This window comes from Dermabacter sp. HFH0086 (assembly GCF_000413375.1).
GTDB classification, from domain to species: domain Bacteria; phylum Actinomycetota; class Actinomycetes; order Actinomycetales; family Dermabacteraceae; genus Dermabacter; species Dermabacter hominis.
In genome coordinates this window covers 114,237-170,537 of sequence record NZ_KE340308.1, presented here as the reverse complement: position 1 = coordinate 170,537, position 56,301 = coordinate 114,237, and the positions used below count along the sequence as shown (strand labels likewise).

54 protein-coding genes and 2 tRNA genes (2 of these 56 running past the window's edge) are annotated in these 56,301 nt (G+C 64.3%); 38 read left to right on the top strand and 18 right to left on the bottom strand.

The features are described from left to right. Nucleotides 1–80 carry the 5' portion of a phosphate signaling complex protein PhoU gene (gene phoU / locus HMPREF1484_RS00780; RefSeq protein WP_016663103.1) on the bottom strand. The gene continues 598 nt to the left of window position 1, outside the view, so the window shows 80 of its 678 coding nt (coding positions 1–80); it begins with the start codon at nucleotides 78–80; its stop codon lies beyond the left edge, outside the window. A gap of 59 nt (nucleotides 81–139) precedes the next feature. On the opposite strand from phoU, the gene HMPREF1484_RS00775 reads away from it, so the two are divergent. Continuing rightward, nucleotides 140–1,411, top strand: coding sequence for a cell wall metabolism sensor histidine kinase WalK (locus HMPREF1484_RS00775; protein WP_016663102.1), 1,272 nt, complete (start codon nucleotides 140–142; stop codon nucleotides 1,409–1,411). 5 nt (nucleotides 1,412–1,416) lie between these two features. Then, nucleotides 1,417–2,127 carry a response regulator transcription factor gene (locus HMPREF1484_RS00770; protein WP_016663101.1) on the top strand — a complete coding sequence of 237 codons (711 nt, stop codon included), beginning with the start codon at nucleotides 1,417–1,419 and terminating at the stop codon, nucleotides 2,125–2,127. 13 nt (nucleotides 2,128–2,140) lie between these two features. Here HMPREF1484_RS00770 and trmB read toward each other — a convergent pair whose 3' ends face one another. From trmB to HMPREF1484_RS00740, 6 genes are all read right to left on the bottom strand, one after another. After that, on the bottom strand, nucleotides 2,141–2,944 hold the full coding sequence (trmB, locus tag HMPREF1484_RS00765; RefSeq protein ID WP_016663100.1) for a tRNA (guanosine(46)-N7)-methyltransferase TrmB: 804 nt from the start codon (nucleotides 2,942–2,944) through the stop codon (nucleotides 2,141–2,143). Then, complete coding sequence (locus tag HMPREF1484_RS00760) at nucleotides 2,937–3,407, bottom strand: ubiquinol-cytochrome c reductase iron-sulfur subunit (protein WP_016663099.1); 471 nt, start codon at nucleotides 3,405–3,407, stop codon at nucleotides 2,937–2,939. Before HMPREF1484_RS00760 ends, trmB begins: the two co-directional genes overlap by 8 nt. Nucleotides 3,408–3,482: 75 nt before the next feature. Further along, nucleotides 3,483–6,005 carry a glycoside hydrolase family 65 protein gene (locus tag HMPREF1484_RS00755; RefSeq protein ID WP_016663098.1) on the bottom strand — a complete coding sequence of 841 codons (2,523 nt, stop codon included), beginning with the start codon at nucleotides 6,003–6,005 and terminating at the stop codon, nucleotides 3,483–3,485. Beyond that, nucleotides 6,002–6,760, bottom strand: a complete 759-nt coding sequence (locus HMPREF1484_RS00750; protein ID WP_016663097.1) for an HAD family phosphatase — start codon at nucleotides 6,758–6,760, stop codon at nucleotides 6,002–6,004. Before HMPREF1484_RS00750 ends, HMPREF1484_RS00755 begins: the two co-directional genes overlap by 4 nt. A gap of 80 nt (nucleotides 6,761–6,840) precedes the next feature. After that, nucleotides 6,841–7,524, bottom strand: coding sequence for an NAD(P)H-binding protein (locus HMPREF1484_RS00745; protein ID WP_016663096.1), 684 nt, complete (start codon nucleotides 7,522–7,524; stop codon nucleotides 6,841–6,843). 361 nt (nucleotides 7,525–7,885) lie between these two features. Then, a tRNA-Gly gene (locus HMPREF1484_RS00740) sits at nucleotides 7,886–7,959 on the bottom strand. Between the two features lie 200 nt (nucleotides 7,960–8,159). On the opposite strand from HMPREF1484_RS00740, the gene HMPREF1484_RS00735 reads away from it, so the two are divergent. From HMPREF1484_RS00735 to HMPREF1484_RS00705, 7 genes are all read left to right on the top strand, one after another. Beyond that, nucleotides 8,160–8,233: transfer RNA gene (locus HMPREF1484_RS00735), tRNA-Pro, on the top strand. A gap of 77 nt (nucleotides 8,234–8,310) precedes the next feature. Beyond that, nucleotides 8,311–9,816 (top strand): trigger factor, encoded by a 1,506-nt coding sequence (tig, locus tag HMPREF1484_RS00730; RefSeq protein WP_016663095.1) that lies wholly within the window; start codon nucleotides 8,311–8,313, stop codon nucleotides 9,814–9,816. Nucleotides 9,817–9,917: 101 nt separating this feature from the next. Beyond that, on the top strand, nucleotides 9,918–11,165 hold the full coding sequence (locus HMPREF1484_RS00725) for an alpha-amylase family glycosyl hydrolase (RefSeq protein WP_016663094.1): 1,248 nt from the start codon (nucleotides 9,918–9,920) through the stop codon (nucleotides 11,163–11,165). Between the two features lie 137 nt (nucleotides 11,166–11,302). Continuing rightward, entirely contained in the window at nucleotides 11,303–11,887 is a 585-nt protein-coding gene (locus HMPREF1484_RS00720) for an ATP-dependent Clp protease proteolytic subunit (protein WP_051120673.1), read from the top strand. A gap of 26 nt (nucleotides 11,888–11,913) precedes the next feature. Then, complete coding sequence (locus tag HMPREF1484_RS00715; protein WP_016663092.1) at nucleotides 11,914–12,570, top strand: ATP-dependent Clp protease proteolytic subunit; 657 nt, start codon at nucleotides 11,914–11,916, stop codon at nucleotides 12,568–12,570. A 135-nt stretch (nucleotides 12,571–12,705) separates the two neighbouring features. Beyond that, nucleotides 12,706–14,016, top strand: a complete 1,311-nt coding sequence (gene clpX, locus HMPREF1484_RS00710) for an ATP-dependent Clp protease ATP-binding subunit ClpX (protein ID WP_016663091.1) — start codon at nucleotides 12,706–12,708, stop codon at nucleotides 14,014–14,016. 54 nt (nucleotides 14,017–14,070) lie between these two features. After that, a complete protein-coding gene (locus HMPREF1484_RS00705) occupies nucleotides 14,071–14,415 on the top strand; it encodes a chorismate mutase (protein WP_016663090.1) in 345 nt (114 codons plus the stop codon). A 63-nt stretch (nucleotides 14,416–14,478) separates the two neighbouring features. Here the strand turns inward: HMPREF1484_RS00705 and HMPREF1484_RS00700 are convergent, their stop codons facing one another. The 5 genes from HMPREF1484_RS00700 to valS form a co-directional block, all read right to left on the bottom strand. Beyond that, nucleotides 14,479–15,093, bottom strand: coding sequence for a sarcosine oxidase subunit gamma (locus tag HMPREF1484_RS00700; protein WP_016663089.1), 615 nt, complete (start codon nucleotides 15,091–15,093; stop codon nucleotides 14,479–14,481). After that, nucleotides 15,086–18,055: a 2Fe-2S iron-sulfur cluster-binding protein gene (locus HMPREF1484_RS00695; RefSeq protein ID WP_051120588.1), complete on the bottom strand. Its 2,970-nt coding sequence runs from the start codon at nucleotides 18,053–18,055 to the stop codon at nucleotides 15,086–15,088. Before HMPREF1484_RS00695 ends, HMPREF1484_RS00700 begins: the two co-directional genes overlap by 8 nt. 2 nt (nucleotides 18,056–18,057) lie before the next feature. After that, nucleotides 18,058–18,375 carry a sarcosine oxidase subunit delta gene (locus HMPREF1484_RS00690; protein ID WP_016663087.1) on the bottom strand — a complete coding sequence of 106 codons (318 nt, stop codon included), beginning with the start codon at nucleotides 18,373–18,375 and terminating at the stop codon, nucleotides 18,058–18,060. Nucleotides 18,376–18,400: 25 nt separating this feature from the next. Beyond that, nucleotides 18,401–19,618: a sarcosine oxidase subunit beta family protein gene (locus HMPREF1484_RS00685; protein ID WP_016663086.1), complete on the bottom strand. Its 1,218-nt coding sequence runs from the start codon at nucleotides 19,616–19,618 to the stop codon at nucleotides 18,401–18,403. A gap of 266 nt (nucleotides 19,619–19,884) precedes the next feature. Further along, entirely contained in the window at nucleotides 19,885–22,557 is a 2,673-nt protein-coding gene (gene valS, locus HMPREF1484_RS00680) for a valine--tRNA ligase (RefSeq protein ID WP_040386337.1), read from the bottom strand. Between the two features lie 201 nt (nucleotides 22,558–22,758). Here valS and HMPREF1484_RS10700 point away from each other — a divergent pair, with 201 nt between their 5' ends. From HMPREF1484_RS10700 to HMPREF1484_RS00665, 3 genes are read left to right on the top strand one after another with little or no spacing between them, the layout of a single operon-like run. Next, a complete protein-coding gene (locus HMPREF1484_RS10700) occupies nucleotides 22,759–24,066 on the top strand; it encodes a PAS domain-containing protein (protein WP_016663084.1) in 1,308 nt (435 codons plus the stop codon). After that, nucleotides 24,066–24,848 (top strand): SDR family oxidoreductase, encoded by a 783-nt coding sequence (locus HMPREF1484_RS00670; protein ID WP_016663083.1) that lies wholly within the window; start codon nucleotides 24,066–24,068, stop codon nucleotides 24,846–24,848. Before HMPREF1484_RS10700 ends, HMPREF1484_RS00670 begins: the two co-directional genes overlap by 1 nt. After that, on the top strand, nucleotides 24,845–26,632 hold the full coding sequence (locus tag HMPREF1484_RS00665; RefSeq protein ID WP_016663082.1) for an ABC transporter ATP-binding protein: 1,788 nt from the start codon (nucleotides 24,845–24,847) through the stop codon (nucleotides 26,630–26,632). Before HMPREF1484_RS00670 ends, HMPREF1484_RS00665 begins: the two co-directional genes overlap by 4 nt. 6 nt (nucleotides 26,633–26,638) lie before the next feature. On the opposite strand, the gene HMPREF1484_RS00660 is transcribed toward HMPREF1484_RS00665, so the two are convergent. The 3 genes from HMPREF1484_RS00660 to HMPREF1484_RS00650 form a co-directional block, all read right to left on the bottom strand. Next, nucleotides 26,639–26,914 (bottom strand): 2Fe-2S iron-sulfur cluster binding domain-containing protein, encoded by a 276-nt coding sequence (locus tag HMPREF1484_RS00660; RefSeq protein WP_016663081.1) that lies wholly within the window; start codon nucleotides 26,912–26,914, stop codon nucleotides 26,639–26,641. A 61-nt stretch (nucleotides 26,915–26,975) separates the two neighbouring features. Next, the gene (locus HMPREF1484_RS00655) at nucleotides 26,976–27,641 is read right to left on the bottom strand and encodes a response regulator transcription factor (protein WP_016663080.1); all 666 of its coding nucleotides are present in this window, start codon (nucleotides 27,639–27,641) and stop codon (nucleotides 26,976–26,978) included. Continuing rightward, entirely contained in the window at nucleotides 27,634–29,043 is a 1,410-nt protein-coding gene (locus HMPREF1484_RS00650; protein ID WP_016663079.1) for an ATP-binding protein, read from the bottom strand. Before HMPREF1484_RS00650 ends, HMPREF1484_RS00655 begins: the two co-directional genes overlap by 8 nt. Before the next feature lie 14 nt (nucleotides 29,044–29,057). Here HMPREF1484_RS00650 and HMPREF1484_RS00645 point away from each other — a divergent pair, with 14 nt between their 5' ends. The 3 genes from HMPREF1484_RS00645 (at nucleotide 29,058) to ileS (ending at nucleotide 34,276) form a co-directional block, all read left to right on the top strand. Beyond that, nucleotides 29,058–30,491: a PspC domain-containing protein gene (locus HMPREF1484_RS00645; protein ID WP_016663078.1), complete on the top strand. Its 1,434-nt coding sequence runs from the start codon at nucleotides 29,058–29,060 to the stop codon at nucleotides 30,489–30,491. Beyond that, complete coding sequence (locus HMPREF1484_RS00640) at nucleotides 30,488–30,712, top strand: hypothetical protein (RefSeq protein ID WP_016663077.1); 225 nt, start codon at nucleotides 30,488–30,490, stop codon at nucleotides 30,710–30,712. The genes HMPREF1484_RS00645 and HMPREF1484_RS00640 overlap by 4 nt, the downstream gene beginning before the upstream one ends. A gap of 264 nt (nucleotides 30,713–30,976) precedes the next feature. Further along, nucleotides 30,977–34,276, top strand: coding sequence for an isoleucine--tRNA ligase (gene ileS / locus HMPREF1484_RS00635; protein ID WP_016663076.1), 3,300 nt, complete (start codon nucleotides 30,977–30,979; stop codon nucleotides 34,274–34,276). Here the strand turns inward: ileS and HMPREF1484_RS00630 are convergent. After that, entirely contained in the window at nucleotides 34,273–35,871 is a 1,599-nt protein-coding gene (locus HMPREF1484_RS00630) for a WXG100 family type VII secretion target (RefSeq protein WP_016663075.1), read from the bottom strand. The genes ileS and HMPREF1484_RS00630 overlap by 4 nt on opposite strands. 233 nt (nucleotides 35,872–36,104) lie before the next feature. On the opposite strand from HMPREF1484_RS00630, the gene HMPREF1484_RS00625 reads away from it, so the two are divergent. From HMPREF1484_RS00625 to trmD, 12 genes are all read left to right on the top strand, one after another. Further along, nucleotides 36,105–37,472: a folylpolyglutamate synthase/dihydrofolate synthase family protein gene (locus HMPREF1484_RS00625; RefSeq protein ID WP_016663074.1), complete on the top strand. Its 1,368-nt coding sequence runs from the start codon at nucleotides 36,105–36,107 to the stop codon at nucleotides 37,470–37,472. 5 nt (nucleotides 37,473–37,477) lie between these two features. Further along, on the top strand, nucleotides 37,478–37,876 hold the full coding sequence (locus HMPREF1484_RS00620) for a DUF4233 domain-containing protein (protein WP_016663073.1): 399 nt from the start codon (nucleotides 37,478–37,480) through the stop codon (nucleotides 37,874–37,876). Between the two features lie 10 nt (nucleotides 37,877–37,886). After that, nucleotides 37,887–38,315, top strand: coding sequence for a nucleoside-diphosphate kinase (gene ndk, locus HMPREF1484_RS00615; protein ID WP_016663072.1), 429 nt, complete (start codon nucleotides 37,887–37,889; stop codon nucleotides 38,313–38,315). 118 nt (nucleotides 38,316–38,433) lie between these two features. Next, complete coding sequence (locus HMPREF1484_RS00610) at nucleotides 38,434–38,721, top strand: hypothetical protein (protein WP_016663071.1); 288 nt, start codon at nucleotides 38,434–38,436, stop codon at nucleotides 38,719–38,721. Nucleotides 38,722–38,841: 120 nt separating this feature from the next. After that, nucleotides 38,842–40,311 carry a signal recognition particle-docking protein FtsY gene (ftsY, locus tag HMPREF1484_RS00605; RefSeq protein ID WP_016663070.1) on the top strand — a complete coding sequence of 490 codons (1,470 nt, stop codon included), beginning with the start codon at nucleotides 38,842–38,844 and terminating at the stop codon, nucleotides 40,309–40,311. A gap of 138 nt (nucleotides 40,312–40,449) precedes the next feature. Then, the gene (ffh, locus tag HMPREF1484_RS00600) at nucleotides 40,450–42,042 is read left to right on the top strand and encodes a signal recognition particle protein (protein ID WP_016663069.1); all 1,593 of its coding nucleotides are present in this window, start codon (nucleotides 40,450–40,452) and stop codon (nucleotides 42,040–42,042) included. A gap of 3 nt (nucleotides 42,043–42,045) precedes the next feature. Further along, a complete protein-coding gene (locus tag HMPREF1484_RS00595) occupies nucleotides 42,046–42,681 on the top strand; it encodes a hypothetical protein (RefSeq protein WP_016663068.1) in 636 nt (211 codons plus the stop codon). Between the two features lie 221 nt (nucleotides 42,682–42,902). Next, nucleotides 42,903–43,403, top strand: coding sequence for a 30S ribosomal protein S16 (gene rpsP / locus HMPREF1484_RS00590; RefSeq protein WP_016663067.1), 501 nt, complete (start codon nucleotides 42,903–42,905; stop codon nucleotides 43,401–43,403). A 2-nt stretch (nucleotides 43,404–43,405) separates the two neighbouring features. After that, nucleotides 43,406–43,648, top strand: coding sequence for an RNA-binding protein (locus HMPREF1484_RS00585; protein ID WP_016663066.1), 243 nt, complete (start codon nucleotides 43,406–43,408; stop codon nucleotides 43,646–43,648). A 72-nt stretch (nucleotides 43,649–43,720) separates the two neighbouring features. Continuing rightward, nucleotides 43,721–44,644 carry a hypothetical protein gene (locus HMPREF1484_RS00580; RefSeq protein WP_147594857.1) on the top strand — a complete coding sequence of 308 codons (924 nt, stop codon included), beginning with the start codon at nucleotides 43,721–43,723 and terminating at the stop codon, nucleotides 44,642–44,644. Next, nucleotides 44,637–45,203, top strand: a complete 567-nt coding sequence (gene rimM / locus HMPREF1484_RS00575) for a ribosome maturation factor RimM (RefSeq protein ID WP_232049674.1) — start codon at nucleotides 44,637–44,639, stop codon at nucleotides 45,201–45,203. The genes HMPREF1484_RS00580 and rimM overlap by 8 nt, the downstream gene beginning before the upstream one ends. A gap of 6 nt (nucleotides 45,204–45,209) precedes the next feature. Beyond that, a complete protein-coding gene (gene trmD, locus HMPREF1484_RS00570) occupies nucleotides 45,210–45,944 on the top strand; it encodes a tRNA (guanosine(37)-N1)-methyltransferase TrmD (protein WP_016663063.1) in 735 nt (244 codons plus the stop codon). A gap of 15 nt (nucleotides 45,945–45,959) precedes the next feature. Here the strand turns inward: trmD and HMPREF1484_RS00565 are convergent, their stop codons facing one another. Continuing rightward, entirely contained in the window at nucleotides 45,960–46,586 is a 627-nt protein-coding gene (locus HMPREF1484_RS00565) for a hypothetical protein (protein ID WP_016663062.1), read from the bottom strand. Nucleotides 46,587–46,865: 279 nt separating this feature from the next. Between HMPREF1484_RS00565 and rplS the strand changes: the two genes are divergently transcribed. The 11 genes from rplS (at nucleotide 46,866) to HMPREF1484_RS00510 (ending at nucleotide 56,169) form a co-directional block, all read left to right on the top strand. After that, a complete protein-coding gene (gene rplS, locus HMPREF1484_RS00560; protein ID WP_016663061.1) occupies nucleotides 46,866–47,216 on the top strand; it encodes a 50S ribosomal protein L19 in 351 nt (116 codons plus the stop codon). 8 nt (nucleotides 47,217–47,224) lie between these two features. Next, on the top strand, nucleotides 47,225–47,794 hold the full coding sequence (gene lepB / locus HMPREF1484_RS00555; protein ID WP_232049673.1) for a signal peptidase I: 570 nt from the start codon (nucleotides 47,225–47,227) through the stop codon (nucleotides 47,792–47,794). A gap of 10 nt (nucleotides 47,795–47,804) precedes the next feature. Beyond that, the gene (gene lepB, locus HMPREF1484_RS00550) at nucleotides 47,805–48,659 is read left to right on the top strand and encodes a signal peptidase I (protein WP_016663059.1); all 855 of its coding nucleotides are present in this window, start codon (nucleotides 47,805–47,807) and stop codon (nucleotides 48,657–48,659) included. Nucleotides 48,660–48,675: 16 nt separating this feature from the next. Next, nucleotides 48,676–49,449 carry a ribonuclease HII gene (locus HMPREF1484_RS00545; protein WP_051120586.1) on the top strand — a complete coding sequence of 258 codons (774 nt, stop codon included), beginning with the start codon at nucleotides 48,676–48,678 and terminating at the stop codon, nucleotides 49,447–49,449. A gap of 67 nt (nucleotides 49,450–49,516) precedes the next feature. Then, nucleotides 49,517–49,816 carry a DUF2469 domain-containing protein gene (locus HMPREF1484_RS00540; protein ID WP_016663057.1) on the top strand — a complete coding sequence of 100 codons (300 nt, stop codon included), beginning with the start codon at nucleotides 49,517–49,519 and terminating at the stop codon, nucleotides 49,814–49,816. A 100-nt stretch (nucleotides 49,817–49,916) separates the two neighbouring features. Then, nucleotides 49,917–50,315, top strand: a complete 399-nt coding sequence (locus HMPREF1484_RS00535; RefSeq protein WP_016663056.1) for a YraN family protein — start codon at nucleotides 49,917–49,919, stop codon at nucleotides 50,313–50,315. Further along, a complete protein-coding gene (locus tag HMPREF1484_RS00530) occupies nucleotides 50,312–51,853 on the top strand; it encodes a YifB family Mg chelatase-like AAA ATPase (protein WP_016663055.1) in 1,542 nt (513 codons plus the stop codon). Before HMPREF1484_RS00535 ends, HMPREF1484_RS00530 begins: the two co-directional genes overlap by 4 nt. Beyond that, the gene (locus tag HMPREF1484_RS00525) at nucleotides 51,850–53,178 is read left to right on the top strand and encodes a DNA-processing protein DprA (protein ID WP_016663054.1); all 1,329 of its coding nucleotides are present in this window, start codon (nucleotides 51,850–51,852) and stop codon (nucleotides 53,176–53,178) included. The genes HMPREF1484_RS00530 and HMPREF1484_RS00525 overlap by 4 nt, the downstream gene beginning before the upstream one ends. Before the next feature lie 72 nt (nucleotides 53,179–53,250). Next, the gene (locus tag HMPREF1484_RS10695; RefSeq protein WP_016663053.1) at nucleotides 53,251–53,730 is read left to right on the top strand and encodes a MarR family winged helix-turn-helix transcriptional regulator; all 480 of its coding nucleotides are present in this window, start codon (nucleotides 53,251–53,253) and stop codon (nucleotides 53,728–53,730) included. A 58-nt stretch (nucleotides 53,731–53,788) separates the two neighbouring features. Then, nucleotides 53,789–55,105, top strand: a complete 1,317-nt coding sequence (locus HMPREF1484_RS00515) for an MFS transporter (RefSeq protein ID WP_016663052.1) — start codon at nucleotides 53,789–53,791, stop codon at nucleotides 55,103–55,105. A gap of 50 nt (nucleotides 55,106–55,155) precedes the next feature. Further along, entirely contained in the window at nucleotides 55,156–56,169 is a 1,014-nt protein-coding gene (locus HMPREF1484_RS00510) for a tyrosine recombinase XerC (protein ID WP_083288076.1), read from the top strand. Nucleotides 56,170–56,199: 30 nt separating this feature from the next. Here HMPREF1484_RS00510 and HMPREF1484_RS00505 read toward each other — a convergent pair whose 3' ends face one another. Further along, on the bottom strand, nucleotides 56,200–56,301 hold the 3' end of the coding sequence (locus tag HMPREF1484_RS00505) for a M23 family metallopeptidase (RefSeq protein ID WP_083288081.1). 537 nt of this gene lie beyond the right edge of the window; only the last 102 of its 639 coding nucleotides appear in the window; the start codon falls outside the window, past its right edge — the gene reads right to left on this strand; its stop codon occupies nucleotides 56,200–56,202.

The following is a 56,301-nucleotide window of genomic DNA, read 5'->3' as shown; positions in this document are numbered from 1 at the left end:
AGTGCGGTGGCGACGAGGGAGTTCATCTCCATCAGGCCATCGCGCAGGACCTGAAGTTCATTCTGGAATGCTGCACGCATCGGATCGTCCTTTTCTCTAGGGGCAGTAATGCACCTCCCATTTTCCCGGTGGGAAGTGAATGTTGGCAAACCCCAAGGTGAATAACCAGGAAACGAAATTGGGTTCGATGGGGCGCGGGGAGCCGTCGGACCCCGAGACCGAGTACCCTGGTGGGGTGAATTCCGTTGCTCTCCTCTTTGTCGCTGCCGCGTGCGGCCTTGTGGCGGGAGTTGTGGCGACCTACGCGGCGCTGCGTGGGAGCCGGCCTGTGCCGGAACCGGCGAAGCCGGTTATCCCGGAGCCCACCTCCGAAGTGCTGTCGATCCTCTCGAGCGCGTACGTACTGCTCGATTCGAGCGGCGACGTCCTGCGCGCCTCACCCCTTGCCTATAGCTATGGCCTCGTGCGCACCACCGGCGGAGACTACCCGCGGCTCGCGCACCGTGATCTCATCGACATCGTCACCCAGGTCTCGCGCCAAGGTGGCTTCCGCGAGCAGATGCTGACGAACGAGAAAACCACCCGCTCAGATCTCAACACGCCCACTGTTGTGAGCGTGCGCGTGGGCGCGCTCAGCAGCTCACGGCGAATCCTCGTGCTTGCCGATGACCTCACGAAGCAGTCCCGCGTCGAAGAAACGCGTCGTGACTTTGTCGCGAACGTCTCGCACGAATTGAAAACCCCCGTCGGCGCCTTAACGCTCCTCGCGGAAACGATGGAGGACGCCGCAGATGACCCCGAAGCCGTGCGCCGCTTCGCGAGCCGCATGCAAACTGAATCGCGGCGCCTCTCGCTCCTCGTCCAGGAAATCATCGAGCTGTCGCGCGTGCAGGGGGCGCAATCTTTTGCCGACGCCTCCACGGTCGACGTCGACTCCGTGGTTGCCGAAGCTGTTGCCCTCAACCAGAACCTCGCCTCGGGCCACGGCATGACGATCCAGTCCGGTGGCACGCAAAACCTCGAGGTTTTCGGAAGCTCGACGATGCTGACCACGGCACTGTCGAACCTAATCATGAACGCGATTACGTATTCACCGCCGAACACCCTCATCGGCGTATCGACCCGCCGCCATAACGGCATGGTCGAAATCTCCGTGAAGGACGAGGGGATCGGCATCTCGCCCGAAAATATGGAACGCATTTTTGAGCGTTTCTACCGCGTGGATAAGGCACGCTCCCGTGCGACCGGCGGCACCGGCCTTGGCCTGTCGATCGTGAAGCACATTGCGAGCAACCACGGGGGCGAAGTCACAGTATGGTCGAAGGAGGGCTCAGGTTCGACGTTCACGCTTCGAATCCCCGAGCTCGCCGACGATTCACCACGGGATCTGCCCATTCACACAGGAGAATAGGAAACATGGCACGCATCCTCATTGTTGAAGACGAGGAGAGTTTCTCGGACGCGCTCAGCTACTCGCTGCGCAAGGAGGGATATGAGGTCGCGGTGGCAAATACCGGCGACCGAGGGCTCGCGGTGTTCCAGGTGCATGGGGCTGACCTCGTGCTTCTCGACCTCATGCTTCCCGGTATGAGCGGCACTGATGTGTGCCGCGAGATCCGCAAGACGTCGAGCGTGCCCGTTATCATGCTCACCGCGAAGGATGACGAGTTCGATAAGGTTCTCGGTCTCGAGCTCGGCGCCGACGACTACGTGACGAAGCCGTATTCGTCGCGCGAACTTCTCGCTCGCATCAAAGCCGTTCTTCGCCGCGGCGAGCAGCAGAAGGCACCCGGCCAGGACAGCGTTGAAGACGAGGCCGTGCTGACGGCCGGCGGGATCGAGATGAACGTCGATCGGCACGTGGTGCGGGTGCGTGGCGTGGATACGCCGCTTCCCCTCAAGGAGTTCGAGCTTCTCGAGATTCTGCTGCGCAACGCCGATCGTGTTCTCACGCGCGGCCAGCTCATCGATCGCGTGTGGGGCTCAAACTACGTGGGCGACACGAAAACCCTCGACGTGCACATCAAGCGCTTGCGCGCGAAGATCGAGGTCAATCCGAAGAGCCCGGAGCTCATCGTGACGGTGCGCGGCCTCGGCTACAAGTTTGAGTCGCCCGCGGAGGCCTAACCCGTCGGAGCGCTTACGGTTTTTGGTAGGCGAACTCCCACACGAGGCGCCCAGCCGCCGTTGCCTTCTTCTCGAAGGCGGTGCGCACGCGCCCGTCGAACCGCGGCGCAAACCCCTCGTTCGGCATTGCGTCGCTCACCGAGTCAGACGCGGTGCCCTCGGGCCTCGGCCCTGACGGGTGGAGGTTCACGAGCAGCCCCTCGGCCGCGACGGTCTCGAAAGCGGCGTGCTGGTGCTCGGCGTAGTCAGCCCAGTCGGTCGCGGTGCGAATAATTCCGCCCGGCTCGAGGAGCGTCGTGAGGGCCCGCAGGAACTCGGGAGAGACCAGCCGACGCTTGTGGTGTTTTGTTTTGTGCCACGGGTCTGCAAAGAAGATCCACACTTCACGGATCGATTCGGGCCCGAGAAGCGTGGGCAGGGAGTTCTCGGCGTCGACCTCGAGCATTTTCACGTTGCGGGGCAGGCACAGGCGCTCGAGGTGGAGCATCGTTTGGGCAAGGCCCGGCTTGTACACCTCGAGGGCGAGGAAGTTTTCGCTCGGGCGCGAGGCCGCCGCGGCGGCGATGCAATCGCCCTGCCCGGAGCCGATCTCCACGATGAGCGGGTTCGCATTCCCGTACAGTTCCGAAACGGACAGTCGCACGGAAGGGTCGGCGAGAGTCGAGCGGGCCCCGCGCGGAACGTCCACGACGTACTGAGCGGCATGCGCCTGCCACGCGCGCTCCTGGGCGGCGTTCAGACGGGAGCCGCGACGCACGAAGCTGACGACCTCGCGCCGAACTCGCCCGTCGCTCGTGAGATTCGAGGCCTCAGGCACGGGTAACCTTGCCGTCGGCGACCTTAAGGGCCACTTCGGTTAGGGGCTTCTCGGCGGGACCGCCCTTGACGTCTCCCGTTTGAGAATCAAACGTCGAATCGTGGCACGGGCAGTGAAGCACGGGCCCCTCGGGGTTGAGGGCGCAGCCCTGGTGCGTGCAGTATGCCTCGAAGCCGTGGAGGTCATCGCCGCTTCCACGGACGACGGCGACGAATGCCTTTTGCCCGCCGAAGTTCACGATGGTCGTCTGGTTTTCGGGAAGGTCCTCGAGGGAAACGGCGCCCGAGTCATCGACCTGGACTTCCTTTGCCTTGAGGCCACCGCGATCCGGGCCACAGCCGGCGAGGGCAAGCGCGGCAGCACCGGTCAGACCGAGCGCGCCGAGATCACGTCGCTTCACGCACGGTGGCAGCTCACTGGTGGGCTCGGCGGGAAGATCAGCACGGACGATGCGCGGTTTCATGGCTCTCTTTCGATGAAAAAACAGGGTCCGACGCCTGCCGGGCAAGCGTCGGACCCCAATTTTATCCCCCGGACCCTAGCCTTCGTGCTCCTCACACGCCGCCTCCGGGTACTCCCACGGCGAGTTCGGGTCGGGCACGGTCGAGGTGATGAGGGTGCCGTCGGCGCGTGAATCGCCAACGTAGTGCGCCTCGATGTCGCCGTCCTGGAGGATGGGGCCCTGGCCATGGAGAGGAACCCTCACGCTCTCGTTCGTGATGCGGACCGTTTCGCCGCGCACGCTGACCTCGAGCTCCTCGCCCTCGTCGAGCGTGAAGGTGATGTCGCCCTTCGTGATCCGCACGGTGAAGCGGCTGCCGCGCACGGTGAGAGGGAACTCAAGGGCGGGCCATTCATCGGGCAGGCGCGGGTCGAAGCTGATGTCGCCGTCGTTGAAGCGCATGCCGCCAAAGCCTGCGACGAGGCCGTTCCACACGCCGCCCGCGGAGGCGATATGAACGCCATCCTTCGTGTTTTTGTGCAGGTCGGCGAGGTCAACGTAGAGGCCCGTGAGGAAGTAATCGAGGGCGAGATCCTGGTGGCCCACCTCTGCAGCCATGATCGACTGGACGACTGCGGACAGGGTCGAGTCGCCGGTCGTGATCGGATCGTAGTACTCGAAGTTCGCCTTCTTGTGCTCGGTCGTGAATTCGGCACCGCGCAGGTAGGTCGCGAGGACGACGTCCGCCTGCTTGATGACTTGGAAGCGGTAGATCACGAGCGGGTGGTAGTTGAGCAAAAGCGGGAAACGGTCGGCCGGGGTGGACTTGATGTCCCACACCTCGCGATCGAGGAAGCGGTCGTCCTGGGGATGGATGCCCATCGTTTCGTCGAACTCGATGTACATGCCTTCGGCGCAGGCCTGCCACTCGTCGATCTCGCGCTCGTCGAGGTCAATTTTTTGCACGAGCGCGCGGTAGGCCTCGGGGAGGCGTTCGCGCAGATCGAGCAGTGTGCGAGCGGCCCGCTCGAGGTTGTATTTCGCCATGACGTTCGTGAACAGGTTGTTGTTCACGACCGTCGTGTATTCGTCGGGCCCGGTCACGCCGTGAATATGGAACGTCCGCTCGCCATTGGTACGCCAGAAGCCAAGATCGGCCCACATGCGCGCGGTCTCCGCGAGGACTTCGGCGCCTTGGAGGTCGAGGAAGCTCGTATCGCCCGTGATGTCGTTGTAGGTGGCGAACGCCCACGCGATGTCCGCGTCGATGTGGTACTGCGCGGTTCCGGCCGCGTAGTAGGCACTCGCCTCGTCGCCGTTAATGGTGCGCCACGGGAAGAGGGCGCCCCGCTGGTTGAGCTCACGGGCTCTCTCGCGGGCCGCATCGAGAAGGTTCACGCGGAAGCGCAGGGCATTGCGTGCCCATTCCGGCGAGGTGAAGGTGAGGAACGGGACGACATAGATGTCGGTATCCCAGAAGTAGTGGCCTTCGTAGCCGGAGCCTGTCATGCCTTTCGCGGGGACTCCCGCTTGGTCGGCACGAGCGGCGGCTTGTGCGAGCTGGTAGATGCACCAGCGGGCCGCCTGCTGCACGGCACTTTGGCCCTCGATGCGGATGTCCGAGCGTTCCCAGAAGCGTTTGAGGAATTCCCGCTGTGCGTCGTGGTAGTTCTCAAGCTTGTGCTTGTGTACGCGGTCGAGCGTGCGGCGGCATCGATCCTGGAGCTCGCGCACCGGCACACCCGGTGCAAAGTGGTAGGCAACGGCCTTCTTGACGAGGAATTTCTCGCCCTCGGGCAGTTCGCCACGCATGATGAATCGACCCATGTCGTCGTCGATTTTGACGAGGCTCTGGAAGTCGATTTCCGTCTCGACTGTGTGGTCGGCGGCAACGCCAACGCCGATTCCAGAGTGGGCGGTGCGATAGCCCATGAGCACGCGGTCGCCGGAGGCGTGATTGTCTTCCGGGATCAGCACGCGCGTGTCAAACGACGTGGTTTGCCGCGGATCGTACTTGTTCTCGCCGGCACGCGGGGCCGTCGCGGGCGCGGCATCGACGTTGAGGTCCTGGCGGTTGATGATTTGGGAAGAGATCGCGATCGGGGCGCTTCCCTTGACCATTTCGACCTCGAGGGACATGAGCGCGAGGTGGCGGTCGGTGAAGCTCACCATGCGGCTAGAGCGCACGCGCACCTGGGCACCGCTCGGGGTGCGCCACAGAAGATCGCGGCGCAGAACGCCTTCGCGGAAGTCGATCCAGCGCTTGTATTCGAGGAGGTCGCTCGTGGAGACGTTGAGCGGTTCATCGTCGACGTAAAGCTTGATGACGGTCGAATCGGGTGCGTTCACGATGGTCTGCCCGGTCTTCGCGAAGCCGAACGCGTTCTCGGCATGCTTGATGGGCCAGGTTTCGTGGAACCCGTTGAGGAACGTGCCGTGACTTGCGACGTCGCGGCCCTCCTCGGGCGTGCCGCGCATGCCGAGATAGCCGTTGGCGGTCGCGAAAATCGTTTCGAGGAAACCGAGCTGTGCGCCGGGGCGCGACTCGACGAGCTGCCATTCATCCACGGGCAGGTGGACCCTGTCCATGGGGTCGGCGGAGACTTTATGGATGCTCATGCCAGCTCCTTGAGGTCGTCAACAACGATGGTGGCGCCGGCTTCGGCGAGCGCCTCTTGGCCCACGCCGCGGTTAACGCCGATGACGGCACCGAAGTTGCCCGCGGCCCCGGCCTGCACGCCGCTCGTAGCGTCTTCAAGCACGACGGCTTTCTCGGCGGGCACGCCCACGAGCTTCGCGCCATAAAGGTAGGTGTCGGGGGCGGGTTTGCCCTGGATCGAGTGTTCGGCTGCGACGTTGCCGTCCACGATCACCTCGAAGCGTTCGAGCAGTCCAGCGGCCTTCAGCACGGTGCGGGCATTCTTCGAGCTCGAGACGATCGCGATTTTCGCAGTTTCGGGCAGCGAGTCAAGGAACGCGAGCGTGCCGGGATACGGCTCGACCCCTTCCTGCTCGAGGATGTCGAGCACGAGGGCGTTCTTGCGGTTACCGAGGCCGCAGACGGTCATGGCGGCGGGGGCGTCGTCGGGATTTCCTTCGGGCAGGTTAATCCCGCGGGAGGCGAGGAAACTCCTCACGCCGTCGTAGCGCGGCTTGCCATCCACGTACGTGAAGTAGTCCATGTCGGTGTATTTGGCCTGCCCCTCGTAGTCCACGAGCACCTGGTTGAACATACGACTCCAGGCTCGCATGTGGACGTCGGCGGTGGGGGTGACGACCCCGTCGAGGTCGAAAAGGTAGGCGTCAAAGCTAGCCGCGTTGAAGGAAGCGGCGGGCGTGGGATCTTGGGGAGCGTTCGTCGCGTTCTCAGTCACGGAATAACTGTAGGTGGCGGGGCTGAACGGTGTCGCACAGTTTCGTCGAGTGGTGTGGGGTTTTTGAGTTTTCTCTCCCGCTACCCCTCGCTGAGCACGTCTTCTCGGCCGATTCCATCCTCGTAGCGGGAGGCGAGGATGGCGCGGGCAGCGTTGGCGGCAGTGATGTCGGCGCTCGCGGTCGGCGCGTACGCGGCGGGCGTGCGCTGGACGGACGCGGGCCCGGGTGCCACGAGTATCGGCGGGTGCAGGAGAAGCGTCGTGTCCAGACCCGAGAGCCGCACGAGCTCGAGGGCACGGCGGGCAGCCAGCAGGGATGGGTCTGGTGTTCCGACGGTTGCCCACGCTCGCGTTGCTCTTTCGGCGAAGGAGCGTTCGCGGCGCGGAGCTTCGGCCTCGCGCGTGCCGTGCACGGTGCAGCGGAGGGCATCGAGTGGCGCCGTTGCGATGAGCCGGCGAATTCCAGCGCGCCGCATCGCGCGAACAGTGCTGGCGGCGAGCTTTTCGGCATCCTCGTGGGCCTCGAGAACGAGGAAGACCGCTGTTGCGCCGTGGAGTCGAGCGGCGTACTCCTCGAGGTCGTCCGGGATCGCCGCGTAGGTGATCGCGCGCGAAAAATGCGTGAGGCGTTCGGGCTGGGCGCTCAGCGCCACTACATCGCCGCCGTTTCGAAGGGCGAGGTAGGCCTCGCTCACGAGAGCGTCGCCGAGGGGGCTCGCGGCGTCAACGATCGCGAGTGCTTCGCGGGGCTGGGGTGTGCTCATGGGCGGAACCTTTCTTCGCGGTAGAGGCGCGAGGGGAGGCGCCGGAATGCGGGAGCGGGGGTTGTCCCGCGGCGAGCCCATGGATCTCTTTGGCGCCCGACCCCCTTCTTGGAGCCGCATCACTTCCCCATATCGAGATAGTTAAGCGACATCATCAGCCTACTCATGGAGAGTGAGCGATGCTGTCATAGCGCTAATGCACTAAGGAGGGGTCTGCGTGAGAGCGCAGAGAATCGTGGGGCGGCATTCGCGATGAGTCCCGCGTTGCATTCGAGGTTAGCTGTCGGGCGAGAGCCGTGCGCGCGCTGAGCGGGGTCGAAACCCCCACAAGGTCTATGCAATCCGAGGGGGAAGGGGGAGATGGAGCGGGTGACGGGAATCGAACCCGCGTAATCAGTTTGGAAGACTGAGGCTCTACCATTGAGCTACACCCGCGAGAAGCGCCCGAGCGCTTCAGGGATCTATATTGCCACATGCCGCGCCCTTGCCCAAGGCGTGGACGTGCGGCGTGAGGAATGTATCTCGTCACATCGCGCGAGTGATGTCGCAGCGCCCTCAGGTGGCGGCGGGTAAACTTGGCTGGGTTGCCATAACGGCTTTTGCGGTTCGAAGGAACGTTGGCTGGTGTGGTGGACCGGGATGTAGCTCAGCTTGGTAGAGCGTCCGCTTTGGGAGCGGAAGGTCGCAGGTTCAAATCCTGTCATCCCGACGTCGCAGGGGCCGCCACGTGGCGTGGCTCCGGTTACCGACTTTGAAATACGAGAACTACTACGAGGAGACTTGCACGTGAAGACTGCAGTCGAGAAGCTGAGCGCGACCCGCGTGAAGCTTAACGTTGAGGTTCCTTTTGAGGAACTGAAGCCCGCGATCGATCAGGCCGCGAAGAAGATTGCCAAGGATGTGCAGCTTCCCGGCTTCCGTAAGGGCAAGGTTCCCACGTCGCTCATCGAGAAGCGTTTCGGTAAGCCCGCGATCATCCAGGAAGCCGTGAATGACGCGCTTCCGGGCTACTACCAGCAGGCCGCTGCCGAGGCCGAACTCAAGCCGGCAGGCCGTCCTGAAGTTGAGGTCAAGGAAGTTCCGGGCCTCGACGGCTCGGAAGAGGGCAACCTCGTGTTCGTTATCGAGCAGGATGTGCGCCCGGAGATCGAACTTCCCACCTTCTCCGACCTCGAGATCGAGATCGAGGAGCCCGTCGTTGACGACGACGCAGTGGAGATGCGCCTTACCGCGCTGCGCGAGCGCTTCGGCACCCTCAAGGGTGTGGATCGCCCCGCTGAGGACGGCGACTTCGTGTCGATCGACATGGTCGCGAAAATCGAGGACGAGCAGATCGACACCGTCGAGGGCGTGTCCTACAACATTGGCGAGGGCAACATGCTCGACGGCCTCGACGAGGCCCTGATCGGCCTTTCGGCTGGCGAAACCACGACGTTCACCTCGAAGCTCGCCGGTGGCGAGCGCGCCGGCGAGGAAGCGCAGATCACCGTGACCGCTCAGAGCGTGAAGGTGCGCGAGCTTCCCGAGGCTGACGACGAGTTCGCTGAACTCGCCTCCGAGTTCGACACGCTCGATGAGCTCAAGGCGGATCTCAAGGCTCAGGCCGAGAAGGACGCCGAGGGCAACCGCGTCGCGCTCGCCCGCAACGCGCTTCTCGAGAAGCTTCTCGAGGACATCGAGATTGAGGTTCCCGAGCAGCTCGTCAAGGACGAGATTGAGGCTCACCTCGAAAACGAGGGCAAGACGGCGGATGACCCGCACGGCGAGGAAATCAAGGACGACACGGTCAAGGCGATCCGTGCGCAGTTCCTCCTCGATGCGATCCTCGAGACGCGCGAGGTCGAGGTGGGCCAGGAAGACCTCATGAGCTTCATGTCCCAGATGGCCGCGCAGTACGGCATGGACCCGAACACGTTCCTCCAGGCTGTTGCGCAGGGCGGTCAGCTCGAGCAGATCTTCGGCGAAGTTCAGCGCTCGAAGGCGCTTGACGACGCGCTTGCTGAGGTGACGGTCAAGGCTGAGGGCGGCAAGGTTCTGGATCTTGGCCTTTCGAAGGGTGAGGAGTCCGACGATTCCTCGGCCGACGAGGATGCCAAGGCTGAGGGCGAGAAGAAGCCCGCCAAGAAGGCTGCTGCCAAGAAGCCCGCCGCGAAGAAGACGACCGAAAAGAAGTCCGCGGACAAGAAGACCGCTGAGAAGAAGCCGGCCGCCAAGAAGGCCCCCGCCAAGAAGGCTCCGGCGAAGAAGGCCGCCACCAAGAAGGCTGCCGAGGAGAAGAGCGAAGACAAGTAGTCTCGCACCATCCCTTAAGGGCGCGGCCCCTCATCGCGAAAGCGGAGGTGGGGCCGCTACCCTTTTAACAGCGCGCGGCGCCGCGCGAAGGAGGCATAGTCATGGCTTGGATCGATCACGCCCTGTGGTGGCACGTATACCCACTCGGCTTCACCGACGCCCCGATCCGCGAGGGCGATTCCCGCACCGGACGGGGCTTCGATCACCTCACCGGCTGGCTCGACTATGTGCAAGAACTCGGCCTCAACGGGATCGCGCTCGGCCCGATTTTTGAGTCCAAAACCCACGGCTACGACACGCTGGACTACCTGAAAATCGACCCGAGGCTGGGCGACGATGCTGCCTTCGATCGCTTCCTCGCTGCGTGCAAAAAACGCGGGATCCGCGTGCTTCTCGACGGCGTGTTTTCGCACGTTTCGATCGATTTCGAACCGCTTCGCCGCGAGCTTGAGAACCCCTCCGCGAACGCGAGCGAGCGCGAATTTGATATTGATATGGAGGCCGACGGCGGCCCGGCCCCCCGCGTGTGGGAAGGGCACGGGGAGCTCGCCCGCTTCCACCACGAAAGCGCCGCCGCGCGCGAGAGAATCGCCCACGTCATGCGCTCCTGGCTCGAGCGGGGGATCGACGGCTGGCGCCTCGATGCCGCCTACTCCGTGTCCACGAGCTTCTGGAGCGCGATCATCCCCGACCTTCGCCGGGACTTCCCCGAAGCGTTCTTCTTCGCGGAGATCATCCACGGCGACTACGCCGAGTTCGTGCGCGAAGCGGGAGTGGATTCCGCGACCGAGTACGAGTTGTGGAAGGCGATTTATTCGAGCATCGAGCAGAAGAATCTTTTCGAGCTCGAGTGGACTCTCGGCCGCCACAACACGTTCCTCGAACACTTCGTTCCGTACACATTCGTGGGTAATCACGACACGAGCCGCATCGCGAGCGTGCTTGGCGCAGACGGCGCGCTCACGGCTCACGCGATCCTCTATACGCTCGGCGGCACCCCCGCCCTGTACTACGGCGATGAGCAGGCCTTCCGCGGCATCAAGGAAGAGCGCCTCGGCGGAGACGACGACGTGCGCCAGGCCTTCCCCGATTCCCCAGGCGACTTCTTCGGCGAAGGGCCCGCCATGCGCGACGCGATCGCCGGGCTCATCGGCGTACGCCGAGCCGAGCCGTGGCTCGTGACCGCACGCACCGAAGTGCTCGCCATCGCGAATGAATACATGACGTACCGTGCCCACGAGCACGGGGGCGAGCGATTCATCGACGTTGACGTCACCCTCGAGGACATGCCCCGCGTGACGATTCGAGATGCGCACGGAACAGTGCTGTGGTCCCAGCCGCAGCTGTAGCGAGGCAAGCGTCGGAACTGCGCCCCTGGCGAACACAGGCGCCGAGACCCCTCGCGCTCGCTAAGGTTGAGGGGTACGAAATCTCAAGACACAAGGAGTGCACCGTGACCCAGCACAGCGTGAACGCGGCCGGTGAAATGCCGCTTGGCCTCGACGACAACGTGTACCAGCGGCTCCTGCGCGAGCGCATCGTGTGGCTCGGCTCGGATGTTCGCGACGACAACGCGAACGCCATCTGCGCGAAGCTGCTCCTGCTCGCCGCGGAAGATCCGGACAAGGACATCTTCCTTTACATCAACAGCCCTGGCGGTTCGATCACCGCCGGCATGGCTATCTACGACACGATGCAGTACATCAAGCCGGATGTCGTCACGGTCGCCATGGGCATGGCCGCCTCGATGGGGCAGTTCCTGCTGAGCTCCGGCACTCCCGGTAAGCGTTTCGCGACGCCCCACACGCGTATTCTCATGCACCAGCCGCTCGGCGGCCTCGGCGGCACCGCGTCCGAGATCAAGATCCAGGCCGATCTGATCCTCTCGATGAAGCAGCAGATGGCCGAGATTACCGCTGAGCAGACCGGCAAGAGCGTCGAGCAGATCATTGCCGACGGCGACCGCGACCACTGGTTCACCGCCCCCGAAGCCCTCGAATATGGCTTCATCGACCGGATCGTCTCCGCAGCCGGCGACGTGACCGGCGATGGCGGCATGGACGAGAACTGACGCGGCGAAACTAAAGGAGTACAACCATGACTTTTGAGCCCTCCATGAAGGCCGGCCACATGCCGAGCGCACGCTACGTGCTGCCCACCTACGAGGAGCGCACGGCCTACGGCTTCAAGCGCCAGGATCCGTACGCGAAGCTGTTCGAGGATCGCATTATCTTCCTCGGCGTCCAGGTGGACGACGCCTCGGCGGACGACGTGATGGCGCAGCTACTCGTGCTCGAGTCGCAGGATCCGGACCGCGACATCACCCTGTACATCAACAGCCCGGGCGGATCGTTTACGGCGCTCACGGCGATCTACGACACGATGCAGTACATCAAGCCTGACGTGACGACCGTGTGCCTCGGCCAGGCGGCCTCCGCCGCCGCGGTGCTTCTTGCGGCCGGCGCCCCCGGCAAGCGCCTCGCGCTTCCGAACGCACGCATCCTCATTCACCAGCCCGCGATGGGCGGCCAGGGCGGCGGTCAGGCCTCGGACATCGAGATTCAGGCCAACGAGATTCTGCGCATGCGCGAGTGGCTCGAGGACACCCTCGCCCACCACTCGGGACGTGACCGCGAGGAGATCCACCGCGACATCGAGCGCGACAAGATCCTCACCGCCCAGGGGGCGCTCGAATACGGCCTCATCGACCAGGTGCTCCAGCGCCGCAGCGAGCAGGCGCAGCTCGGCCAGTAAGCGCTGCCACCCGTGAACGGGCCGGGGAGGTGCGCCACAGCGACACACACTCGCTGGTGCGCCTCCCCATTTCCATGCATCCCTGCCGCTAGTGTGGCAAGGGCCTGATAGCTTCCCAGGAAGGATTTCTCCTCCATGGCACAGATTGGTGATTCGAGCGAGATCTATAAGTGCTCGTTCTGCGGCAAGTCGCAAAAGCAGGTTGAGCGGCTCATCTCCGGCCCTCACGTGTACATTTGCGAGGAATGCATCGAGCTGTGCAACGAGATCATCGCTGAGGAAACCGAGGCCGCGGAGAAGAAGGAAGAGCAGGCCAAGGAGCTCGAGCTCCCGAAGCCCAATGAAATCTTCGACTTCCTCGAGACTCACATCGTTGGCCAGGAGACCGCGAAGCGCGCCCTTTCCGTCGCGGTGTACAACCACTACAAGCGTGTGATCGCGAGTGAAACGAAGGATTCGGGCATCGGCACCGACATCGACGAAGTCGAGGTCGCAAAATCGAACGTGCTGGTCGTGGGGCCCACGGGTTGTGGAAAAACCTACCTCGCGCAAACCCTCGCGAAGCTCCTGAACGTACCGTTTGCGATGGCTGATGCCACCGCGCTCACGGAAGCCGGCTACGTGGGTGAGGACGTCGAAAACGTTCTTCTCAAACTGCTTCAGGCTGCCGACTGGGACGTCAAGCGCGCCGAGCGCGGCATCATCTATATTGACGAGATCGACAAGATCGGCCGCAAAGCGGAAAATCCGTCGATTACACGCGACGTTTCCGGTGAGGGCGTCCAGCAGGGTCTGCTCAAGATCCTCGAAGGGACGGTCTCGGCCGTGCCCCCGCAGGGCGGGCGGAAGCATCCGCAGCAGGACTACGTGCAGCTCGACACCACCAACGTGCTGTTTATTGTCGCGGGTGCATTTGCGGGTATCGAGGACATCATCAGCAACCGCATCGGTAAGCGTGGCATCGGATTTGGAAGCCAACTTCACACCCCGCTCGATGAACAGGAGATTTATGCGAAGATCCTCCCGGAAGACCTCCTCAAGTTCGGGCTCATCCCCGAGTTCATCGGGCGCCTTCCCGTGCTCACGTCGGTCACGAACCTCGACCGTGAGGATCTCACCCGCATTCTGATCGAGCCGAAAAACGCGCTCGTCAAGCAGTACCAGAAGATGTTCGCCCTCGACGAGGTCGAGCTCGACTTTGAGCAGCTTGCACTCGAGGCCATCGCCGATCGCGCTCTCGAGCGCGGAACGGGCGCGAGGGGCCTTCGCGCGATCATGGAGGAAATCCTCCAGCCCGTGATGTTCGAGGTGCCCTCACGCGACGATGTCGTGAAGATCGTCATCACCGAGGCCGTCGTGACCGAGGGGCGCGAGCCGCTCATGCTCACTCGCGCCGATTCCGCCGCCGAAAGCAGCGATACGAAGAAGCGCCGTCGCAGCGCGTGACGCTTTATGGCCGAAGGCCTTTACTCACCCGGCTTCGCCTGGAAGGCTTAGCGCATGAATGATTCTCCAGCGACCCCAAGTGCCGGGACCCACGTCACCGACGAACAGATCGCCCGCGCCCGGGAGGTCCTCGGCCAGCACCGACGCTCGATCGACAATATCGACGCGGCCCTCGTGCATCTCCTCGCCGAACGCTTCAAGTTCACGCAGGCCGTGGGCGCCCTCAAGGCAGAGCACGGCCTTCCCGCTGGCGACCCGGATCGCGAAAAACACCAGGTCGAGCGTCTTACGCGACTTGCCGAAGAGTCTGGTCTCGACCCGGTGTTTACGCAGCGTTTTCTGCATTTCCTCGTCACCGAGGTGATTCGTCACCATGAGCGGATTGCCGCGGAGAAGTAGCGGAATTGATGGGGCCGCCCGGCGCTGAGTGCGCCAAGCGGCCCGGTTGCTGTGAGCGGCGGTCTAGAGAACGTCGCTTTGGCGATACTCGGTCATCGCATCCATAATCCACCGCGCCACGAAATCGGCGAAGCTCGCGCGAGGGAAGAGCCGCCATACGCTCTGGTCCACGCGGTGCAAGAGGATCGGCACGTGCGCGAGCTGGGTCGCGATCGCGCGGCCCGCTGGGAACTCACGCGGGTGTAGATCCGCGTTGCAGCCCTTCTCGAGAAGCTCCTCGCTGGCGCGGCCCGAAAGCTCAAACACGGTGCGGTTCGCGGAAAGATCCACGGCGTGCCCCGGCAATCCTTCGAGAGAAGCCTCGAGGTCAGCGACGGCGGCCTGGGACGTGTCGGAGGGATCGACGTACAGGAACTCGTCGGGCGAGAGCCACAGAACGTGGCCGGCGTCGGACCTTCCCGCGACCTCGCCAACCCGCGCGGGAAGTGCAAAGCCGAGCACGCTCTCAAGTGCACGTGCGCTTTCGCTCCCCGGCTTCGCGCGAAGCCCTGCCTGCAGCGGTGAATCTAGCTCCCGAAGTGCCACGGAACGCGGGCCGACGACACGCGCCGCCTCCATCGCGCCCGCAAGGTGCGCGGCGGGCGTGCGGCGAAATTCTTTCAACTGAGCGTTAGCCATCGCGGCGCTCTCCTTCCGGATCAAAAAGACACAGGGGCCCGATTTCTACGTCGACGAGGCGGCCGTCCACGGGGCTCGAAATTATTTCGCCTTCGCGTTCGCGGCCTCGTTCGATGAGCGCGAGAGCGAACGTGCGGCCCAGCGCCACCGAGTCGTAGCTCGACGTCACGAAGCCGATATCCTCGATTTGCCCGTTGCCGGGCAAGAGCGGAGTCGTCACATCCGCATCGCGAACCGTGAGGTCCGTTCCCTTTTCGACGAGCTGCGCGCCCTCGCGAAGGCGCAGCCGGCGATCGACTGGAAGAACACTCACGAGGTGGCGCCGACCCGGAGCAGCGGTGTGGGCGCGAGCGAAGGAGCGCTTACCGAGGAACTCCTCCTTCTTCTTCGACACGACCCAGTCCATTCCCGCGTCCTGCGGGGTAACCGTGCCATCCGTATCCTGACCGACAATGATGAAGCCCTTCTCGGCACGCAGCACGTGCATCGTTTCCGTCCCGTAGGGGGTGATGCCAAACTCGCGGCCAGCTTCCTCGACGGCCTCCCACACGTAGAGCCCGTAGAAAGCCTCGACATTGATCTCGAAGCAGAGCTCCCCCGAGAACGAAATGCGGCACACGCGCGCCGGAATACCGTTTGCGAGGGTCGTGTCGCGAAATGCCATGAACGGGAAGCCCTTGGCGGAAACGTCGATGTTCGGGACAACCTTTTCGATGACGGCGCGTGACTTCGGGCCGGCGACCGTGATCGTCGCGTACTGCTCGGTCACCGACGTGAATGTCACGTCGAGCTCGGGCCACTCCGTTTGCGAGTACTCTTCGAGGTGGTCGAGAACCTTCGCGGCGCCCGACGAGGTGGTCGTCATGAGGAAGCGATCGTCCGCGAGCCTCATCGTCACGCCGTCGTCAAAAATCATCCCGTCGGGCGTACACATCACGCCGTAGCGCCCCATGCCGACCTTGAGCAGGCGGAACGAGTTCGTGTACACGCGATCGAGGAATTCCGCTGCGTCTTTCCCGCGAATCTCGATCTTGCCGAGCGTGGTGCCGTCCATGAAACCGACGGATTCACGGACCGCCGCGCACTCGCGGCGCACCGCGGCGTCCATCGATTCCGCTCCCTGCGGGTAGTACCAGGGGCGCTTCCACTGGCCCACGTCCTCAAACTTCGCGCCGTGGGCGAGGTGCCACGGGTGAATCGACGTGAGGCGTGCCGGGTCGAAGAGGTCGCCGCGCTCGCGGCCCGCGATGACCCCAAACGGCACGGGCGTATAGGGCGCGCGGTAGTTTGAGACGCCGACCTTCTCGAGATTATCTTCGCCGAGCGCGGCCGCGAGGATCGCCATTGCGTTTACGCCTGAGGTTTTGCCCTGATCGTTCGCAGTACCAATCGACGTGTAGCGCTTGATGTGCTCGATGTTGTGCATGCCCGCGCCAAAGGCGCGCATGATCTCGGCAACGGCTTGATCGCGTTGGAAATCAACGAAATGCTCGTGCCACTCGGCTGCGTCGCCGTCGTTGGCGGGTACGAGCCACACGGGCCGCACGGGAGAGCGGTCAAGGGGCAGTGAGGTTCCGACGGCTGCCTCGGCAACCTCGCGCTTCAGTTTCCCGGCGTTGAAGCCTTTCGCTTCGGCAGCCTTCTCGCGGGCCTCGATACCTGCGCGGTGACCTTCTTCGAGCGCATCCTCGAGGGAATACTTCCCGGTGAGGGCGCCCGCGTGGTGTTGGTGGGAAACGGGGGAGACGGGCACGAAGCCCGCGATGTCCGTGTTCCACGTGGTTTTTCCCTGGCGGTGGGTGTGGAGGTGCACGGTGGGGCTGTATCCGCCCGAGACGGCGAGGAGGTCGACCTCGATGTGTTTTGCCTCGCTCGTGAGCTCAGTGTTGTCGTTGAGGCCGCGCACCGTGACGGCGCTCAGGAGCCCGCCCTCGCCCGCGTCGGTATCAATCACGGCGGAGCCCGCGTAGAGGGCTGCTCCCACCTCGCGCGCGATTTTCCTGCAGTGCTCGGGCACGCTTGGGCGTGCGTCGATGATCGCGGCGACCTTCGCCCCTGCCGCCGCGAGGTCGAGCGCGCTCTCATAGCCCGCGTCATTGGTGGTGAACAGTGCCGCTCGGTGGCCCGGCAGAGCGCCGTAGCGGTTGATGTAGGTGCTCACGGCGGAGGCGAGCATGATGCCCGGCCGGTCGTTGTTTTTGAACACGAGCGGTCGTTCAATGGCGCCGGTCGCGAGAATGACCTCCGCGGCGCGGAACTGCCACATGCGCTGGCGCGACACTCCGGGGCGCTTGGCGCGTGGAAGGTGATCGGTGCGGTTTTCGACCGCGATCACGTAGTTCGCGTCGTAGCAGCCGAACGCGCTCGTGCGCGGAAGGTAGGTGAAGTCGCTGTTCTTTTCGAGCTTCTCGATTTCAGTGCGTGCCCATTCGGGGCCGCTGAGACCATCGATTTCGACATCGCGTGTGGAAAGAAGTGAACCGCCGGGAAGGGGCTGATCGTCGAGGAGCGCGACCCTGCATTGGCCGGCGAGGGCCGAGCGCGCCGCGGCGATGCCGGCGGGGCCCGCGCCCACGATGAGCACGTCCACGTGGCGGTGTTTGTGGTCGTAGAGGGCCGGGTCGGGACGCGGGTCGAGGGCGCCCTGCCCTGAAACAAACAGAGTCTCGAGGCCCGGCGTAGCCGGGACGGTTGTCACCGGCAGCATTGTTTCGTCGATATCGTGCGCGTCGCGTGAGCGAACCGTGATGAGCCCGTTCGGCTCTTCGATGCCCGCCGCGAGGATTCCTCGTGGGCGGTGGCGGTACATCGATTCGGCCGTGTGGATCCGGCCCGAGGCGATGAGCGCGGAGGCAACCGTGTCGCCGTCGTATGCCTCGATCTCCACACCGTCAACCGTGATCGAGAAGGGTTCACTGTCCGCGAGGCCGTACCGAGGGGAATGCTCGGGGGATAGTCGCATGCTCACTTGGTCTCTCCCATCGTGTGGGCGGCCTCGTCGCCGCCGTGCAGCTCGGGGCGTTTCTCGCCCGCCGGATAGAACGCGAGGAACTCATGGGTCGCCGTGTCGCGCAGGGCATTGAACCACTTTCGGCAGCCGCCCGTGTGCAGCCATCGCTCGGCGTACTCGCCTTTGGGGTTCGAGCGGTAGAACAGGTAGTGGGCCCATTCGGTATCGGTCAATTCCGCGGTTTTTTCGGGGTGGGCCACGTGAGCCTCGCCGCCGTAGTGAAACTCGATTTCGTCGCGGTCACCGCAGTGGGGGCACGTGAGAAGAAGCATCGTTGGTCTTCCTTTCGCGGAGGGGTTAGTGAGCGACGGCAGCGGCGCCGTGCTCGTCGATCAGGTGGCCGGTCGTAAAGCGTTCGAGCGAGAACGGTTCATTGAGTTCGTGGGGGCGATCGTTCGCGACCGTATACGCAAACGCCCATCCGCATGCGGGGGTAGCCTTGAAGCCGCCCGTGCCCCAGCCGCAGTTGATGTACACGCCTTCGACGTCACACAGGGACATGATGGGGGAAGCATCGAGCGTGACATCCACGATCCCGCCCCATGTGCGCAGCAGATGTGCACGAGAGAACACGGGGAATAGTTCGATCGCCGCGGCAATTTGCTCGGAGACCACGTGGAACGACCCGCGCTGGCCGTAGCCGTTGTATTGATCGATTCCCGCACCCATGACGAGCTCGCCCTTATGAGCCTGCGATACGTACATGTGCACGTGGTTGCTCATGACGACCGTGGGGTGAACCGGCTCAAAAAGCTCCGAGACGAGTGCCTGGAGCGGATGCGACTGCGTGGGTACGCGCACCCCGAGTTGATCTGTGAGGGTGGTCGTGTGCCCTGCTGCCGCGAGGGCGATTTTGGGGGCGAGGATCTTCCCGCGAGTGGTCTCGACACCGATCGCGCGGTCACCGTCGGACAGAACCTTCGTGACCTCGCAGTTTTGAATGATGTCGACGCCGAGCTCGTTGCACTTGCGCGCGTAGCCCCATGCCACCCAATCGTGTTTCGCGATGCCCGCGCGCGGCTGGTAGGTCGCGCCCATAACCGGGTATCGCACGTTGTCGCTGATGTTGAGGATCGGGCACACTTCTTTGACCTGCTCGGGTGTGAGCCATTCGGCGTCCACGCCGTTGAGCTTGTTCGCCTCGACCCTTCGCACCGATTCGCGCACGTCGCCGAGCGTGTGCGCAAGATTGAGCACGCCGCGCTGCGAAAAGAACATCTCGTACTCGAGCTCCTCGGTGAGGCCCTCCCACAACTTCATCGCGTGCTCGTAGATCGCGGCGGATTCGTTCCACAGGTAGTTCGACCGGATGATCGTGGTGTTGCGGGCCATGTTGCCGCCCGCGAGCCACCCTTTTTCAAGAAGGGCGATGTTGGTCATCCCGTGATTTTTTGCGAGGTAATACGCGGTGGCGAGTCCGTGTCCGCCGCCGCCCACGACGATCGCGTCGTAGGTTTTCTTCGGGTCCGGGTTATCCCACAGGAAATCGGGGTGTTGGGGCAGTTCTTCCGCCACGGGGCCTCCTAGGTTCTCGTCATTGAGAAAACGACTGGGCGTCATTTCCACGGAAGGTAGTGGTGTCGATCCTAGAAGTAGACCACGAGACAGTCAAGCGATAAACGCAACGAGGTTGCGATAATGACAACTCGGATCTAGGTGGGGGCGCAGGCGGGGGCGGTCTGCTCGCTCGAAAGGGCCCCGAGAACCACGGCGGTGTGAAGACCTACCGTGCCCCTCGGGGCTCTTGCGATGATCGGCTGCGTGTTGCGGCCTGTGCGCGCCTACTTCTTCTTCGCGGGCGGCTCGCCGAGCTCGACCTTCGACAGCGTGATCGCGCCGTCGGTCGAGGGCTCAAGCGTGAGCTCCTCGATTGAGCCGAGCGCGCACACGTCGAAGCGCACGCTCTCGAACTCGGCGAGTGCACCTTCGGGAAGCGCGAGATTCGCCTGCAGCATCGGAGTCTTTTGCGAGACCTTCGCGTCGCTCTTGACCTTGCGCACCGAAATGATGGCCTCGCTCACCACGCGCAGGAGCGATTCGTCCTGGCCGGCTGCGGCCTTGGCGAGAGGCGCCGAGGTGGGCCATGCCTGCTGGTGAACCGAGCCTTCGCGCCACCAGCTCCACACCTCGTCGGTGGCAAACGGGAGGTACGGCGCGAAAAGGCGCAGCAGGGTCTCGAGCGCAATCGTGAGAGCCGCGCGAGCCGAGGCTGCGGGGCCTTCGCCAGCCGCACCGTGCGCGCGGTTTTTCACGAGCTCGATGTAGTCATCACAGAACGTCCAGAAGAACGGCTCGATGACCTCGATCGCGCGCGCGTAGTCGAGCTTCGACATCGCCGCGCTCGCCTGATCCACGACGCTCGCGAGGGAGGCGAGCATCGCGCGGTCGAGCGGCTCGGTGACGGCGGCTGGGTCCGCAGGAAGGGTGCCCTCCGGGTCCGACGCCACTTCGCCAAAGCTGAGCGCAAACTTCGAGGCGTTGAGAACTTTGATCGCGAGGCGGCGGCCGATCTTCATCTGGCCCTCTTCGAACGCCGTGTCCGCTCCCTGGCGGGCACGTGCCGCCCAGTAGCGCACGCCATCCGAACCGTACTTTTCGAGAAGGTCGATCGGCGTCACGACATTGCCTTTCGACTTTGACATCTTCTTGCGGTCCGGGTCGAGGATCCAGCCGTTGATACTCGCGCCCGTCCACGGAAGCGAATCGGTGAGAAGATGCGAACGCACGACCGTGCTGAACAGCCACGTACGGATGATGTCGTGGCCCTGCGGGCGAAGATCCATCGGGTAGACCTTGCCGAAGAGATCCGGGTCATCGAGCCAGCCGGTCGCGAGGAGCGGCGTGAGCGAGCTTGTCGCCCACGTGTCGAACACATCCGGGTCGGCCGTGAAGCCGTTCGGCTCATCGCGCTGAGACTCGTCGAAGCCTTCCGGCGCATCGAGGGTGGGATCCACGGGAAGGCGATCCTCGGAAGGAATGAGGACGCGGTCGTAGTCGATCTCGCCCTTCGCGTCGAGGCCGTACCACACGGGGATCGGCACGCCGAAGTAGCGCTGGCGGCTCACGAGCCAGTCGCCCGTGAGGTTCTCGACCCAGTTGCGGTAGCGCGAGGCCATGAATCCCGGATACCAGGTGAGTTCCTCGCCGCGCTTGAGCAGCGCCGTGCGCAAAGTGCCGTCGGCCTCATCGCGTCCACCGTTCGTGATGTACCACTGGCGGCTCGTGACGTACTCGAGTGGCTTATCGCCCTTTTCGTAGAACTTGACGGGGTGGGTGATCTTCTTTGGCTCGCCCACCATGTCGCCCGTCTCGGTGACCATCTCGACCACGCGCTTTTGCGCGCTGAATACGGTGAGGCCCGCGAGTTCGGCGTACCGCTCGCGACCGGCCTCGCTCGTGATCCACGGGGCGTCCTCGAGGAATCGGCCGTCGCGGCCGATCACGGCTCGCGTGGGAAGGTCGAGTTCACGCCACCAAATCACGTCGGTCGCATCGCCGAACGTACAGATCATCGCGATGCCCGCGCCCTTATCGGCCTGTGCGAGCGGGTGCGCGAGAACGGGCACCTCGACCTCGAACAGGGGGGAGAGCACCGTCGTGCCGAATAGCGGCTTATAGCGCTCATCGTCGGGATGCGCGACGAGCGCGACACACGCGGGAAGAAGCTCCGGGCGAGTCGTCTCGATGAACACCTTCTCGCCGTTATCGGCGCGCGTGAAACCGAGGCGGTGGTACGCGCCCTCGCGGTCGTGGTCCTCCTGCTCGGCCTGCGCAACCGCGGTGCGGAACGTGACGTCCCACGGGGTCGGCGCCTCAGCCTGATAGGCCTGGCCGTTCTTCAGATGCGTGAGGAATGCCTTCTGACTCACGGCACGCGAGTTGTCGTCGATGGTCTGGTAGCGCAGGTTCCAATCCACCGAAAGGCCGAGGGTGCGGAAGGTGTGCTCGAAGGCCTTCTCGTCTTCCGTTGTGAGCTCGAGGCACAGCTCGATGAAGTTCTTGCGGCTGATCGGCATCTGGTTTTGAGGCTTCGCGGTCTTCGCGTTTCCGCCGCGGTGGGGTGGTTCGAAGTTCTCCACGTAGGGGAGGGTCGGATCGCAGCGAACGCCGAAGTAGTTTTGCACGCGGCGCTCGGTGGGCAGGCCGTTGTCGTCCCAGCCCATCGGGTAGAACACGTCCTTGCCGATCATGCGGTTGTAGCGCGCGAGGATGTCGGCCTGGGTGTACGCAAACACGTGACCGATGTGCAGCGAGCCCGAGGCTGTGGGCGGGGGAGTGTCGATCGAGAAGACCTTCTCGCGACTTGTGTCTCGGTTAAACGCGTAGACCTTCGCGTTCTCCCAGCACGTGTCCCATTTGCTCTCGAGACCGTCGAGGCTTGGGCGGTCGGGAATCGAGGGGCTCATCGGTGCGGCGGTCGAGTCGTGACCTGCGTCGTGGCTGTTTTCGCTCATGTGCCTCATTGTTTCACGCATGCACGCATCGGTGGTGCTACGGGGGCGTGAGATGCCCCAACGACAAGCACTGAACATGCCCCTTCGCGTAGGGCCCTTTGTGCCAGGTAGGTCCCTAGATGCCGCGTACTATAGGGGCGAGCCGGCGTCGGATCCTCCAGCGCCCCGGCTCCCCACGACGCACACGAGCGGAAGGTCCCCATGAAGCGCCCCGACCCCACAGGCCACGAACTCGAGTTCGAGGCGGGTGAGCTGTTCTTCTCGACGACCGACGAACGCGGCCACATCGACAAGGCCAACGACGTGTTCGTGCGGCTTTCGCGATACGAGGCAAGCCAACTCAAGGGCGCCCCGCACAACATCATCCGCCACCCCGATATGCCCTCGGGCGTCTTCCGGCTCCTGTGGGATTCCGTCGAAAAAGGCCAGCCGTTCGCGGGGTACATTCGTAATCTTTCGTCCGACGGTAGCCACTACGACGTGTTTGCTACGGTCACCCCTCTTCCCGAAGGCGGGTACCTTTCCGTGCGCTCAAAACCCATGAGCAGCGCGACTTTTGACGACGTGTTCGAGGCCTATGCCGTGATCGTTGCCGAGGAAAACAAGCTGCGCAAGCAGGGAAGGAGTGCTCGCGAGGTTGCGGGCGTCGGAGCAAAGCTCGTCGATAATGCCGTGCGTGATCTCGGCTATGACGGCTATGAGGTGTTCCAGCGCAAGGCGCTTTTGCGTGAAGTGATGATGCGTGAAGAGGCGCTTGAGGGCAGCCTCGGCATGGTAGTCACGAACACGATTGACCTCATCGTGCGCGCCGCCCTCGGCATTCACGCCGAGGTCAGCGTGCTGTCGTTCGATCAGGAAACTCTCGAGACGATCGCGGGCTACACCGACTCGGTTTTGCGCCGTATTCGCAAAGACATCGACCTCCAGGCAGCAGCCGAGCTCGGGCTGTGGGATTCGAGCGACAACGCCCTGCGTCCCCGCCTCAGCTCTCTCACGGGCGAACTTTCGACCCTCGCCGCGCTTTCGCGCGAGACCCAGTTCCAGATTTCCCTTGCGCGTCTTCAGTCCGCGATGGTCACGCAGTTCGCGGACGAGCGCTTCGAAATCGAAGAGAGTGCCGCGCGTGCCGAAGCCAATAGTGCGATCCGCGACCTCGTCGCGGCACTCCTCGCGGACCTTGACGTCATGCTGCAGCACATCGGTTCGCTCCACGTCGCGATCGGCCGTGCCCGCACGTCGATCAGTAGCGTGAGCGCGAAAATGCGCGAGAGGCGCGAGCTCGTGGACGAGTTCCTCGATGACTCCTTCGCGAAAGGCACCGACCTTTCCGCGCGCGCCGAGGCACTTGAGCCCCACTTCAGCCAGTCGGTCATCGATGCCGACGTCGCCCTTTCCCGGCTTGAACGCCTCGAAAAGGCCTTGAGCGATTTTGATGCCGAATATGATGCGGAGCCTCTCGAGCGCATGCGCGAGCAGCTCCTCGATGCTCTTGAGCACACGGAGGTGTGATGGACATGAACTCACGAGGCCCACGAACGGTTGTTGTCACCGGCGCGAGCTCCGGAATCGGGCGCGCTACGGCGCTTCGTCTCTATGAGGAAGGGTATCGAGTTCTCGCGATCGCGCGTCGGCGCGAGCGACTCGAAGAGCTCGCCCGCATGGTGAACGATCCCGAAAAGTTTGATGTGCTGCCGTGCGACGTTAGCGTCGACGAGGATGTCGCGCGCGTTGCCGACTACGTCGAGCGCGAGTTCGGCGGAGTGCTCACGTCCCTGTGCAATATCGCCGGTGGTGCACTCGGCATCGAGCAGGTCGCCGATGCAGCCTTCGACAAGTGGGAGGGGATGTTCCGGTCCAACGTGATTGGCTCGGGCCGTGTCACGAAGGCGCTCCTTCCAGCCCTTGAAGCAAGCGGGCACGGCGACGTCGTGTTCCTGACCTCGACGGCGAGCCAGGCGGCCTATGAAGGCGGCTCCGGCTACAACGCCGCGAAAGCGGGCGAACACATGATCGCCGCGGCGCTCCGCCTTGAACTCGCCGGCAAACCGATCCGGGTCATCGAAATCGCCCCGGGGCTCGTGCACACCGAGGAATTCAGCCTCACGCGCCTCGGTGGCGATCAAGCTGCCGCCGACAAGGTCTACGAAGGCGTTGAGAAGCCACTGACTGCCGACGACGTCGCGGATGTCATCGCGTATTCCGTGAAGCTCCCGCACCACGTGAACCTCGATCTCGTGACTCTGCGGCCGCTCGCACAAGCCGCGCAGCACAAGCTCATTCGCTCCGCGTGAGGCCGCTCGAGCTTCCCGATACGGGGCTCAACGACGGCCAAAAGGTCGAGACCAGACGCATTCTCGCGCTCTTTTCCCCGCACAGGGCGACCCTCGCACTCGTGCTCGCGCTCATCGCGCTTGGTGCTCTCACGGGAGTGCTCTCGCCGTTTCTCGTGCGCGAGATCGTCGATGTTGCCCTGCCCGAAGGCAACATCGCTCTTCTCACGTGGTGCGCGCTCGGCATGATCGCCGTTTACGCTGCGGGCGCGGTTTTCAGCGTGTTCCAGTCTTTCCTCTCCATACGAGTGGGGCAGGCGATCATGCACGACCTTCGCGTGCGAGTGTTCGCCCACCTCCAGCGCATGGGACTGCCCTTTTTTACCTCGACCCGCACGGGGGAAATCCAATCGCGGATTTTCAACGACATCGGCGCCATGCAGTCCGTCGTCACGAACGTGGCCACCCAAATCGTCTCCGCGAGCGCCACGATCCTCATGAGCGCCCTCGCGATGATCGCCATGGACTGGCGGCTCTTCCTGTTCTCGCTCGTCACCACACCCATCGCCTCCGTTCTGAATCGACGCGTGGGAAAGCGGCGCCGCGCGCTCGTCAAACGTCGGCAAGAAGCCGCCGCTGACCTTTCCGCCCACATCCAAGAATCCCTCTCCGTCTCCGGGATTCTGCTATCCACGACCCTCGGGCGTTCGGAGCCGATCATCGACGCGTTCGACGCCGAATCTCGTGACCTCTCGAGGCTCGAAGTTGAATCGGAAATGGCGGGCCGCTGGATGCAGGGCCTCTACTCGGTGCTCCTGTGGGTCATTCCCGCCCTCACCTACCTCCTCGGCGGGGTGCTCTTTATCAAGGGCCTCGGCGACCTGACGATCGGCACCCTCGTCGCGTTCGTCGCGATGCAAACAACGCTCTTTCCTCAGCTCAACACGCTCCTGCGCGTCGCCACCCAAGTTCGCGCGAGCCTCGCACTATTCACGCGAGTGTTCGAGTATCTCGACCTCGACATCCCCATCAAAGAAGCCGCGAATGCACGGACATTTCCCGGCGGGCGGGCGCGCGGGCACATCAGCTTCGAGGGCGTGACGTTCACGTACCCGAGCGCACGAAAAACGACAATCGAGGACGTCTCCTTCGAGGTCCTGTCCGGGGCGCACATTGCTCTCGTTGGCAGCACTGGAAGCGGCAAAACGACTCTCGGATACCTCCTCTCACGCCTCTACGACGTGAGCGAGGGGAGAATCCGCATCGACGGCATCGATGTGCGCGAGCTCAAGCTCGACGCGCTCGCGGGCGCCGTCGGAGTGGTCACGCAAGAGACCTACCTGCTTCACGCGAGCATTGCGGAGAACCTGCGGTTTGTGAAGCCTGAGGCGAGCGAGGCCGACATGATTGCCGCGTGCGAGATTGCACAGATCCACGCGCACATCGAGTCGCTTCCGAACGGCTACGACACGGTGGTGGGGGAGCGGGGCTACCGATTTTCGGGAGGCGAAAAACAGAGACTCGCGATCGCGCGTACCATCCTTCGCGACCCGCCTATCCTTGTGCTCGACGAGGCAAGGAGCGCGCTCGATACGGTGACCGAGCGTGCCATGGGTGGGGCACTGCGCTCCCTCAGTGAGGGACGCACGACCATCTCGATCGCGCACAGGCTTTCAACGGTGCGCGACGCCGATCAGATTCTCGTCGTCAAGAGCGGGCGCATATGCGAACGCGGCACCTACGACGACCTGCTCGCCGCCGGCGGAGAATTTAGCCGCCTCGCCACCGGCGAGCGCCGGGCCTAGGTTGGTTCAGGCCTCGACTTCGATGTGGCCCACGCCGCGATCCACACAGCACGCGATGCGTGTGCCGTGTTCGTCCTCTTCGAGGTACTCGTTCTCGTACTCGACTTCGCCGCTCACGAGCGGGACGACACACGTTCCGCACGTGCCGCCTTCGCACGAATATTTCATCGGAACACCCGCATCGAGGAGCGCCTGGAGAAGAGACGTATCCTCGCCAACCTCGACGGTCACGTTGGACTTAGTAGCGGTTGCGGTGAACGGTTCTTTATCAAAGAGACCCACGGAAAACTCCTTGCTTTGAGACATCGTGAGGGATCAACGCCCTCAAGCATGACACACGCCGCTATATCACTCGCTTCTCACGCGCCCAGCGGGAGAGCTCGTAGCGGTTTGTGAGCTGAAGCTTCTTGAGCACGTTGGAGACGTGGGTCTCGATCGTGCGATCCGAAATGAACAGCGCCGAAGCAGCCTCGCGGTATGTATGACCGCGCGCAATAAGCTTCATGACCTCCTGCTCGCGCGGGCTCAAAAGATCCATCTCGCTGGGCACGGACGGTGCTACGCCACGGAACGCATCGAGCACGAATCCTGCGAGGCGAGGCGAGAACACCGCGTCGCCTTCAGCGATTTTGTGGAGTGCTGCGGCGAGCTCTTCGCCCGTCGTGGACTTCGTGACATAGCCGCGCGCGCCCGCGCGGATCACGGCGATCACGTCAACCTCGGCGTCCGAGACCGAGAGGGCGAGGCAGCGCACCGGTTTGCCCGATTCGGTTGTGAGGGATTCGAGAGCTTCGGCGACCTCCGCGCCGCCGCCTCCGCCACCTCCGGGCAGGTGAACGTCGAGCAAAACCACGTCCGGGCGCAGCTCGCGGGCCTTGTCGATTGCCTCCTCGACGGTGAGGGCAATGTCGACGATTTCGATGCCGCCGAGCCTGCTGAGCTCTTCACTCACACCCGACGCGAAGATGCGGTGGTCATCGACCACGAGCACGCGAATGTTCTCAGCCATGGCGTTGGTTGTCCTGTCTCTCAAGCACGAGTGATACTTCGCAGCCGCCGCCGATCGCGCCTCGCACGCTCGCGAAGCCACCGGCGCGGGCCATGCGTCCAAGGATAGACTCGCGCACTCCGAGACGCCCTTCAGGGATGGCACTCATGTCGAAGCCCTCGCCGCGATCACGCACGAAAACCTCGATGTTCTCGCCTGTCGCGTCGAGGAACACCTGCACCCCCACCTTGCCGTGTCGCGCGGCGTTGCTCGTGGCCTCGCGAAGCGCGAGAAGAAGTGGTTGATAGCCGTCCACGAACGGTGCATCGCCGACGCATACGACTTCGATCGGGACCTCGTGTGCGCGTTCCGCCTCTTCGGCGGTGCGGGTGACTGCCTCGCGAAGGCTCTGTGGCGGAGCTGCCGCAGCCCGTGGCGTGGCGTAAGGCGGCGCGGAACCGGGGGTGATGTTCCCGTAGAGCCAGCGGCGGAGTTCTACTTCCTGCTGGCGCGCGAGATGTTTCATGCGCTCGGGAGGTGTGGACTCGCGCTGGATCACGGTGAGTGTTTGGAGTACCGAGTCGTGAAGGTGCGAGGCGATTTCCGCCTGGTGGTCTGCGAGTGCACGCTCGCGGGATTCCTCGCGTATGCCGGCCCACAGGCGTCGCGTCCAGGGCACGACGAGAATCGAGGCGAGGGCGAGTGAAAAGAGGGTCGCGGCGGCAGTGATCCCCATCGCGCGCACCCCGAGGAGGGCCCCGACGATCACGAGTGCGCCTCCCACGAGGAGGAGGCCGCCAACAACGACCGCGCCGGTCACGGCTAAGGGAAGGCTCGAGACCCTTCCCGTCCAGCGCGCCGTGTCGACGCTCGAGAGTGGCAGCGTGCCGAGGGCGATACCTACCGCGAGGATGCCCGCACCGATCGCGAGGGGAGCCTGGATGTCGATATCTGGCAGGAGCGCCGGAAACACCCCGACGCTGACGATCGCGACGGAGGCCCCCACGATTCCTGCGAGGATCGCCCACCGCACGGCGGTGCCAAACGGCGTGTGGCCGCCCTCGAGAGGAAGCGCTGCCTGCCGAAGAGCAGGCTTGCCCCTGACGGGAGCGCTCGAGAGCTCGGCGAGAACTTCGCGTTCGTGCTCGCGGTCGAGCGGAAGGGCCCACCACGCGAGGACGTACACGAGCATGACGCTCCCACCAATGCCGAGGAGCGCGTAGAGGACCAGCGGTGTGAGGTCGAGAAGGAGGGTCGCGGGGAGCACGCACGCGAGTGCGAGGCCGCCGAGCGCGAAGAACGTGCGCACGGCGGCGACCGGGATCCCCATGGCGTTTGCGAGGGCCGCGCACACGCCCGTGAGTTCCGCACCGACGCGCTCGCGTGTCCACGCGTGCGCGGTCGGTTGGAGGAGTTCACTCATGCGACCATAGTGACATGACATCCCCCTCGGCGCACCGCGAGCCTCCTCGCGATGCAGAGCGCACCGACCGCACGATCGCCGCGCTCGCGACCGCGCAGACGAACTCGGACGCGACGACGTTCGCGCTCCGCTACGGGCTTGCGCGTCGCCCCGGCGAGGGGCTCGCCGCAGGCGTGTGCACGGCTCTCGCGCACGCCTACGGGCTGCCCGTGAGGCTCGTGCGCATCTGGACGCTCGCGCTCGTGCTTCTCGGCCCCGGTCTCTTCGTGTATCTCGTTTTCTACCTTGCACTTCCGCGCCCCGAACGCGTTCGTGCACGCGGGGGAGTGGAGGTGCGCGCTGGTACCGAGAACGCCCGCTACGACACCCCCGCGCGTGCGGTGATCCGCAGGCGACCCCAGCCGGGGGACCTCATCGTCGCACTCCTCGTACTTCCCGTCCTCGCTCTCGGCGTCGCGATTGTGTGGGCGTACGTCGCGTATGCCCCGATCGTCCTAGCGTTCCTCGTCCCGATCTCGCTTGTGCTCGGCGTCATCGTTGTCTGGGGCGGTTGGCGCGCAAGCCGCGCCCGCACGACCTACCTGTTCATGCGTCTTGCGGAACAAGCCGGCATCATCGACGATCGCGAGGCGCTTCGCACACTCGCGCGGCTTCGAAGCGAAGCACCGGCTGCATGGGGCGCGGAAGGTGACCCCAGCAGCCCCGACTCGAACGATGCACGCGGCGCAGGCATGATCAGGGGGCGCACGGTCCTGTGGCTTTTCGCGGCCTTCGTTTTTCTTGGCGTCGCCGTTTTCTCCCTCGTCAGCTACCTCCCTGGCCTCTTCCCGGCACTTAACCCGAACGGGCCGCTTGAAGTCATCCCACGCGTGGGTGTCGGCGCCGCCGCCATCACGCTTGCCTGCGGCACGGTGCTCATCATCGCGGGAGCGCGAGGCAAGCGCAGCCGTCAGATTCTCGCGTTCGGGATCGCCTCCTTGCTCGTCTTCGCCGTGTCCGTGTCGTGGGTGCGCCTGACCGACTCACGCGGCAACGCCCCGATCTACATGAGCGTCGATGAGTTCCAACCCGGTTCCTACCTCGAGTGCACCGGCGGTGGCGTGCGCGAATGGTCACGCCCCGTCGTGATCGACCTGAGTGAGCTTGGCGACCCCCCGACGGATGAAGAGGCGCGGGCCTCGTGGGCCGTGGCGAATGGCGAGCCGGATCCGCTCCTCGTGGACCTCTCGCTCACAATCGTGTGCAATCGCAGCGTCGGCAACATCACGGTCATCCTTCCCGAAGAGGACTGGCGCGTGAACTCGACCCTCGCCTCGACTCTCGGCACAACGACGAACTCGGAGGCAAAGGGGTATAGCCGCTGGGACCCGTCGCACGTCACCATCCAGATCGATGGCCGCACTATCTTTGGCGACGTCACCTACGTGCGGGAAGGAACGAAAGCATGAGGCGCGATTCATTCACGTTTGCCGTCGGGGTCTTTCTCGTCGTCATGACCGTGTTCCTCGCTCTCGTGCTCATCCTTGGCGGTGCCATGCCCTCGTGGGTGACCGCGGCTGGCGTCATCGTGATCCTGTGCGTGTGCATGCTGCTCGGCTCGTTCGGGAAGCCTCGCCCCGAAAGCGGCGAGGACGATCACGAAAGTGACCGTGAAGCGCCAGCCTCGTGATACTTTTGGTCTCAAACGGCGTCGATCCGGCCATCACCGGGTAGCCGCGGGAAGAACGGCAAGCGTCGGGCTCTCACGCCCCCGCGCCGCCAAGTAGAACCCGCCGGGACCAGCCCGTCACAGCTGAGGAAAGAGTGAGCGCTAGGCGAAGCTCCGCGAGCCGCGCGCTAACCGAGGTGGTACCGCGCCCTCGTGCGTCCTCGGGCCCGAAGACTACACAGCTAGGTCGTGGCCCCAGGTCACGCATAAAGCCGAGGAGCGCGCATGGCATACCCCAAGAACGGTAAGAGCCTCACGAGTTCACCAAACCTCCCGAAGCTCGAGGACGAGGTGCTCGCCTTCTGGAAAGAGGACGACACATTCGCCGAATCCATTCGTCGCCGCGAGGGCGCCGAAGAGTTCGTGTTCTACGACGGCCCGCCGTTCGCGAACGGCCTGCCGCACTACGGCCACCTCCTCACCGGCTACGCGAAGGACGTCGTCCCGCGCTACCGCACCATGCGCGGCAACCTCGTGGAGCGCCGTTTCGGGTGGGACGCCCACGGGCTTCCCGCCGAGCTCGCTGCGATGGAGGAACTTGGCCTCACCGAGAAGCGCGAAATCGAAGAGATGGGCGTGCAGGCATTCAACAATGCCGCGCGCGGCTCCGTGCTGACGTACGCGAACGAATGGATCGACTACGTCACGCGCCAGGCGCGCTGGGTCGATTTTGACAACGACTACAAGACGCTCGACGTGACGTTCATGGAGTCGGTGCTGTGGGCGTTCAAGCAGCTCTACGACAAGGACCGCGCGTACGAGGGCTACAAGGTTCTCCCGTACTGCTGGGTTGACCAGACCCCGCTGAGCTCCCACGAGCTGCGCATGGACGACGACGTGTACAAGGACCGCCAGGATGCCTCCGTCGTCGTGACGTTCCCGCTCACGGGCCAGAAGGCGGCCGAGCTCGCACTCGACGGCGTCAAGGCTCTCGCATGGACGACGACCCCGTGGACCCTCCCCACGAACTTCTCGCTCGCGGTGGGCCCGGAGGTCGAGTACGTGACGGTTCCGGCGGGCCCGAACGGAAGTTCCGACGGCACCCCCGCCGGTGGTGCGACCTACCTCCTCGCGAAGGATCTCGCCGGCGCGTTCGCGAAGGAACTCGGCTACGACGGTGAAGAGGACGTTCTCGCGGCTCTCGGCGAGCGTGTGTATGCCGGTTCCGAACTTGAATACGTCGAGTACACCCCGCTGTGGGACGTGTACGCACAGGACCGCGAAAAGTGGGGCCTCGAGAAGGCTTGGATCATCACTGTCGCCGACTACGTCTCGACGAGCGACGGTACGGGCATCGTGCACCAGGCAACCGCGTACGGTGAGGACGACCAGAAAATCAACGCCGAATACGGCATCCCCGTGGTGGTGAGCGTCGACGAAGGCGCAAAGTTCCTCGAGACGTTCCGCGGGACTGCGCTCGATTCGATCGTGGGTCTGCAGGTGTTTGAGGCTAATCGCCCTCTCATCCGCCTTCTTCAGGCAGATGGCCGGCTCTTCCAGGAGAAGAGCTACGTGCACAGTTACCCGCACTGCTGGCGCTGCCGCAACCCCCTCATCTACAAGGCCGTCGGCTCGTGGTTCGTGAAGGTTGCAGATCAGCGCGAGCGGATGCTCGAACTGAACGAGGAGATCAACTGGGTTCCCGGCAACGTGAAGCACGGCCAGTTCGGAAAGTGGCTCGAAGGCGCACGCGACTGGGCAATCTCTCGCAACCGCTACTGGGGTACGCCCATTCCCGTGTGGAAGAGCGATGACCCGAACTACCCGCGCATCGAGGTGTACGGCTCGCTCGCGGAGATCGAGGAAGCCTTCGGTGAGCTTCCGCGCGACGAGAACGGCGAGGTGAACCTCCACCGTCCGTACATCGATAACCTCACGCGCCCCAACCCCGACGACCCGACGGGCAAGTCAACCATGCGGCGCATCGAGGACATTTTCGACGTGTGGTTCGACTCGGGCTCGATGCCGTTCGCGCAAGTGCACTACCCCTTCGACAACGAAGAGTGGTTTGACTCGCACAACCCTGCCGACTTCATCGTCGAATACATCGGGCAGACCCGCGGCTGGTTCTACGTCATGCACGTGCTCTCAACCGCACTGTTCGATCGCCCGGCCTTCAAGAACGTCATCTGCCACGGCATCGTCCTTGGCGACGACGGCAACAAAATGTCGAAGTCGCTCAGGAACTACCCGGACGTGCGCGAAATGTACGATTCGTACGGCGCGGACGCGATGCGCTGGTTCCTCATGAATTCGCCGATTTTGCGCGGCGGCAACCTCGTGGTCGCGGAAAGCAACATTCGCGATGCGGTTCGCACGGCCGTTCTTCCGCTGTGGAATACCTGGTACTTCCTCGCTCTATACGCGAATGCGGCGGGGGAGAAGGATTCCGACGGTAAGCCGACCGGCTACGAGGCCAAGGTTCGCTATGACTCCGAGGACGTCATGGATCGCTACCTGCTTGCGCGTACGGGGCAACTCGTTCGCGAGGCGCAGGACTGCCTCGACGAGTTGCGGATTGCTGATGCCGGTGAAGCGATCGCCCAGTACCTGGATGCACTCACGAACTGGTACGTGCGCCGTTCCCGCGAGCGTTTCTGGGAGGGCGATGAAGCCGCGATCGACACGCTTTACACGTGCCTCGAGACCCTCGTGAGGGTTGCCGCGCCTCTGCTTCCGCTCGTGACCGAGGAAATTTACCGTGAGCTCACGGGTGAGCGGAGCGTGCACCTCACCGATTGGCCCGATGCTTCCCTGTTCCCCGCGGATGACGCGCTCGTCGAGGAGATGGACGCCGTGCGCCAGGTGTGTTCGCAGGGCAACGCGCTGCGCAAGAAGGAGGGCTTGCGTGCCCGCCTCCCGCTCGCGGAGCTGACCGTCGTGGCGGTCGATGCTGCACGCCTCGAGCCGTTCACCGACATCATCCGCGATGAGCTCAATGTCAAGGCCGTGCGGTTGCTCGATGTCGCGAGCGAGGAGGCCGGAAAGATGGGCGTCGAGCAGCGCTTGAGCGTGAATGCCCGCGTCGCTGGCCCGCGCCTCGGTAAGGACGTGCAGCGTGCGATCAAGGGCGCGAAGAGCGGCGACTGGAGCGTCGCCGAGGACGGCACCGTCACCTCGGGCGGCCTCGACCTCGTCGAGGGCGAGTACACGCTCGACCTTGTCGCGGGCGATAGCTCGGATGCGGAAGGCCGCTCAATCGGGGTTCTGCGCGGTGGTGACTTCATCGTTCTCGACACTCGCGTGAGCCCCGAGCTTGAGGCGGAGGGCCTCGCGCGTGACGTCGTGCGTGTGGTGCAGTCCGCTCGCCGCGAGGCAGGCTTCGAGGTTTCGGACCGCATTTCGCTCGCGGTTGCGGGATCCGAAAGTGTTCTCGAGGCCGTGCGTGCGTTCGAGACCCTCGTTTGCCACGAGGTTCTCGCCACGAGCGTTGCGTATAGCGAGGGTGCGCTCGCGGGCGCCGACTTCGAGACGACCGAGAAGGTCACCGGGGCGAGCGTTACCGTTCAGGTGAAGCGCGCTTAACGCCACTTGTCGAGAAGGTCATCCGGTGGCGGGGGAGTCGAGCGGTCGATTCCCCCGTCATCGTTTGTGCCGCCGGGCTCGATGGCGGTTGCGGGCTCACGAACGAACTGGACGTTTATGTCTTCGACGAGCGTGAGGCCTTCGCCCATGTAGAGGCCGTCGATGTCGCCCTTGACTTCGAGCAGGTCGGAATTGAGTTCCTGCTGCGCGAGGAGCGTTGGGTAATAGCCGTAGTGCGGGTCGATCGAGCCGTCGGGTAGGCGCCGAAGCGAGTCGTGAACGGCCCTCAGATCGTAGCCCGGCCACTTCACTTCCGCCGGCGCTTGCCCCGGTTGGAAAAAGGAGATTCCTGTGTTGAAACCCGCGTCGTGGTCCGTCGCGGGGGTGAGATCAATGTTGGTGACTTGCGGTGAGTGCGGACCGTTGAGTCCACCGAGATCGAGGAGTGGAACAGGGTCGACCGTGAAGGAGATTCCCGCTTGTGAGGGGCCACCAAGAATGGTGTCCGCGTAGGGTCGCAGCCCCTGCTTGTGCGCGATCGCGAAGACCTTGGTGTTCGATTGCGCGGGAATGTAGGCGTCCACGGGAGAACCAAAGGTGACGATATCCGTGACGTTGTAGCCGTCTTCGCCATTGAAGTCATGTTTTGAGGAGAGCGAGACTGCTGCGAGGCCTCCCTGGGAGTGTCCAACGAGCATGAGGTTTGCGCCTTTGGGAACGCCCGCGGCTTCGAGCGCAGCGCGCGCGTTCTTCATCGTCGTGACGTCCATGCCCGCCATCATCCCCAGGTTTGAGGCCCAGTCGCGCGAGTTACCGGCGGTTCCATCCCACGCCTTTTCCGTGCCCATACCGATCTGGGTGGGAGGCATGTACATCACGTAGGTTTCTTCTCCCGTCGAGGTGCGAAAGTGCTGTACACGATAGTTTTCGCGGTCTTCGCCCGCGTCGCGTGCGTGGCGTGCCTCCTCGGTGAAGTAGAGCAAGTCCGCGAGTGTGCGCGGTGGGTGCGAATCCTTGTAGTCGCTGATGCTCACGAGCGTGCTTTGTTCGGTCGTCGGGGTGACCGTGAACCGAGGGTTGTGGAAGTGTTTCCTGCCGAGCGCGCTGGCATAGTCGATGGTCTCGAGCGCGATTTTGCCGATCTCGTGGTTGAACGTGTGGGTATTGGGCCTTCCCACTGCTCGAACGCGCTTGGAGCCGCGGCCAAACAGGTTCCTCATCCCATGAGCGATACCCGCGAGAGCGGTGATCCCGAGTACCTGCGCACGTGTCGCCTCTGCGAGACCTAGGGCGGACGCCGAACCGGCGCCTCCGCTCGCGGCGTCGCTCGCGTGCGACGCCGCATCCTGCTCGAGCGCATTGCTCTCGAGCGCGTGTGCAAGTGCGAAAAGCTGCTTCACGGCCTCGTGCATTCCGGGTGCAACGATGCTCGAAACGCGCGCGCGGAAGGCTTCGGCATCCGCGCCCTCCCACGGGACTGCCCCCGCTTCGTCTTTCACGCGAGTCGCATCCGCGGTGAGTCGTCCCGCAAGGTCGTTGAGAGCGCGCGCAGAGTTACGCGCCTGCTCGGTATCCATGCCTAGAAAATCGCCCACGCCCTACCCCTTTGCGCTTCCCGTGAACCGCGGCGACCCCTGTGACCGCGTGCTCAACTTGAGAGTAGGCAACCGTCGGACTCCACGCGTGCGCGCCGTGGCGTCTGGGGGCGGCCGTGAGGTGTGGAGCACGAGCCGCGCCCTGGGCGGCCCTCGCGGATCCCCTCCCCGGCAAGGCCGCACTACACTGAAACCCACGTATCACCGGCGCGAAAGGCAGAGTGAAGCAGTACATGGCACGGCCAGGCGGCATCGAGCACAGCGAAGCGTTCACGAGGGCGTGGACGGATCTGCAATCGCGCGCCCCCGAAAACGAGATCGAGCCGAGCCTCACACGCATAGCGCGCCTCCTCGAGCTCATGGGGCATCCCGAACGCGCATACCGCACCTTCCACATCGCGGGCACGAACGGGAAAACATCGACCGCGCGCATCGCCGAAGCGCTCCTTATCGAGGCGGGCCTTCGCACGGGAAGACTCACGAGCCCACATATGCACACGCCCACCGAACGTATTGCGCTTGATGGGCAGCCCATCAGCGAAGAGGGCTTCGTCCAGGCGTACGAAGACGTGCTCCCTTTCGCCGAGGTCGTCGACCGTGAATTCGCCGAGACTGGCGTGCGAATCAGCATGTTCGAATTCCTCACGGCCATGCAGTTCCAAGCATTCGCGAGTGCGCCGGTCGACGTCGCGATCGTCGAGGTGGGCCTCGGGGGCCGCTGGGACGCGACGAACGTCATCGATCCCGACGTCACCGTGATCACCCCGATCGCTTTCGATCACCAGGACTACCTCGGGGAGACGATCGAGGAGATCGCCGGGGAGAAAGCGGGAATCCTCAAGGAAGGTGCGCTCGCGGTGATTGCCGCGCAGCAGTTCTCCGGCGCGCTCGACGTGCTTAAGAATCGCTGCGCCGAGCTCGGCGTGACCGCCGCAATTGAAGGGGAGCAGATCGGCGTGCTCGATCGCGTACCCGCGGTCGGCGGGCAGATGATCGCGGTGCAGTCGATCGCCGCGCGCTACGAAGAGGTCTTTGTTCCGCTTCTGGGCGCCCACCAGGCACACAACGCGCTTCTCGCGATCGCAGCGGCGGAGGCGCTCCTCACGGGTGGTGATGCCCCACTTGACGGCGATCTCGTCCGCGCGGGCCTCGAGCGCGTGACATCCCCGGGTCGCGCCGAAGTCGTGCGCCAGGCCCCGACAATCCTCGTCGATGCCGCCCACAACCCAGCGGGAGCCGAGGTTCTCGTCGAAACCGTGCGAGAGAGCTTCCGGTTTACACGCACCGTGGGGATCGTGGGCATTCTCAAGGAGAAAGACGCGAGCGAGATCCTCGCGATCCTCGAACCGCTCTTCGACATCGTCGTCATTACCGAGAGCACGTCGCCGCGCGCAATCCCCACGGACCTGCTCGCGATGGAGGCGCGCGACATCTTCGGGGACGAGGACCGCGTTATTGAGCAGGCGAGCCTGCCCGATGCGATCCAAGCCGCCGTTGATGCAGCCGAGCAGGAAGGCGACGATTTCGCAGGCATCGTTGCGACCGGCTCCATCACTCTCGCGGCAGAAGTGCGCCAGCTCCTGGGGCGCGTGGGGAAGTGAGCGGCATGGATATCACCCCCTCGACCCGCAAGTCCGGCGCGCAGCGGATGCTGTGTGCGACGACCCTCGCGTGCGAAGGCTTCGTGGCCCTTTTTGCCGGCCTCGTCGCCCACGGTCTCGCCCCCGATACTCGGCTCGCAAGCTGGATTCTTTCGCTCTCGTTGCTCGCGGCCATGATCGTCGCGGCGAGGCTGCTCTCATCGTCACAGGCATGGCCGTATTGGCTCGGCCTTGCACTCCAGGTCCCGTTTATCCTGCTCGGGCTTTTCGTCCCCGCGATGTACGTCGTCGGTCTGCTTTTTGCGCTGCTGTACTGGCTCGGCGTCGTCAAAGGGCGCCAGCTTGACCGCGAGAAAGATGCGATCGATCGGCGCGTTCTAGGAGAGGACACCGAGGCACGCTAGGGTGAGGTGCATGACACAAGAACGCACGCTCATTCTCCTTAAACCCGATGCCATAAAGCGCCAGCTTCGCGGCGAGATCATCCGCCGCATCGAGCAAAAGGGCTACGAGATTCTCGCGCTCGACCAGCGCGCTGCGAGCCTCGAGGAGCTCACAGCGCACTACGCCGAACACGAGGGCAAGCCATTCTTCCCGCCCATGCTCGAGTTCATGAGTTCGGGTCCGCTTGTCGCGCTGGTTGTCGCGGGGGAGGAATGCATCGCGGGGATGCGTACGCTCATGGGGGCGACAAAACCGACGGAGGCCGCCCCCGGCACGATCCGCGGTGACCTGGGTCGCGCCTGGGATAAGCCCGTGATTGAGAATCTCATCCACGGTTCGGATTCGCCCGAATCGGCTGCGCGCGAGATCGCTATTTGGTTCCCGGCTCTTTCGGCGTGACGCGCGCGTGAGGTCGAGGCTCCGTACGGGATTCGCTATCGCGAAGAACACACGTAAAGTCAGGACTCACGGCCATCGCTCGCGATCTTTCGAGTAAAGGTGAGGTAAAATTTCAGGTATGGAATCTGTCATCCTCTTCATGCTTGTGGCCGTCGCACTGGCCGCGGGGCTCATCGCCGTCGTTGTGATGTCGCAGAAGAAGTCGGGCAATCTTTCCTCGCGTTCAAAGGGCTCGCCGAAGTCAGTGAGCCGTACCCCCTCGGCGTCAATGCGCGCGAGCGTGCCCGTTCAAGCCTGGCCCCTGCGTGAGCGTGAAGGGCACAGCGCCGCATCGCGCACGGATCGTGACTCATCAAATACCGATCAAGCCGGAGCAGAGAGCGAGCCGTTGCGTCTCGCTTCGTGAGGTGCTGCACGCGCATCGTCTCACCACAGCCACGCCCGCGCTCGCGCGGGCGTTTTCGTACACTAGCGAGGAAGTCTTTGCCGCGCGCCCTCACGTGCGTGGCTGGTTAAGGGAGGGCTAATGGACTTAAACGAACTGATATTGACCCTCGTCGCAAGCGGCGGCGGCGTCGCCGTTATCGCGGCGGGGTTGTGGGCGCTCACGCGGCCGTCGGGAAGTGACACCGACGGCAAAGAGGCGCCGGAGAAAGACGCCAAGGGCGAGCGCAAGGAAGCCGCAAAGCCGGAGCGTCCCGCCGCCCCCACGTGGGGGGAGTCGCTTTCGGCGCCTGCTAAGAACCCCGCTCGCGAAGCGGGAAGCGAAGAGGAGGAGGGGGCCGACGCCTCTCAGGCTCCCGTCGATGCCGAAGTGCCGCACGAGGGCGACGTGCAGGCGTCGGACACACCCGAGGCCACCCCTGCCGCGCCCGTGGCGCCCGCTGAACCCGTTGAACCGGTCGAGCCCGTCGCGCCGGTCGAACCCGTTGAAACTGCTGAGCCGGTCGACCCGGTTGAACCCGCCGAGCCCGCTGAGCCGGTTGCTCCGGCCGAGGAAGTTGAGTCAACGGACGTCGAAGCCGAGCCGCACGCCCCCGTCGAGACTCCTGAGCCGACCGCCGATCGCATGGTGCGCCTTCGCGAGCGTCTCCAGCGTTCCGGATCGATTGGTCGAGGGATCCTCGCGCTCCTCACGAGCGGCGATATCGATATGGACACGTGGGACGAGATCGAGGAAACCCTCCTCATGGCCGACCTCGGCCCCGATGCGACCGACGAACTGATGGAGGCGCTGCGCGACCGCGTGCAGGTGCTCAACACGAAGGACCCCGACGCGGTCCGCGAGATTCTGCGTGAAGAACTCGTCAAGCTCGTGAACCCCGGCCTCGACCGTCGACTCGCGGCGAGCGCGATCGAGGCGCCCGACGGCTCGATGGTGCCGAGCGTCGTCATGATGGTCGGCGTCAACGGCACCGGAAAGACGACGACGACCGGTAAGTTCGGTCGCGTTCTCATCGCCGAAGGCCGCACCGTACTCTTTGGGGCTGCCGATACATTCCGTGCCGCAGCCGCCGAGCAGCTCCAGACGTGGGGCGAGCGCGTGGGCGTCACAACCGTGCGCAGCGAACGCGAAAACGCCGATCCGGCCTCGGTCGCCTTCGACGCTGTTCAGGCGGGCATCGACCAGGGTGTCGATGTCGTCGTGATCGATACGGCCGGTCGCCTCCAGAACAAGAAGGGGCTCATGGACGAACTCGGCAAGATTCGCCGCGTCGCCTCGAAGGCACTCAAGGGGGCCGAGATCCAGGAGGTCATCCTCGTCCTTGACGCGACGACCGGCCAGAACGGCATGCAGCAGGCGCGCGTGTTCGCTGAGGCCGTGAACGTCACGGGCATTGCGCTCACGAAGCTCGACGGCACCGCGAAGGGCGGCATTGTCGTCAACGTCCAGCGCGAGCTCGGTGTGCCCGTGAAGCTCGTGGGTCTCGGTGAAGGCATGGACGACCTCACGCCGTTCGACCCGTACGGGTTCGTGGACGCACTCCTCGAGTAGTTCCCCTCACCCCTTTCGCGCGAGCCGGAGCGCACCGACCCCCGTTACAATGGGTGCGCTCCGGCTCGCGAGGTGCGCCCCCACGGGTGCGCGCCGTCACCTCGCTCGCCGCCCCAAGTTTCCCGAGGCTATTTTTTCGTGTTTGACAATCTTTCCGATCGTATTAGTAAGACCCTCAAGGGCCTGCGTGGCCAGGGCCGCCTCACTGAGGCCGATATCGACAAGACCGTGCGCGAGATCCGCCGCGCACTGCTTGACGCGGACGTCGCCGTCCCCGTCGTTCGGCAGTTTGCCGCGCGCGTGCGCGAGCGTGCCCTAGGCGCCGAGGTGTCGAAGGCCCTCAACCCCGCGCAGCAGGTCGTCAAGATCGTGCACGCCGAACTTGTGGAGGTTCTCGGCGGTGCGACCGGCGGGCTCCAGTTCGCGAAAAACCCGCCGACCGTCATCATGCTCGCGGGCCTCCAGGGCGCCGGTAAAACGACACTCGCCGGCAAGCTTGCCAAGTACCTCAAGGACGAGGGCCACACGCCGCTGCTCGTTGCGTCGGACCTCCAGCGCCCCAATGCCGTCAACCAGCTCCAGATCGTCGGTGAGCGGGCGGGCGTCAAGGTGTTCGCCCCCGAGCCCGGCAATGGCGTGGGGGACCCTGTTGTCGTTGCCCTCGACGGTGTCGCGACGGCGGCGCACGAGCAGTACGACGTTGTGATCGTTGATACCGCGGGCCGCCTCGGCATCGACGAAGAAATGATGCAGCAGGCGCGGGATATCCGCGATGCCGTCAACCCCGACAACACCCTTTTTGTCGTCGACGCGATGATCGGCCAGGATGCCGCGCGCGTTGCCGAAGCGTTCCGCGACGGCGTGGGCTTCACGGGCGTGGTGCTGTCGAAACTCGACGGCGATGCACGCGGTGGCGCGGCCCTCTCCATCACGGGCATCACCGACCGCCCGATCCTCTTCGCCTCGACCGGTGAGGCACTCGGTGATTTCGAGCGGTTCCACCCGGACCGCATGGCGAGCCGCATCCTCGATATGGGTGACGTGCTTACCCTCATCGAGCAGGCCGAAAAGCGCATGGATCGCGAGGAAGCCGAGAAGGTCGCCTCGAAGCTCGCGCAGGGCGAAGAATTCAACCTCAACGACTTCATGTCGATGCTCCAGCAGATCAAGTCGATGGGCTCGATGAAGAAGATGCTCGGCATGATGCCGAACATGCGCCAGTACAAGCAGGCGATCGATCAGTTCGACGATTCAATGATCACGCGTATCGAAGCAATGGTGCAGTCGATGACGCCGTTCGAGCGCGCGAACCCCAAAGAGATCAACGGCTCGCGTCGCGCTCGCATCGCGAAGGGCTCCGGCACGACCGTGACCGAAGTGAATCGTCTGCTCGATCAGTTCAAGCAGATGCAAAAGATGATGGGCTCGGTAGGTAAGGGCCTGGCCGGCGGCGGCGGTTTCGGGGCGCCGGGCATGGGATTTGGCAAGAAGTCCCGCGGACGCATGCAGTCCCCGAAGAAAAACAAAAAGAAGTCCCGGTCGGGCAACCCTGCGAAGCGCGCAGCCGAAGAAAAGGCGTGGGCGGAGCAGCAGGCCCAGAAGAAGGGTTCGGCCTTCGGCGGCGCGGGCGCGTTTGGAGGGGCGGGGAATTCCGCCGACGCCAGCGCCGACTTGTCGAACCTCGACATGAATCAGCTTCCCCCAGAACTTCGCAAGATGCTCGGAAAGTAGCCGATGTCCACCGTCACGACCGGTAGCCTTCCCGCTCTCACCTCGGGACTTCGATTCCCCACGTCGAGGCGTGGCGCGCGCTACTGCATCGATAACGTCGATCGTTTCCTCGACACCTTGGATGAGGAACTCGTGCTCACTGAGGGAGACGTCGAGCGCTCGCTCGCTCTCGCCGAGCGTATCGAGGCGCAGTCGTTCCCGCGCGTCGGGCTTATGCGTGAGGGCTACCAGGCAGCCGTCGTGGACGAAGCCCTCGAAGCGGTCGTGCGTGAACTGCGGGCCGATCCGCTCAGCGATCACAATGCTCTCGTGATTTGCGTGGATGACTTTCTCGCGGCGCATCAGCCACTGACGTGGGCCGACGCGCAGGCCGGCGCCGTTGGTGGAACCGTGAGGCTGTACGAACGCTCGAGCGTGGAAAAGGCCTTCGCTGACTTTCGCGCGATCGCTACGGCCGGCGATACGCACGAGACGCATCGCAAGCTCAGGCAGTTCCGTAAAAAGCTCACGCTCGCACGGCTCGGCGATTGGGAGAGCGGGGCGGGAGCCGACGGCGAGGGCTATCCCGCGTTCGCCGTCGATCGGTTCTTTGCGCTCAGTATTTCCGACCATTGCTCGGCGCCGCTGTCTGGCGAGTAACGGCGGAGGCACAGCGGCCGTCGGATCCTTAACTGTGCCCGGCGGCACACGCTACGGCCTTTCGCTGAGGGGCCGGTTTCGGGCATAATTGACCCTTGTATGTGCCCGCTCCGGAGCCCTCTACCCGGCCGGGCACGTCCAGCCGAGGAAAGCGCAGCTTATGTTGACCCCACGGGCGGCGCGATTCTCACCCATTCTTACGCAGAAGGAGAGACAGCCTCGTGGCCGTCAAGATTCGTCTAAAGCGCATGGGCAAGGTCCATGCACCGGTTTACCGCATCGTTGTTGTTGACTCGCGCAAGAAGCGCGATGGCGCCGTGATCGAAGAGATCGGCAAGTACAACCCGAACGAGCAGCCCTCGTTCATGGAAGTTGACTCGGAGCGCGCGCAGTACTGGCTCGGCGTGGGTGCCCAGCCCAGCGACCAGGTCGCCGCGATCCTCAAGGTCACCGGTGAGTGGGCAAAGTTCAAGGGTGAAGAGGGCACCGAAGGCACCCTCAAAGCCAAGGAAGCAAAGGTGAGCGCCGAGGAGCGCATCGCCGCCGCTGACAAGGCCGCCGCTGAAAAGCGCGAAGAGGTCAAGGCCGCCAAGGCAAAGGCTGAGGCCGAAGCCGCCGCTGAGAAGGAAGCCGCTGAGGCTGCCGAGAACGCCGAGTCCTCCGAGGAGTCGGCTGAGGGTGCCGAGGCCGAGACTTCCGAAGAGACCACCGAAGAGGCCTGAGCATGAGCGCCCGCGCCGAAGCCCTCGCGCACCTCGTGTGCGGGATCGTCGACAACCCCGATGACGTGCGCGTCAAGGAAAAGTCGACCCGCCGGGGGCCGCTGCTCGAAGTGCGCGTTCACCCCGATGATCTCGGGCGCGTGATCGGGCGTTCGGGTCGCACGGCCCGGGCGCTGCGCACCGTGACCACGGCACTGTCCAACGACGACATTCGCGTGGACATCGTGGACACCGACAAGCGCTAACGGTGACAACGCACCTTGAGGCGGCAGCAACGCTACAGTGTGGCGCGGCTGCCGCCTTTCCTTATGAGACCCGTGAGTGAGGATTCCATGAAGCTCTCCCGCATTCTTCGCCCGCTCGCTGCCTTCGGCGCAGCGGGACTTCTGGCGCTCGGCGCTGCCGGGTGCGACGCGATCGGTTCGACAGGCGGTGAGCCCTCGGGTGGTGGCACCGTGGAGGTCACGACGATAGAGAAGAAGCCCCAGGTCGATCCCGCGACCGAGTACGCGTGTACCCAGTTTTTTGGCGACCCAGATTACGTCTCGCCCGAGTACTTCCAGGCGATTGCCATGGGGGCGAGTGCCCTTGAGATCGGCGGTACGAACGAGTACATGTTCCAGACTGCCGCCGAGGATGTGCGTGGGACGTTTGCCGAATCCACCGAGGATGTTAAGGGTGCGGCTGGCAAGGTTGCCGACTGGATCGAGACTGAATCCGAGAAGGGGAAGGACGCCGATACCGAAGCCTTCAAGGGGGCGCTCGAGGGTCTCGCCTCGGCGTGCGCGCCAATGTCGGTGCACGCGACGTGGGCGAGCGGTGGCGGTGAGAAGGGTAAGAAACCCGCAAAACTCGTGTGTGCTGAGCTTGCGACAAAGCCGCAGCTGTTCACCGAATACCGCAACGGCAACGTCTTCACCTCGAACTCCTTTAAAGCCATTGGTTTTCGCGGCAAGTATGTTCCGAAGTCCGATCGTGCAAAGGTCCAGAACCTCAACGACATTCTCCAGGACGAGATTGATAACGTCGATGACGAGGGCGTGAAGAAGGCCCTCGCCGAGGTCCAAAAACCGTTCCAAAAAGTTCTTGACGGAGATCCGAACTCCTCCGGCTCACGTTCGACTCTCGATGGTTTCGGCGCGGCGTGCGAGGCAGCGGGATACGAAGGCGCCGTTGACCTCCCGAGCGAGGACCCGGGCGAGAGCGGCGAGGGCGGCGGAGGTGAGCTCGCCGGTGAGTGACAACGTGACGGTAGTCGTGGGCACAATCGGCAAGGCTCACGGCCTCAAGGGCGAGGTGTCGCTCATCGTACGCACCGATATTCCCGAAGAGCGCCTCGTGAAGGGTGCCCGTTTCGACGTTGACGGGGGCGAGGGAACGCCCCAACAGCTCACGCTCGCCGCGACGCGCACACAGCAAGGGCGGTGGTACGTGAAGTTCGCCGAGATCCACGACCGCACGGCGGCAGAGGGGCTTCGCGGCGCAGATTTGGTACTCGAGCTGGATCGCGACGAGGAGTTTGAAGAGGATCCGGATGCGTGGTACCCGGAGGAACTCAAGGGGCTTGAAGTCCGTACGGACGATGGCCGAGTGCTCGGCACCGTGATCGGGCTCGATCACTATCCCGCGCAGGACCTGTTGATCGTGCGGGCGGTGGATGGCCGGCGCGTCATGCTTCCGTTCGTCGAGGAGCTCGTGCCCGAAGTCGACATTGAGGGCGGGTTCGTGGTTGCGGATCCTCCCGGCGGTCTCTTCGATCCCGAGAACGCGCTGAGCGAGCGCGATGGTGCGAAGGGCTAGCGTCTCGTGCGTATCGACGTCATCACGATTTTTCCCGAATACCTCGCCCCGCTCGAGCTTTCCCTCATCGGCAAGGCCCGCAAGGACGGGCTCATCGATGTGCACCTGCACAACTTGCGCGATTACACGCACGATCGTCACCGCACAGTCGATGACACGCCCGTGGGCGGCGGGGCCGGCATGGTGATGAAGCCCGAGCCGTGGTCGGAAGCGTTTGCGGATGTGCTCGCCTCGGGGAAGGGGGAGTTCGACGATGGCTCCGCTTCACCGCTCGTTATTTTCCCGAACCCGGCGGGCGAACCGTTTACGCAGCGGGCTGCGGAACAGCGGGCCGAGGAGCCGTGGCTCATTTTCGCGTGCGGCCGCTACGAAGGTATCGACGAGCGCGTTTATGAGTACCTCGCCGATCAAGGTGTGCGCGTTGCGCTCAGCTCACTCGGTGACTACGTGCTCAACGGCGGCGAGGTTGCGGTTCTCGCGATGACCGAGGCGATCGTGCGGCTCGTACCAGGGGTCGTGGGCAATCCCGAATCGATCGTCGAGGAGTCTCACACGAGCGGGCTGCTCGAGTACCCGCTCTATACGAAGCCCGCGCGTTGGACCTCGCCCGATGGCGTGCAGCGCGACGTGCCCGAAGTGCTGCTCAGCGGCCACCACGCGCGCATCCAAAAGTGGCGCCGCGAACGTTCACTCGAGCGCACTGCCGAGCGCAGGCCAGATCTGCTCGAGGGGCGCGAGTAGCCCGCTAGCGCCCTCTTAGTCTTCGCCTCGTTCCTGGTCCTTCGGGTGGTCCTGGGCTCCGAGGTGACGGACGAGGCGCCTTGTTGTGAAGGGCCAATAGAAGGCCGCGAAGGCAATCGCGATGAAGCCAAACGCGCATCCAATGTCGAGGAAAACGCGCTGAGGCAAGCTCCCCGCCATGAGGGCGTGGCCAGCGCACGCGAGTGCGGCCAGGATTGCGAGTACGCCGAAGCCCACAAGAACGGCGTTGACGGGCTTGACTTTCGAGTGATGGTCGCGTGCAACCGCCGCTGAGGCAGGCGTTGTTGCCACGTGCCCTTCCTCGACCGCTTGGAGGACGCCGTGGCGCCTCCCCGGCACGAAGTGAATAACGAGCCCCGCAATCACGAGTGCGAGCGCGATGGCGAGCCCCACGATCATTGAGCGGGCGGGGTCGTCGCCAGTCCAGGGAAGGAGCGCGAGCGCCCAAAACAGCGCGGCGGGTGCGAGGAGCACGAGGAGGAACGAGACGAGGTTCGAGAAGTGCTCCTTCGTGGAGTGCTTAACGAAGGTGGTTGCTTCCGCGTGAGTGAGGCCGCTGCTCGTGATGGCCCGGTGCGACCGGGTAGCGTCGGTGGTTTCTTGGTTGTCGTGCGCGTTCACGGTGCTCCTTTCGTGCGAGCAACCTCGCACTCTCCTTCACGGGACATCCTATTGCGTGCCTCTTGGAGCAGTGGCAAAATGGATGACCGTGCGTGTTGCGCCGTGACCTGCCTCGGGGGGTTGCGGCACGAGGCAACAGGGCAGATCCGTCGCCACGGGAATGGCGGCCAGAGGCCCGGCACATGTGAATGATTCATAGACGCCCTCGGTGGGTTTGACCCGCCGCCAGGGGGTAAAACATTCGCCGTCCGACCCGGGGCGGGAGGCAGGAGAAAACTTATGCAGAAGTTCGATGAACTCGATGCGGCGCACCTCAAGAGCGACGTTCCCGATTTCCGCGCTGGCGACAACGTCAAGGTGCACGTGAAGGTTGTTGAAGGTAACCGCTCGCGTATCCAGGTGTTCCAGGGCTACGTCATCGCTCGCAAGGGCGGCGGCATCAAGGAAACCTTCCGCGTCCGCAAGGTCTCGTTCGGCGTCGGCGTCGAGCGTGTCTTCCCGGTTCACGCTCCGACGGTCGAGAAGATCGAGGTCGTTTCTCGCGGTGACGTTCGCCGTGCGAAGCTCTACTACCTTCGTGGCCTCACCGGCAAGAAGGCCCGCATCCGCGAGAAGCGCGAACACTCCTGATTCGCGCCTTGCGCTCTCAATCGCAGCCGCGGCGATCGCTCCTCGTGTGGGTGATCGCCGCGGTTTTATGCGTCGTACTTCTCGCCGTGCTTGGTGTGCGACATTTCGTTGTGACGACCTACCACGTGCCGAGTGGGTCAATGGCGCCGACGCTCAACGCGGGGGAGTACATCGTCGTGGATCGCACGAGCCGAGGTACGGCGCGTCGTGGTGACGTCGTGGTGTTCGACGGTAAGGGGTATTTCGGCGGAGCGTCACAGTATTGGGTGAAGCGTGTGATCGGCGTCGGCGGCGATCGCGTGCGCTGCTGTACCAGCGAAGGCCAGCTCGAGGTGAACGGTCGCCCGCTCGAGGAGCCCTATCTTCCCGATTCCCTCACGCGTGCGAGCGCGGTCGATTTTGATGTCGCGGTGCCCGAGGGGCACATGTTCCTTCTCGGCGACAGCCGCGATCACTCATCCGATTCGCGCAATCACCTCGGTGATCCTGGTGGAGGCATGGTTCCCGTTTCACGTACGCAAGGGCGCGTAACGCGTGTCGTGTGGCCGCTTTCCGATGGGCGCGAGATCTCCCACTAGACTGGATCCGATGTCTGAGCTCGAGCCCCCCGCCCCCGCGGTCCCCGAACCGCGCGAATCGTCGACCGCACCGGATCCCGCCGATCCGAGTGGGGATTCGTCGCGCCGTGCCGGCGCCAGGGCCCACGCGAAAAAGAGCGGAGTGCTCAGCTCGGTTCTTGATTGGACGGTCACCATTGTCATCGCACTCATCGTTGCTGTGCTGATCAAGACTTTCCTCGTGCAGCCGTTCTTCATCCCGTCGGCGTCGATGCACCCGACCCTCATGGAAGACGACAAGATCCTCGTCTCGAAGCTTCATCCGGGAGTTCTCGACCTGCACCGTGGCGATGTCATCGTGTTTCAAGACCCGGGTAACTGGGTGGGAGGCAACCACGATCGCCCGCTCACAGCCGGACAGCAGGTCTCCAAAGCCCTCAGCTACGTGGGGCTCGCCCCGGACCCGACAGAAAATCACCTCGTGAAGCGCCTCATCGGTGTGGGCGGTGACCACATCGTGTGCAAGGAACGCGGCGGCCCGATGAGCGTTAACGGTGTGGAGCTCGACGAAACCTACATCGTTCCCGGTAACGGTGCGTGCCAGGTGTCGTTCGACGTCACGGTCCCCGAGGGCAAACTGTGGGTCATGGGGGACAACCGCTTCAATAGCGCCGACTCCTCCGAGCATTACGCGCGTGGCGAGGACCCGTTCGTCGACGAATCGAAGGTAGCGGGCAAAGCCGTCTTGCTCTTCCTCCCGTTCGAGCACTGGAGCACCCTCAAGGACGGCGAGAAGGTGTTCGAGAAACTGAACAACGCCGAGAGCGCGGCAAGCATCGGCCCCACGCGGTCGAGGGATCTGTCGCCCCTCGCGCTCGCCGCGTAAGGCCCGCGTGACGCGAATGCCACGTCCCCCCGCGACTGCCGAGCGCGAGCTTTTTCTTGCGAGTGCATTTCTTGCCGCACACCCTGAGGCCTCGTCGTGCGCGGTTATTGGGCTCGACGAAGTTGGTCGCGGGGCTCTCGCCGGCCCGGTCGCGGTGGGCGCTTTCGCGGTGAGGTGCGAGCGGGGTGAGGATCCGGTTCCGACGCTTGCCGAGCTACCGTCGGGCCTCAAAGACTCCAAGCTGCTCAGCCCCACCAAACGCGAGGTGTTTTTCGCGACCCTCGCGGGCGGGGCGAGCTCGATTCCTCTTCCGCTCGGGCTCGTTGCGCGATGCGGAACCGAGGTGTGCCCGGCAGCCGTCGGAACTGCACGGGCCAGGGAGATTGACGAACACGGTATTTCTCATGCGCTCACCCTCGCGGTGACGCGTGCTCTCGAGGCGACCCGCGAGGCACTCGACGTGCCGCTTGCGGGCGTGATTCTGGATGGGAACCACGATTATGTGTCGCGCGGGTGCGAGACGCCGCTCGAGTGCCCGCTCGAGGTGGTCGTCAAGGCTGATCAGACGTGCGTATCAGTGGCCGCGGCGAGCATTCTCGCGAAGGTTGCGCGAGATCGCCACATGGGTGCGCTCGACACCGAAGCCCCCGGGTACGGGTGGGCCGGCAACAAAGGCTACGGGTCCAAGGCGCACCGCGAGGCGATCGCAAAGCTCGGGATCCACGCCGAGCATCGCGCGAGTTGGAAGCTCGTGCCGGCTGAACAGCCGGGATTCGATCTGCCACTGTAATCTTGACAATCGCGGGTGGCACGCCGCTGCGAACAACCATGAGAGCCACGACGTGAGGGAGGGCGCTTTGAACGTGCATGATCTCGATGCCTACGAGGCCGACATGGAGCTTCAGCTCTATCGCGAATACCGCGACGTCGTGGGAACGTATGCGTACCGCATCGAAACGGAGCGTAGGCTCTACCTCGCGAACCAGGTTGACGTGCATGTTCAGCATGCGGGTGGCGAAGTGTTCTACGAGTTGAACCTTGCCGATGCGTGGGTGTGGGACGTGCACCGAACGTCGCGATTCGTGCGTTCCGTTCGCGTGTTGACGTTCAAGGACGTCAACGTTGAAGAGCTTGAGAAGCCCGAGTTCGATCTCTAGCCATGCCGTAGTCGGTGGTTCGCGCCTCACAGGGCGCACCCATCCACAATTGGTCGTTGCTCGACTGACACCGATGCGTAGTTTCGGCATCGTGTGAGGCATGACGATCACGACAGAAGTCGACACTCGCGGTGCCGACACCCTCTCCACCAAAAAACTTGGCAACCTCGGCGAGGACATCGCCGCAGACATCCTCACGCGCGCGGGTTACGAGATCCTCGAGCGGAACTTCAGCACGCGCCACGGCGAAATCGACATCGTCGCGCTCGACGGCGACACGCTCGTGTTCATCGAGGTCAAAACGCGGCGCAGCCTCGTGATGGGCTCGGCGGTAGAAGCGGTCGATTCCCGCAAGGTACGCAAGCTTCGCACGATGATCGGCGCATATTTTCTCGAGCGAAGCCCGCAGCACTCTGGTGTGCGTCTCGATGCTTTCGGTGTCTTCGTCATGCCCGGCGGGCACGTCGACGTCACACACCTCAAGGCAGTGGGCTCATGAGCGTCGCGCGCGTGCTCGGCATGAGCCTGTGGGGGCTCGAGGGGCGAATTGTTGAGGTTGAATGCGAAATCAGCAGGGGGCTTCCCGCTTTCGTGATCGTGGGGCTCCCGGACTCCTCGACCCTCCAGGCCCGCGAGCGCGTCAAGAGTGCGTGCGCCAACGCGGGCCATGCCGTTGGGGAGAAGAAAGTTACCGTAAACCTCTCGCCCGCGTGGATGAAAAAGAGTGGCTCCGGGTTCGATCTCCCGATCGCCGTCGCGACCCTCGCTGCGAAGGGGGTCCTCCCGCCGGGACACCTTGAGAACACGCTCTTCATCGCTGAACTTGCGCTCGAGGGGAGTCTCAGGCCCGTGCCCGGGATTCTCCCCGCAGTGCGGGCAGCCGCTAAAAGCGGGGTGCGTCGGGTCGTCGTCGCCGAGGCTAACGCTGACGAAGCGCGCCTCGTGCCCGGCATCGACGTGCACTCTGCGTGCCATCTCGGCGAGGTCCTTAACGCATTCGGGGGAAAGGCCGTGTGGAGTCGACGTGGGCTTTTTGACCTCGAGGAGGAAGAGGGCCCAGGCGAACCGCCGACCACCGTGCGCGAACAGCCTGATTTTCTTGACGTCAAGGGGCAAAAACTCGGGCGCGAGGCGGCGGAGATCGCCGCCGCGGGAGGTCATCACATGCTCCTTCTCGGGCCGCCCGGCGCGGGCAAAAGCATGATTGCCTCGCGCCTTCCAAGCATCCTTCCTCCGCTTGAGCCGGAGCGTGCTCTCGAGCTCAGCGCGATCGCTTCGATTGCCGGGGAGTTCGATGCGTCGAAGGGACTTGTGAGCGAGGCACCCTTTATCGCTCCGCACCACACCTCGAGCGTCGCGTCGATCATCGGCGGCGGCAGTAACCTTGCGAGTCCCGGCGCTGTCTCTCGCGCTCACGGGGGAGTGCTTTTCTTTGACGAAGCGCCTGAGTTCGCGCCCAAGGTTCTTGAGTCGCTTCGGGAGGTGCTCGAGACGGGGGAGGTGTCTCTCCACCGCACTCGCGGCGTGGCGACCTACCCCGCGGCGTTTCAACTGATCCTCGCCGCCAATCCGTGTCCGTGCGGCCATGCCGATGCGCGAGGCGACCGGTGCCGGTGCACGTCGCTTCAGCGCCGCCGCTACATGGCGCGTCTATCGGGGCCGATCGTCGACCGCATCGACCTTCGGATCACGCTTGCGCCCGTGCGTTCCCTCAGCGGGTCGACGAGAGAAGAATCGAGCGCGCACATTCGAGAGCGCGTGTGTGCGGCGCGCGAGACTCAGCATCGACGCCTCGACGGCAGCGGTTATCTCGTCAATGCCCAGGTGAGCGGCCGGTTTCTCGATCAAGAGATGCCATTGGAGCGCACCGACGACGCGATCTTGGTGCGTGCAGTGGAGCGCGGTCGCCTCACGATGCGGGGCCGCGACCGCGTGCGGCGTGTCGCGTGGACCCTCGCCGACCTTGAGGGGAAGGCTCGGCCGACGAGCGCCCACGTCGCGACGGCTCTCGAGCTTCGAGGGGAGGATGCGTCGTGATCGAGCCGAGAAGCGGGAGCGAGGTGGCGCGTTTTTGGGATGCCGACTCCGTTCCTCTCGAGCCATGTGCTTCGCGTGCTGACCTCGAGGCGCGAGCGGTGTGGAGCGCCCTCGCTGAAGCGACGGATGCCGCCGCACGGTACCTGTGGCTTTCGCGCGGGCCCGTCGATGCACTTGCCCTGGCGCTCGACGGCTCTATCCGCGAGATTGCGGTGGCCCTCGAGGAAGCCGCCCACGATCCAGAGGCTGGGCGGCTTCACGTGACCGCCGCGCATGAATCCATGAGAATCCGCGACGCGCGAAGCGCTGCCGAAAAGGCTAAAGCTGCGTGGGAGGCTCGAGCGAGCGAAGCGCGATACGTTCTCGAGCACTCGAGCGAGCACGGCATCAGGCTCATCCGGCCCGGCGAAGCAGGGTGGCCCGCGGGACTCTCGCGGCTCGCGATTAACGCGCCGTTCGCCCTGTGGTGCGCCGGCGGTCACGCTGGCGAGAACGCAGACTCTATGCGCTCCGTTGCCCTCGTGGGTTCGCGTGGAGCGACGCGTTACGGCACTGGCGTTGCCCACGACTTCGCCGCGGCGCTCGCGGAACGAGGAGTGCGGGTGGTCTCGGGTGGCGCGCTCGGGATCGATGCCGCGGCCCACGCTGGAGCGCTCGCGGCGCGGAGCCTCAAGGGGGGAGGGGGCGGGACCGCCGCATTCCTCGCGGGTGGCCTCGACGATTACTACCCGCGCGCAAACGCGGCGCTCCTTACCCGTGTGAGGAATGAAGGTGGGCTTTTTTCTGAGGCGCCCATCGGTACGCGGCCGACCAGGTGGAGGTTTCTGTCGCGCAACCGGCTCATTGCCGCGGCAAGCGACGCCACGATCGTGATCGAGGCTGCGTGGCGCTCAGGAGCTCTGTCGACCGCCGCGCACGCCGATTCGCTGTCTCTCCCCGTTGGTGCTGTTCCCGGCCCCGTAACCTCGGCAGAAAGTAGCGGGTGCCATCGGTTGATCGCCGAGCGGGGTGCGCAGCTTGTCTCGCGGGTTGAGGACGTCGAGCTCATGATCTCGGGGGGAGCGGGGTTTTCGGCAACCGTCGGGTCTACGGAGAATTCCGGCTCGCCCGGCACCCTCCCACTTGACGTCGACCTTCTCGGTCCCGTGGATCGCCTGGTGTTTGACGGCATCCCGCGGTTTTCCCCGATTGGCGTTGGAGAGCTCGCGTCCCTGTGTGCCCTCGATCCCGAACAGGTGGCGGCAAGCCTCACGCGAATCGAGCTTCTCGGGCTCGTGCAGGTGAGCCGCGGCAGGGTGCGTCGCGTTGCTTCGGGGGCCGCTTAATGACGGCGGCGTGTGGTTGATCTTACGGACACGAGGTTGAGGCAATACTTAGGGAAGCTATATAGTCAAGCTATGCAAATGGGGGAATCCGGGAATCAGGCCGTTGAAGGTCCGCGCAGCAATCTCGACGAACTCGCGAACGAACTGGTCGCGAATGCTCTCCGGTTTAGTCGGACCGCCGGCCGCAATGCGGGTGGCGCGCGCTCACTCATCTCGGTGCGCGTGCTCGCGAACTTGCGCCACGGTGGACCGCTGCGCGTCGGCGAACTCGCGGCGCGCGAGTCCGTATCGCAACCAACGATGACCGGGATCGTCAACCGTCTCGCGGCCGATAACCTCGTCCAACGGCGTTCCGATGAGCGCGATGCCCGTGCCAGCGTCATCACGCTCACCGAGGCGGGCAGTGCCGAGCTCGACCGTTCCCGTGCGGCCTCTGCCGCATCCGTGCGACCCGCGCTCACCGCCTTAGCGCCCGAGGATCTCCACACGCTCGAACACGCGGCGGCCCTCCTCGGCGACTTAGCCGACGCGCTCGCGCGCCCCCAACGCTAACCGCACGCACGGGCGCGCTCAGGCGCCCACAGCACTGTCAGATTGGAGTTCCATTCGAATGTCCGTTGCCGCCCCCGAGGTCGCAGAATCGACGACGCCGCCAGGAGATAGCCCCGCGGCTCCCGAACCCGAAAACACGCCGTCCATCCTTCACCAGCCGGTAGCCGTGTGGGCGATTGCCTTCGCATGCATGGTGTCGTTCATGGGGATCGGGCTCGTTGACCCGATTCTTCCGGCGATCAGTCGTGAGCTTCATGCAAGTCCCTCGCAAACGATGCTCCTGTTTACGAGCTACCTGATCGTCACCTCGATCGCGATGTTCTTCAGCGGGTTCATCTCGAGCAGGCTCGGCGTGAAACGCACCCTCATCACGGGACTCATCCTCATCGTGCTGTTCGCAGCGCTCGCGGGAACAGCGGGTAGCGTCGACGCGATCATCGGCTTCCGTGCCGGCTGGGGGCTCGGCAACGCCCTGTTCATTTCCACAGCTCTCGCGGCGATCGTCGGGGCTGCCTCGGGCGGCTCCGGTCAGGCCATCATCCTTTACGAGGCTGCGCTTGGCGTGGGCATGGCCGTGGGGCCGCTCGCCGGCGGCGCCCTCGGCTCGATCTCGTGGCGCATGCCGTTTTTCGGAACCGCTGCCCTCATGGCGATCGGCCTTGTCGCGATCGTCGTTCTTTTGCCGAAACCAGCTGCCGCACCACGGAAGGCTTCGCTTGGGGCTGGCTTCGCCGCACTGAGTCGCCCGCCGCTTCTTCTTCTCAGCGCCGCTGCCCTCTGCTACAACTTCGGATTCTTTACTCTCCTCGCGTACTCGCCTTATCCGCTCGAGGCTGCCGCGCACGCCGCGGGAATCGAGTTCGGTGCGCACGAACTCGGCCTTGTGTTCTTCGGATGGGGCCTTGCTCTTGCGGTCACCTCGGTGCTCGCAGCCCCGAAATTGACGCGCCGATTCGGGCTCATCCCCGTGCTGTCGGTGACGCTCGCGCTTCTCGCGGCGTGCCTCGTCACCATGGCGCTCGGTGCCCAGCGTCTTGCGCTGCTCGTCACTGCCGTCGTCGTCGCGGGCCTCTTCCTCGGCATTCTCAATACGGCCCTCACCGAAGCCGTGATGGAAGCGACCGACCTTCCGCGCAACATTGCAAGCTCGACCTATTCGGGCGTGCGCTTCCTCGGCGGAGCAATCGCCCCCGCGGTCTCGGGGGCGATTTCCGATGCGCTTGGCGCAGGCGGCCCCTACTGGTTTGCCGCCGGTGCGGTTGTCCTCTCGATGATCATTCTCGTAAGTGGCCACGGACTCCTCACGCGTGTGACAACGCCTCACGCGAACCAGCAGGAAGAGGCGTCCGCGATCACTGCAGGCGACGAAGTCTGAGCATCGAGTCGCGCCCCCGTGCGAGGGAAGCCACGTGACACACTGGAGGGATGAGTCCCACGAGTGAGTCGCGCACGCCTAATGACGGGCGAGAGCTCCTCGTTGCCTCCGGTGACGAGGAGCTGCTCGTGCGCTATGAGCGGCACCTTCGCTATGAGCGCGCACGCAGCGACCACACGGTTCGCGCCTATCTTTCCGATGCGGTTTCGCTGCTCGAATTCACGTGCGAGAAGGTGAAGCGCGACGGCGGCGACGATGCGGAACGCAAGGCGCGGGACCTGACGATCCAGGACCTGCGCGCGTGGCTTGCCGCACGAGCCGACGCCGGCCACAGCCCAACGACGCTCGCGCGTGCCGCCGCGGCTGCGCGCACGTTCACGGCGTGGATGTGCGATACGGGGCTTACCGACCTCGATCCCGGTAGGCGCCTGCGCGCGCCCAAACGTGGTCGCGCACTTCCGCACGTCATTAGCGCAGACCAGGCGCGCAGCATCCTCGAAGAGGCAGAAAACGCCGCGCACGAGGCAAGCGTCGGGCCCGAGGGGGGCCCCGAGGCGGACCCTCTGCGCGTTCGGGACGCGGCCGTTCTCGAAGTGCTGTACTCGTGCGGGCTTCGCGTCTCCGAGCTGTGCGCCCTCAACCGCCGCAGCGTGGATCGCGTCAATCGCACGCTGCGCGTGATCGGTAAAGGAAATAAAGAGCGCGTCGTTCCGCTCGGTGTCCCGGCCCTCGAGGCGCTCGACAGGTGGGAGCAGCTCGGGAGGCCGCACCTCATGCGTGAAGATTCGCAAGCGCTGTTCCTCGGCGCGCGTGGAGGTCGCCTCAACGATCGCGCCGTGCGCACGATCGTCAATCGTGCAGCCCGCGAGGGAGGTCTCGAGGGGCACATCTCACCGCACACGTGGCGCCACAGCGCGGCAACGCACCTCATGGAGGGCGGCGCGGATTTGCGCAGCGTCCAGGACCTGCTTGGCCATTCCTCTCTTCAAACCACGCAAATTTACACGCACGTCTCCGCCGAGCGTCTCAAAGACGCCGTTAGGCACGCACACCCGCGAGCCTAGCCAGCAATGGATGAGCCGCGCTGAGCTCGCTCAACTCGAGTGGGGAGGCAGGAGCACACTCGGCCCCCGCCCCTCGAGCAACGGCAGCGGATCCAGGTATTGCTTGCCTCGCTTGGCCCCGAGGTGCACGCA

Bases quoted from the DNA above. Each gene is read 5' to 3' on its own strand.
- HMPREF1484_RS00775 (WP_016663102.1), top strand. From the start codon at position 140: ATGTTGGCAAACCCCAAGGTGAATAACCAGGAAACGAAATTGGGTTCG.
- HMPREF1484_RS00770 (WP_016663101.1), top strand. From the start codon at position 1,417: ATGGCACGCATCCTCATTGTTGAAGACGAGGAGAGTTTCTCGGACGCG.
- HMPREF1484_RS00760 (WP_016663099.1), bottom strand. From the start codon at position 3,407: ATGAAACCGCGCATCGTCCGTGCTGATCTTCCCGCCGAGCCCACCAGT.
- HMPREF1484_RS00755 (WP_016663098.1), bottom strand. From the start codon at position 6,005: ATGAGCATCCATAAAGTCTCCGCCGACCCCATGGACAGGGTCCACCTG.
- HMPREF1484_RS00745 (WP_016663096.1), bottom strand. From the start codon at position 7,524: ATGAGCACACCCCAGCCCCGCGAAGCACTCGCGATCGTTGACGCCGCG.
- HMPREF1484_RS00725 (WP_016663094.1), top strand. From the start codon at position 9,918: ATGGCTTGGATCGATCACGCCCTGTGGTGGCACGTATACCCACTCGGC.
- HMPREF1484_RS00720 (WP_051120673.1), top strand. From the start codon at position 11,303: ATGCCGCTTGGCCTCGACGACAACGTGTACCAGCGGCTCCTGCGCGAG.
- HMPREF1484_RS00715 (WP_016663092.1), top strand. From the start codon at position 11,914: ATGACTTTTGAGCCCTCCATGAAGGCCGGCCACATGCCGAGCGCACGC.
- clpX (WP_016663091.1), top strand. From the start codon at position 12,706: ATGGCACAGATTGGTGATTCGAGCGAGATCTATAAGTGCTCGTTCTGC.
- HMPREF1484_RS00705 (WP_016663090.1), top strand. From the start codon at position 14,071: ATGAATGATTCTCCAGCGACCCCAAGTGCCGGGACCCACGTCACCGAC.
- HMPREF1484_RS00700 (WP_016663089.1), bottom strand. From the start codon at position 15,093: ATGGCTAACGCTCAGTTGAAAGAATTTCGCCGCACGCCCGCCGCGCAC.
- HMPREF1484_RS00695 (WP_051120588.1), bottom strand. From the start codon at position 18,055: ATGCGACTATCCCCCGAGCATTCCCCTCGGTACGGCCTCGCGGACAGT.
- HMPREF1484_RS00690 (WP_016663087.1), bottom strand. From the start codon at position 18,375: ATGCTTCTTCTCACGTGCCCCCACTGCGGTGACCGCGACGAAATCGAG.
- valS (WP_040386337.1), bottom strand. From the start codon at position 22,557: ATGAGCGAAAACAGCCACGACGCAGGTCACGACTCGACCGCCGCACCG.
- HMPREF1484_RS10700 (WP_016663084.1), top strand. From the start codon at position 22,759: ATGAAGCGCCCCGACCCCACAGGCCACGAACTCGAGTTCGAGGCGGGT.
- HMPREF1484_RS00670 (WP_016663083.1), top strand. From the start codon at position 24,066: ATGGACATGAACTCACGAGGCCCACGAACGGTTGTTGTCACCGGCGCG.
- HMPREF1484_RS00655 (WP_016663080.1), bottom strand. From the start codon at position 27,641: ATGGCTGAGAACATTCGCGTGCTCGTGGTCGATGACCACCGCATCTTC.
- HMPREF1484_RS00650 (WP_016663079.1), bottom strand. From the start codon at position 29,043: ATGAGTGAACTCCTCCAACCGACCGCGCACGCGTGGACACGCGAGCGC.
- HMPREF1484_RS00645 (WP_016663078.1), top strand. From the start codon at position 29,058: ATGACATCCCCCTCGGCGCACCGCGAGCCTCCTCGCGATGCAGAGCGC.
- HMPREF1484_RS00640 (WP_016663077.1), top strand. From the start codon at position 30,488: ATGAGGCGCGATTCATTCACGTTTGCCGTCGGGGTCTTTCTCGTCGTC.
- ileS (WP_016663076.1), top strand. From the start codon at position 30,977: ATGGCATACCCCAAGAACGGTAAGAGCCTCACGAGTTCACCAAACCTC.
- HMPREF1484_RS00625 (WP_016663074.1), top strand. From the start codon at position 36,105: ATGGCACGGCCAGGCGGCATCGAGCACAGCGAAGCGTTCACGAGGGCG.
- HMPREF1484_RS00620 (WP_016663073.1), top strand. From the start codon at position 37,478: ATGGATATCACCCCCTCGACCCGCAAGTCCGGCGCGCAGCGGATGCTG.
- ndk (WP_016663072.1), top strand. From the start codon at position 37,887: ATGACACAAGAACGCACGCTCATTCTCCTTAAACCCGATGCCATAAAG.
- HMPREF1484_RS00610 (WP_016663071.1), top strand. From the start codon at position 38,434: ATGGAATCTGTCATCCTCTTCATGCTTGTGGCCGTCGCACTGGCCGCG.
- ftsY (WP_016663070.1), top strand. From the start codon at position 38,842: ATGGACTTAAACGAACTGATATTGACCCTCGTCGCAAGCGGCGGCGGC.
- HMPREF1484_RS00595 (WP_016663068.1), top strand. From the start codon at position 42,046: ATGTCCACCGTCACGACCGGTAGCCTTCCCGCTCTCACCTCGGGACTT.
- HMPREF1484_RS00585 (WP_016663066.1), top strand. From the start codon at position 43,406: ATGAGCGCCCGCGCCGAAGCCCTCGCGCACCTCGTGTGCGGGATCGTC.
- rplS (WP_016663061.1), top strand. From the start codon at position 46,866: ATGCAGAAGTTCGATGAACTCGATGCGGCGCACCTCAAGAGCGACGTT.
- lepB (WP_016663059.1), top strand. From the start codon at position 47,805: ATGTCTGAGCTCGAGCCCCCCGCCCCCGCGGTCCCCGAACCGCGCGAA.
- HMPREF1484_RS00545 (WP_051120586.1), top strand. From the start codon at position 48,676: ATGCCACGTCCCCCCGCGACTGCCGAGCGCGAGCTTTTTCTTGCGAGT.
- HMPREF1484_RS00535 (WP_016663056.1), top strand. From the start codon at position 49,917: ATGACGATCACGACAGAAGTCGACACTCGCGGTGCCGACACCCTCTCC.
- HMPREF1484_RS00530 (WP_016663055.1), top strand. From the start codon at position 50,312: ATGAGCGTCGCGCGCGTGCTCGGCATGAGCCTGTGGGGGCTCGAGGGG.
- HMPREF1484_RS10695 (WP_016663053.1), top strand. From the start codon at position 53,251: ATGCAAATGGGGGAATCCGGGAATCAGGCCGTTGAAGGTCCGCGCAGC.
- HMPREF1484_RS00515 (WP_016663052.1), top strand. From the start codon at position 53,789: ATGTCCGTTGCCGCCCCCGAGGTCGCAGAATCGACGACGCCGCCAGGA.
- HMPREF1484_RS00510 (WP_083288076.1), top strand. From the start codon at position 55,156: ATGAGTCCCACGAGTGAGTCGCGCACGCCTAATGACGGGCGAGAGCTC.